Here is a 57671-nt window from a genome sequence, read left to right on the forward strand (position 1 = left end):
CGAGAGCCGTGGTCTCACCCCGCGCCACCTATTTGCTCTCACCATGTCGATGAAATGCAATCGCAATTCAGCTGTCCTGTGCATACTGCAACGACGGCTGCAAATCAGCCGACAGCCTCCGATGCATGCCGTGGCGCCCAACCCTGCCAGGCGGGGCCGGTTTCCCGAAAACGTCCTGTCAGGTCCTGTTGCCGCAAGACGAAAGGTCGACGCAACCGGGCACCCTCTTCCGCATGACGACGTGCTGCCTCTGCGGCAAGCGCATGGCTCGGATAGCAGACCGAGCGCAGGCCCTCATGCACATAGGCCCAGCCATCAGCTTCCGGAACGATGTCGTAATAGGCGCGCATCATGACGAACTCCTCCTGAATGTCTCGCGTCTAACGCGCGAGACATCATTCGGTTCCAGACATGGCGCATATTCCTCCGCAGAGGTCTTGTGGCACGACCCGCCTCAGCGCAGGCCGGCGACGTTTTCCCAGCTGGTCTTGCCATCTACCCAGCGCTGCCAATCCTTGACCGACCCATAGAAGACGTTGAGGTCGATCTTGCCGTTGACGCCCTGCGACAGGCCAGACCCCGAATACTGCCAGAACACCCATTTGCGCCCCGGATAGGTCTTCGACGGATGCGCTGCGACCGAGCGAAGCCAGAACGGATAATCCAGGAAATGGCCGCGCAGGTTGTCCTTGTAGAAATCGGGTGCGGTGTAGATCACCGGACGCTTGCCGTAGTGGCGCTCGAGGCGGTCCATGAAGACCTGCATCTTTTCACGCGCCTTTTCTGGCGACAGGCGGAAGCGGCAGCTGGATTCGCCATTGTATTCGACGTCGATCACCGGCGGCAGCGCATCCGGGTCACGCGGCACGTTGCGGATGAACCAGTCGGCCTGATCGGAAGCGACGCGGCACCAGTAGAAGAAGTGATAGGCGCCCCGCTTCAGGCCGGCGGCCTTGGCCCGGTCCCAGTTAGTCCGGAACATCGGATCGACATGATCGCCGCCATCGGTCGCCTTGATGTAAGCGAAATTGGCGCCCTGGCCGCGCAGCGTCTTCCAATCGATATTGGCCTGCCAACGCGAGACGTCGACACCGTGTACCGCATGGTGCTTCGGCTTTACCTTACCGAAATTGATCGGCTTCGCATCGCGGAAGCGCTGGCTGTAAACGCGGTGCCGTCCGCCAGACGACGACGCGGCTGGCTCCTCGGGCGCCATGACAGCGGGCGTGGGCGGAACGAGCCGTGAGACCGGCCGCTGATCGGGCACGGGCATGCCGGCCGTCATCGGCGATGCTTCGAAATGCTGTTGCTGCTGGCCATTGCCGGCCCAGGCAAGTGCTTCGGGATGGCTGGTCACCGGAGAGGATGGCGTGATGGATGCCGTCTGCTCATCGACTGCAACGGCTGGCATGGGGGCCTGAGCCGGCGGTGGAGCTGCCTGAGCCGTCTGGGTCGCAGGCTGGTTCCTCAGCCGCAGGATTTCGACGGGATTGGTGCGCGCGCTGCAGCTGGTGAGCACCATGCAGCCGACGAGGAGCGAGGGAATGACCTTGGAACGCATGACACTCGAACTCAAATACTACGACCGGGTACCGAATACGCCAGACACCCGCAGCCTCAGGGAATTGCTAACAAAGCTTTACCGGCAAAAGGTGAATGCAATCTTTACGGCCACGTTCGATGCACGCCCTGCCGAACCGAGATCCTGCGCGTTTCGGTTCTTGCGAAATGCGCGAAGTCGTGGAAGGCTTCGTTCGATTTCAGGAGAGCTTGCCCATGACCGACACACCGATCCGTCCTCTCGTCACACGCCTGCTGCGACCAGCCCTTTTCCTTGCTTTTGCGGGCCTTGGCCTGCCTGCCCAGGCGGCCTTGTCAGGCTACTACGACAGCCTGGAGCGGATCGGCATGATCCTCGGGGATCCCCGCCTGCCCGATATGCTGAAGCAGCAGCCGATCGGCTCGATCGGTAATACGGGGACGCGAAAGGATGGCGCTTCGGAATGGACCATCCGCACACAGGACTGTGATCTCGTCGTCTACCTGATCCCGATCCTGCCGGATGGCCCGGGCAAGACCACGTACCAGCTCGACATTCCCAATGGTTGCGATTGAGGCAGAGATGAACCTGTTCACCCGCAGGCGAGTGTCGGAGCACATCTTCTATGTTCTGATTTGAGAAAATGGTGCCCGGAGGCGGACCGCGCATCCATGGCCATCCTCCACTGAATTTATTGCACTTTTTCGGGCTCTCCACAAGACTTGTCACACAGTCTAGCCCCTCAGGCCAATTGCCCCCTTACAAACTTTTTTCGTGCCCACCATCTACACTATGGGGAACCTGGGCAGGTATCTCCAGGTGCAAGCTTTTGCGGCTCCACGAGGTTTACTCTCGCTGTGTAGAATGTGAGCACGTCAAGCCATTTTACCATTATTTTTCATCTAGTTAGACGTATTGACAGCCTCCTGGAGTGGACTCATGCTTGGGTTATCAACGAACCCGAAACCAGGAGAAACCTCGTGCAGATCACCCTAGCCAAGAGCACCTTTGAAGCCACGGCCACAGGCGGCCTCGTCCATGTCCGCATAGGCAAGCTTAACGTCCAGGCGGAGACTTGGTGCCGCCTTCGCGACTTCTCCAAGTGGGACTTCTTCACCGAGATCTCACCGGATGGATTTGGCACCCGCCGCGCCATCATCGGCCCATTCGAACTCTTCATGCACTGGGATAGATCAGGGGCAGAATCCAATTCCCTTGGTCCTGAATAAGCAGACATCAAGCGCCTATCGAAATGAAACGTCTAAACCTCTGTTTCTGAAGCGAAAGCTGCTGACGAAACTCAATGGGCTTACTCTTGAACAGTCAATAGGCGTGGTTCTGAACAGCCAATAGCCTCCCTCCTGAATAACCTCCCGCCATTTGGCGGCTAGTTATTTGGCTTCCTCCTGAAGAAACCGACCAGCGCAACCGAGCGGCCCACGGCCTCCCGGAATGAGCACCCATGTCCAAAATCAACCGAGAGCCCCAGCCATGAGCCGACCAGATCTCGACCACCACCACACCATCCAACACCTGGAGACCATCCGCCGAAACTATCGCAGCAAGGAAGCCCGCAGGGGCATCGACCGAGAGCTAGAGATACTCAAGGGTCCTCACGGCCTCTTGCGTCACCCGTCCGACACCCAGAATGCAGTCAACACGGCAGACCTCACAGAGTCCCTCTTCATGGATCATGCACGGCGGCTCCGAGAGGCCCGTAAAGCCCGCGAAGCTGAGGCCCAGGCCAACCGCAAGTCCATCCGCCTAGTCCACCCCACGACCTAACACCCTCCCAACATCTCGCAGACCTGCCCAGCGCCGCCCCATGGGCCGGTGACTGGAGACCTATGCCCCGAGAAAGGAACCCAATGTCAGATCCCCAAGACCCCTCAGTAAGTCCGCAGATCCTCCAGGCCCTCCAGAGGGTAAAGGCGAAGCGGCAACAGTCCCCCACCTCCCCCACTCCCCAGACCACTCCGCAAGAAGAGCCGGGAATGCTCTCCCAAGCCGCCGACTTCGTGGGACGAGGCCTCCAGCAGACCCGAGCCACCTTGGGGTCAGTCTCCACGGGGGCCATCAAGTCCGCCTTTGAGGTGAGCGACTTTGCCCACGAGATGGCGGGAGATCCCGTCCAGCCGGAAGAGTGGAGCGGCTTTCGGCAGACCATTGAAGCTCAAGACAAGTTCTATGCGGACCTCTATGCGCCCGCCGCTATCGTGTCGGACATCTCCCAGTTTGCCACCGGGATGGTCGGCGCGGGGAAGGTCATGGGCCTCAGCAAGACCGTTGCGAAACTGAAGCAAGGGGCCACCTTGGCGCGGGGGACATACGAGACCGCACGAGGGGCCGCCACAGGGTTTATCGCAATCGATCCCCACGAGGACCGACTATCCAACCTCATCCAGCAATATCCCGCCCTGGAGAACCCCGTAACGGAATACCTTGCGGCAAGCCCTGATGACGAGGCCATGGAGGGACGCCTCAAGAACGCCCTGGAGGGCATCGGCCTAGACGTGGCCATTGCGGGCACCTTCGCGACGGCCCTCAAGGCCATGCGGTATATCCGACAGGGCGATGATGAGGCGGCAGAGGTCACACTGAAGGCGATGGACGAGTCCTCCACCCAGGAGGCCCAGCCCCCGGCAGTCAAGGAGCAGCTACCCGAGGCACCGGAGCAGACCGCCCCAGCGCAAGCCGCAAACCCAGCACCCGATGGGACCCAGCCTCCAGCCATCGACCCTATGTCCCAACCTGAGGCCGCGAAGACCCCAGCCGCCGCCCCGGTGGTGCAAACCCGCATTGAGGATGAGGATGTCTCCGCCATCATCAAAGGCGCGGAGGATGACCTTTCAGCGATCCGCCTCTATGGCAGCCGGGAGGAGGCCACGGCACAAGGCCACCGCTTCACCTCCAAGGGCTACCTCCCGTGGCAGAAGCTCCAGGGACCCGAGGAAGTGCGGACCCTCGTGGACAACACCGCGACAGCCCTCAAGGCCCGCCTGGGGGAACTCAAGGGCGGCGACGTTCTGTCAGACCCCAAGGTGCGGGAAATGGTCCGGGAGCGGGCCTCCATGTTCAACGAAGACACTGACCTCCTAATGGGGCAGCTCATCAAGGCTGGCGACAATGCGAAGTCCATGGTGGCGGACATGGAGGCGTCCTACCTCATCGCCAACAAGATGTTCCAGGATGCCTATGCCGTGGCCACCAAGATCCAATCGGGCATCCTCACGGACTGGGCTGGAGATGCCACCAAGGCAGGGGAGGAGCTGAAGCGGCGTCTAGCCGTTGCAACCGAACTGATGGGCTCCGCCAAGTCCATGAGCAGCGCCGCAGGGCGATCCTTGCGCCGTATGCGGTCAGAGTTCCAGGTGTCGCCGGAAGACATGGCCCTCCTGAAGGACATGGACCCTCAGAAGCTGGCTTCCCTTGTCTACGCCTCAAAGGGAGAGCCCAAGAAGCTCGCAGAGTTTGCAAAGCCCACCTTCCTCCGCCGCGCCATGGAAGAGGGTCAATACTCCCTGGTCAACAGCCTCCTCTGGCTATACCCCACCCACCTCGTCAACGTGACCACCAACGCCTTCATGTTGGCTGCACGTCCGACCGAGCGTTGGCTTGGAGGTCTTGCCCTGGGGGCCAAAGGCTCACCGATCCGGCATCAGGCAGCCAAGGAATACGGCTACATGCTGGGGTCCCTTGGCGATGGCTTCTCCGCAATGCTGGAGGCCTTCAAGCGTGGGGACAGCCGCCTCCACCCGCACCACTCTAGTGAGTTCTTCTCTGAGGGTGCCAGTGGTGTCCAGCAAGGAGCCTTGAACTTCAAGCCGCTCACCTCCCTGGAGAACATCATCCACAATGGCATGATTGCCGCCAACTATCGGAACGTTGTGGGCCTCCCCACGCGGGCACTGGGGGCCATTGACGAGTTCATGAAAACCCTCAGCTACAGGGCCACCGTCCAGTCCAAGGCGTATGTGGAAGCGACCCAGCGCGGCCTCTCGGGGCAGGACTTAGCCCAGTTCATTGAGCGCCGTCTCTCAGCCGCCTTTGATGACAGCGGACGGGGCACCGACTTGGCGGCACTGAAGGAAGCCCAGACGGCGACCTTTCAGCAGGATCTCCTGAAGGACACCTTTGGTAGGACCGTCCAGAACGCTAGGACCAAGCATCCCGTCCTGGGCTTTGTGTTGCCCTTCGTGAAGACACCTATCAACGTCCTCCGCTACAGCCACAAGATGACCCCCGGCCTGAACCTCCTCCAGAAGGAATATCGGCAGATGCTCACGGGGCAGCTTGGGACCGAACAACAGGCCCAGGCAATCGGACAGATGACCTTGGGGGCCACCTTCATGGCACTCATTGCCGTCCATGCGGCAAACGGGGGCATCACTGGAGGCGGTCCCGATGATCCGGCCTTGAGGGGCCAACTGGAGGCCACGGGATGGAAACCCTATTCGATTGTCTGGGAAGGTGCGGATGGCAAGCGCCGCTTCCTCCCCCTGGGCAAGTTCGATCCGGTCGGCCTTCCTGCCTCCATCGTCGTGGACATCGTGGAAGGTCGGAAGCTCAATGAAGACGATAAGTCTTGGGATGCCGCAGCGGGGGCCGCACTACTCAGCATCGGACAGCGGTTCTCAGATCGAACCTTCCTCTTCAACATTGAGTCCTTCCTCAGGGCACTGAAAGACCCAGAGCAGCATGGTGGCAAGTACCTGGGGCAGACGGCGGCCAACATGATCCCGCTCTCCTCTGCCTTGAGGGGATACGTGAATGATGACCCTTACATGCGGGAGGCCCGATCCTTCACCGACTACCTCAGGAAGGACATGCCTGGACTGTCCGCCGCGCTTCCTCCGAGGCGAGACGCCTTCGGGGAGCCGATCTTCCGCCGCATAGGTCTTACCAGCACCGACGAAGCGGACACGGTGGAGGCGGAGCAAAACCGCATCATCCTCGATACCGGGAAGGGACTAGGTGCTCCCGACCCGATGAAGGGTGACGTGGACCTCAGGGACTTCAAGCTCTCCAATGGTCGGACGGCTTATGACCTTTACCAGGAGTATATGGCGGAGCCTCCAGGCCGACCGAGCCTGAAGACGACCCTAGCGAAGCTCATCAAGTCCGACCTTTACCAAGACCTTCCAGACGGCCCCGGAGACATCAAGGGCACCCGCCTCAATGCCTTGCTTGGGGTGGTCGGGAAGTATCGAGAGGCTGCCTATAAGCGCCTCCTCATCGAACACCCGGAACTCAGCAAAGAAACCCTCAGGCGCAAGGCCCAGGTGGCAGCGGACCTCAAGAGCAACCGGACAGACGATCCAGGAGCAGGCCGCAAGCTCCTTGAGCGCCTTGGCTACTGACCCAACCGAGAGAAACATCATGGCACGAGAACCCTATCGGCCCATCTCAGGGCCTTCCGCAATCACGCCTGTAGCCCGCCCCGTGGACACCTATGTGCGCCCCGCCGAGCCTGCCCGCTCTCCACTCCATGAGTTGGCTGAGGGTCTGGCTTCGCTGGACACAGGGATGTCCGCCTTTCTGGCAAAGCGAAATGCAAAGGCTGAGGAGGCGGACAAGATCCGAGCCGAGGCGGCCTTCAACAAGAACAACTCCCTGGGGTGGGCTGAGGCAGTCCGACAAGGCAAGGTCCCTGCCCACGCCTCCCCGATCTTCATGCAGTCCTATAAGGCAGCCCAGGGCAATCTAGCGGGCATCCAGCTAAGGGACCAGTTCACCAAGGAGTACCTCTCCTGGGATGGACGCTCCAAGAACGACCCCCAGGCCTTCCAAGCCTTCCTTGGGGAGTTCGTCTCCAAGAGCATTGGAACAGATGATGTCGATGTCCTACGTGGTCTCAATCCTCACATTGAGGCCCTGAAGTCTGACGCTTACGAGGTCTTCTCCAGCGAGTCCGCCAAGTCCGTCTATTCAGGGGCCATCAGCACCCGTGGTGCGATCCTGGGCAGGACCCTGGAGGCAGCCAGCGATGATGAGCTTACGACTGGGCAGACTATCGACCACGAGGGCCTTTGGGGTGACCTCATGGAGCAGCGCCGTGTAGCCCTGGAGGCAGGCACGAGGGCGGAGGACTTTGACGGGCAGTTGGTGGAGATCATCACCTCCAAGGCAGTGTCCCTCAATAACCCCGATCTCCTGGGCCTACTGGACCGCACCACGGATGAGGCAGGGCTCCCGCTTAAGGACTACCCCAAGTTCGGCTCCATGAGGGACGAGGCGGTAAACGCCCTGGAGACCACGGGACGGCAGCGAATGCTGGACCGTGACCGAGCCCAAGAGAAGGCTGACAAGGAGCGGGAGAAAGCGGTGGTGGTGAGCGTTGCCCGCACCATTGCCCAAGACCCCAGTGCCGAGATCCCAGAGGAGGTCTTGAGGGAATGGGAGAAGTACAACCCCAAGGCCCGCAAGGATCTCGTGGAGCTACGCAAGAGCCTCCTGGACGGTGAAGACCTGGAGGACCCATCAGAGATCCTGAGGCTTCATCGGGACGTTGCCGAAGGGGCAGACCGGGAGGAGATCCTTGCGGCGGCGGCAGCGGGCAAGATCCGCAATCCCCAGACGCTCACTGGGCTCCTGGACCGTGTGGAGAAGTACCAGAAGGCACGGCGCGAAGGCGGCGGCATGATCGAGAGCCAGACCTCCAAGCGGTTCGTCAAGGAGATCTCTAGGCGCACCGCTCCCGCTGGACTGGAGGCGGACCTCTTTGGCAACTTCGCGACCACCGATGAAGGCCTCCAGGCTATCCAGGACTTTGAGTTTGGCTTGATGTCTTGGGAGGAGAAGAACCCAGACGCCTCCTTAATCGAGCGGGAGCGATACGCGAACGAGTTGGGAGAGGTCATCCTCAGCCGCATCAATCCAGATGCCGACGCAATGGACCCCACCAAGTACACGGGAGACGCGGACCTTGCCCAGCAGAAGGCACAGGAGCAGACATCTCAAGAGCCCCCCGTTGACATCGACTCTCTATATCAGGGGGACCAGCCACCGGCCTATGAGACATTGCCCAAGGCTTTCCAGGAGTACCTTGATCGTGAGGCGGGAGCCATGGGTATCACCCGTGACGAACTCAATGCGGCCATCTGGTCTGAGACCAAGGGCACCGACACCGAGGCCCAGCAGCGGGACCTGGAGGCTGCTCCTAAAGTGGACCCTGAGACGGGCCTCATCGTACCCCCTGAGCAAGGAGACACGGGAGGCGATATGTCCGAACTGGCCGACAGCCTGGGCAGCCTCATTGACGGTTATGTCAGTGGAGAGGAACCAGCAGCCGTCACCGCGACTGAAGAGGCGGGAGAGCATCGCCCCATCCTCGATCTCCTGGGCGACTCTGAGGGGACCGACAAAGGCAGGGGCTACAATGAGACCCTCGCCTATGGAGCCTACACGGGCGGCCCAGTGGAACTCACCAAGATGACACTAGGGGAGGTCAAGGAGCTTCAGCGCAACATGCTGGCCCACCCAGATAACTCTTGGAACTCCTCCGCCGTGGGCCGATACCAGATTGTTGGAAAGACCCTCCGCAGTCTTCAGCAGCAGATGGGGCTACCCGATGACACCATATTTGACGAGCGCCTCCAGGATGCCATGGCGATCCAACTCGTAAAGGGTCGGGGGTATGATGCCTGGAGGAATGGCGAGATTGGGAATGGTGCTTTCCTGACGGCATTGGCCCAAGAGTGGGCCTCCCTTCCGACTGCACGGGGACAGGGCTTCTATCCAAACCAGAGGGCAGCCGTCGATAAATCCACAGTTATGTCCGCCTTTGCAGGACTGAGGCCCCTCAGCGCTGGGCAGGAGGCAATAGACTCCATCCTCACAGACAGCGGCCCCCAGGAGGTACCCCCAGCCTACGCGAAGATCCCAGACGACGAGGTGGAGCAGTTCCTCCAGTGGAACCCTGACCCCGTGGGCAATCATGAGGTCAACCTTCAGACCATCAAGCCCCAACTGGCAGATGTCGTGCGCCGTGCCCAGGAGTTGGCTGGGGTCCGCTTCGTTGTCGGCTCTGGCAAACGGGATGCAGACCTCCAGAAGAAGGCCGTGGAGTGGGGATGGTCACAGACCAATGAGTCCAACCACCTGGAGGGGGACGCCGTGGACCTCTGGCCTATCGATGAAGAGGGAGCCGTGGTCTTCGATGAGGACATGCAGGAGGCGATAGCCCAGGCCATGAAGCAGGCCGCCGAGGAACTCGGTGTCACCATCGGATGGGGTGGCGATTGGAAGCGCTGGAAAGACCGCCCCCACTTCGAACTCAAGAAGGCCCGCACCTGAAGCAACACCGGGAGGCTCCTTAGTTGGCCTCCCGGCCATCCTTACAGACACAGATTGGAGATGCCATGGCCACCGGAAGCGATGCGCCAAGCCTAACCGCATACTTACACCTTGAGTTTGCCCCCTTCGACAAGACCGACGACCGCCGCCCCTTTGGTGTCTCCGCCACGGTGGAGGAGCCGGGAGGTGAGGTCCGCACGTTCCAGGGCTACGGCTTTGCGGACGACCAGGAGTTCCCCCGAGCCGCCGCCGTGCATCAGCTACTTGAGGCCCTGCCCCATGCCCCTCGCCTTGCAATCCACATGGCTGGCCTTAGCACCCGCCTAGACCACTTCAAGCGCGGCAATGGGAAGAAGAGTGACGGCTCCCGCTTCATCGGCTCCCGACACCTGGAGGCGCTCCTTGCGGCACGTGAGGCCAACCTCCTGGAGATCCTGAAGCCGCCTCAGAGTTTCACCACGGGTTACCAACTCGCAAAGCACGGCGCGAAGAAGTCCCTTGAGGAGGTCCGCAAGAGCAGCACCGCAAGGGGCAACGTGGAGGCGGTCTTCAATGCCAACACCCTCATCCATTTCCGGGAGACCACCAAGTGACGGCAGCGGGCCAGCAGCTACGGCAGGATCTCAGCGAGGTCCCCACCAAGTTCTTCGACCAGTGGCTTACTCCAGGCCCCGGCCCCCTGGAGGAGCTTGCCGAGGGGATTGCGGACGAGGTGGAGCGGACCATCAAGACCAGGACGCGCCGCGATGCCGCCTCCCGCCGTCGCTTCATCGTGGGGAACTACGTGGCAAATCTTGCTCACCTGAGGCTTTGGCCTGGGGTGGGCTCAGAGGCCCGCCTTGCCATCTCCACGGCTCATCTGAAGCCGACCCGCTATGACCGCGAAGATTACCCTTATGGGCTCAAGGGGAAGGTCATGGAGGCGATGGAGGAGGTGGGGGTCCTTCGCACCCACGATTATGTCTTCAAGCGTAAGCAGACCGCCGTGGAGCCCACCGAGGTCTTCAAGTCCAGGCTTCAGTCAATCGGCATCCGCCCTGCCCATATTAGCCGTGACCCAGGTGGGGAGACCATTTGGCTTGCAGCAAGGACCGGCGTTAGGTCTCGGTTCGGTGGGCCTACCCCTAAGCGGACAATCCCCTATGAGGACACCACAGAGAGCAACCGTTTTCGAGAGGAGATGGCGCGGATCAATGCCACTCTCTCCACCTCAGGGCTCACATTTGGAGGGGAAGCCGTGGCCCCGTTCCTCCTCCGCCGCAACTTCCTCCTGAGAAGCCTTCAAGACCCCGTGGAGTTCAACCTCAATGGCAGACTGGGCGGCGGCTTTTGGATGAGCCTATCGGCCAAGCAGAGACACAAGCTGGCCATTCGGGGGGAGCCGGTCGCGGATCTGGACTACTCCGCCATGTTCGCCCATCTGGCCTACGCTAGGTGCGGGGAGCCTATGCCGAATGTTGACCCCTACCAGATCCCAGGCCTGGAGGATCACCGAGACGGGGCAAAGCTGGCGCTCATCTCGCTCCTCTCCCGCTCGTCGGACATGCAGCTCCTCTCCCCGAAACTCAAGGCGGCTCTTCCTGAAGGCTGGACCGCCAAGAAGCTCGTAGAGGCTGCCACCCGCCACCATCCGCGCATTGCCCATCTGTTCGGGACGGACGTGGGGCTGGACCTGATGTTTACTGAGAGCCAACTCCTGGTCCGCCTCCTGCTCGACCTGGGGGAGGAAGACATCCCATCCCTCCCGATGCATGATGGGGTCATGGTGGCGGCCCAGGACGTGGAGCGGGCACGATGGAAGATGCAAAGGGCGGCTCTTGATGCACTAGGCGTTGCGTTGCCCATCAAGGAGAAGGCCATATGGCAGCCAACTTGAAATAACTCGCCACTATACCCCCCCTCCCTGCTCCCTCCCTCCTAGCCCTGCTCTTGGAGTTGGCTTGAAGTTCGACTTCATGTGGGGAGGGATGATAGATCCCCATCTCCTCCAGGACTTGAAGGCAGACGCTAGGAGTTCTCCTTCAAGCTCCAATGCTCAAGGTAGCCTCTATGAACACCTGAGGTAGTCGATGATGGAGAGAGGTGTCTACCACCCCCAATAGGCGTAGTACATGAGGCCGACCTGATGCCCTTCATAGAGCAGAGCCCAATAGGTTCCATACATGAAGCCGACGCAATACCCTTACTATATGAAGACCCCAATGAACGCCCTATGTGACGCCCAGCCTCAGGACACATTAAGCTTCCTATATGTAATAACATGATGTTCTGCCTCAGGTTACCCGTGAGGGAGGCATGAAGCTGGGCCTTTAGGAAGCAGTGAGGAGGAGAGGTGTCTCCCCAGCCTGGAGGTGGGCATCAGGTTTGCTTTAGGGAGAACTTAAAGGCGGCCTCGTGTCATCCTATCAGTGATTGTTTTCGGTCCCTTGCTTTTGGTGCTCAAAGTGACCGCCTTGGTACCGGGATAGGGGATTGGGACGGCTAGTCCTTAACCTCGAACTTCCACCTCAACCCCTCGACGTGTCCCCAGGTACCAGCGGCCCCCTCGGGGAAGCCATAACGCAACCTAATATTTCGTGCGACGAGCAGCGCTTGGTGGGCCATCTTCCAGCACACAGGAGGAAAGCTCTCCAAGGCCTCCTCTCCACCCACCTCGTCCGACAGGAAGAACTGACTTGACTGGACCGCTTCGTGGTCAGACCGCAGGGTATAAGCCAGATGCATTACATCCGTTCCCACATTACGCCAGCCATCAGGATCTTCAGGGAACTCAGGGAAGTCGGGAAGCAGAACCCAAATATGGCCCATGGCTCCTCGTGAACTGTCCCAGTTGTCGACATCAAAGAGCCGACTAATGCACTGCGCCGCATAGCTCTCCATCTGAATGACGACCCTAAAGGCCAGGAAGGACGCTTGGTTCCTGCCCGTCTTGAAGTACTGATAGAGGGTGGTCCCAGCCTCCACTATGGCCGTCCCGATGCCTGCCCCAATGAGTGCAGGGAGTATCTCTTCCCAGGTCATACGGTCTGCCTCACCATGCGGTCACACGCGCCTGTTAGGACGAGAGGGCCAATTGATCTCCGCTCTGGTTCCAAGATAGAAATCCCCACCGCACGAGAGGCATTTATTGATGTCCTGCTTGGAGGCCGTCTTGCCCTGGAACTGGAGGAGTGACCTCTTGCCATTCTCAAAGCAGACTGGGCAGAGCTTGTGTGGAGGCTCCCCATTCGCAGCGTCTTCCTTGAGTTCATACGCATAGGTGCCTTCGCCAAAGTCCCTAAGCTGATACCTTGCGGCAGTCGCTTTCCAGTCATCCACGGCGGCGACCTTGGCCTTCAACTCTGAGTTCTCCTGAAGGAGTTCAAAGAGCTGGGTCTGGGCAGCCATGGCGGAGGATTGGGCACCCAAGATGATGTCTTGCATCTCGATGACCTTGGAGCGGATCACGGTGAGATCATTGATCTCCTTGATGGTCTTCCCAATGTCCACGGCGGTCTTCAGGCCACCCGCCAAGCCAGTCAACAGCGCTAAGTCTACCAAAGGTTCTCTCCTTGTTCGGTACCTGAGGGTTCCATCGAGTCGGTCTAATAGTCAACGCACAAAGCGTGAACACACAGCAATCCACCGGACATGCAAAATGGGTCACTCACGCGACATCTGGAATGAACGTGCCAGCGGTCGCACTTCCCCCCGTGCCCCCCAGGCGGAAATTTGCAGAGTGCCTGCTCACCGGAGGGACCTACTTGTGTTGGCTGGCCACCTCTTCCGCCTCACACCTAGCGTACTCCTCCGCCTCCTGGGCAAATGCAGTCGCCTTGCGGGCCACCTCTATGGCCTCATTCATGTAGTCCTGGAGGTCATCGACATACTCCTCCACTTCGTTCTGATACGAGGTGATCTCCCAATCATCACACGTGTGGGTCCCTGAGTAGCCGAACCCCTGGAGGCAATACGGCACGTCTGGCTTTGAGAGAGACGATGGGGCCGTGGGCATCGAGAGATAGACGGACGGCTCGTAGCAGGCCCAGGAGGCCGATGCGGAGGAGAGGAGCAAGGAGGCAGCGATAGCAATGCGGATCATGAAGCACCTGGACGAGAATGTGTCTGAAGACATTACTCATGGTGGTGCAACCGCGACAGACAAACTTTGGGTGTCCACAGTCTCACTAGACCTTGCCCTTGTGAGTCTGTCTCAGAGATAGCCGAAACAGTCTCACACGAATGGGTATTGACTTTTGAGATGCATAGTCTCATATTGTCTTTATGTCATGTGAGACTTTGAGGAGATCACCCTATGAGCAGCCCCGTCTTGATTGGATATGCCCGCACCTCCACCACCGACCAGAAGGCAGGACTTGAAGCCCAGCTACGAGACCTCCAGGCGGCGGGATGCACCAAGATCTTCAAAGAGGAAATCTCCTCAGTTGCGGACAAGAGGCCCGAACTCGACAAGGCCCTGGAGTGGGTACGTGAGGGGGACATCTTGGTGGTCACCAAGCTGGACCGCCTAGCCCGCTCAGTGGCAGACCTCGTGACTATCACCGGGAGGCTCAAGGAGAAGGGGGTAGAGCTTCGCATCCTCACCATGAACCTAGACACCGCCACTCCCACCGGAAAGCTCATGTTGAACCTCCTGGGGTCCATCGCTGAGTTCGAACGGGAGCTAATGCTGGAGCGTCAACGGGAAGGCATCGCCAAGGCCAAGGCTGAGGGTCGATACACTGGCAGGCAGCCCACGGCCCAGCGGAAAGCCCATGAGGTCTTGAAGCTGAAGGCAGAAGGCAAGAACGTCCCCCAGATCGTGGAGGCTTTGGGCATCAGCCGTGCTAGTGTCTTCAGGATACTCAAAGAGGCAGCCTGACGATGGACCAGAAAGACAGCCCCCACCTTGGACCAGACGAGAGAGATCGATCCGTAGCAATCCTACGCAGCGTATCGGGCTCAGTCCCGGTCTTGGGACCCTTCCTTTCAGAGATCATAACAAACGTGATTCCGAACCAGAGAATGGATCGACTGGAGAGGTTTCTCCGCCTCCTGGACGAGCGCCTAGAGGGCTTGGAGGAAGGGCAAAAGACAGCGATCAACGGAAAGCCTGAGGCCGTGGCCCTGTTGGAGGATGGGGCAATGTTGGCCGCACGTGCTGTCTCGCCGGAAAGGTTGGGACACATCGTGTCGCTTGTATCTAGCGGCCTGAAGGACGAGGACAGGAACTTGCTGAAGTGGCGAAGAACCCTTGGCATCCTTGAGCAGTTGGATGACCTAGAGGTGGCAATTCTCTACGCCTACCGCGATCCCATCTTGTCGTTCAGAGAGCTGGAGACCCTCAGACCCCAGGCGTTGACCTACATAGGTTCAGACGCGACGGGACATGAGGAAGAGGCTTCCTGGAAAGCATCCCTGAATAAGCTGGAGCGGCTCTCCTTGCTTTCGTTCTCCCAGAAGACTGAGAAGGGCCTTGGCCGTACCCACTTCCCCATCTACGACGCCTTCGGAAGACCTGAGGGCTCTCACTCATTGTCCACTTTCGGAAGGGCATTCCTGAGGGCAATAGGTCTTAATGTGAGTGACCCAAGGTAGTCACGGCGGCTATTCCAGGATCTGGTATTCTGGGAAGGCTTTCATGGCGTCAACCTTCGTTTGCAGTGAGACGGACCCGTAGGCCCTGCCCACTGTCACCGGAGCATGACCACAGATGGCGTCCAGCACCTTCTCTTGGATGTCCGCCTCAAAGCCACGGGTTTTAAAGGTGTGCCTCCAGCCATGGTTAGGGGCCACATTGGGGTCCGTCACTATCTTCCGAGCGAACTCGGCTAGGCGGTTCTTCTTGCTCCTCCAGACACCTCTAGCCGTTGCTCCTGGCTTGATGTCCATGAACAAGAAGCCGTCCCTGGTCGCATCTACAAACTTCCCAAAGCCCATCTCCAGGAGATGAGGGTGGAGCGGGATCTCCCTCGCCTCCTTCCCCTTTACAGTGCCCGCCTCAGGGGTAATCGTCATGACCCAGGAGCTAGTCCCGTGGTCATACCTGATGTCTTCTTTGCGAAGCTGGACGAGTTCCCCGACACGTGCCCCAGAGTAGGCGCATAGCCAAGGGATCCACCGACAAGCCAACTGAGTGCGGTTCGGCCTGGAGACACCACTAAGAACCTCATTGGCGGCCTTCAGGAGTGCAGTGGCCTCTTCTATCGTGAAGTCCCGCTCCCTAAGCTTGATCTGCCTAGCCGCCTTGACCGTGACACCCTTGGCTGGATTGGCGGAGATCTTCAGGTTAGCCACGGCCCAGTCAAAGACACTACGCATCCCTGAGAGATCGATACCCCTGAAGGTCTTGGGGGTGATGGGTCTGCCCGTCCTTGCATCTGGGGTAGCTAGGCGGTGATCCTTGTATTTCACTATGTCCCCTGGGGTCACCCTGGAGGCGTCATCATGCCCGAGGAAAAGGGAGAGCCTCCGAAAGGTGGCCTGATAACCCTCATAGGTGCTTAGGGTCAGTCCCGAGGCCTTTGCTTCCTTCCACCATCCATCCACGAGACCAGTGAGTGACACCTCATCGGAGGGGCCTTTATGCCGTGGCGCTTCGCCTTGCTGAGGTCTCTCCCATTTGGGGAACCGAGCGGCCACCGGATCGGGGCTATAGTCCCCACCCGCTCTCTTGGCCCCAGCCTCAAGACCCTCCACGAGAGCCCTGTAAAACATGGGCACCACTAGCGCTTTAGTCTCCCCAGAGACGAGCGGGAAGCCATCCTTCAGGAGCAGCCCGTCCACAATGCGGCTTAGTCCCTCTAGGTCCCTCTGGGCTTCATCAGTTCCTTGGCGGTCTCTAAAGGCGGCGGCTGCCTCACGGGTTAGCTCTTCGTCCTCCGCCTCGTCCAGCCGATAGGAGACTTTCCAATTTCCACGCTCACCCTCCAGGACCATCGTCCTGACCTTATCGGGTCCAGCAGCCCAGCCCTCATAGAGCTTGCCCGCAAGTGCCGTAGCTTGGCGATGGGTGAGCGTCAGGGGCCGACTGTTGCGGACCTCCTCAAAGCGGTCCTCAAAGTAGCTTAGTGCAGCCGCTTGGCGCTTCTTGATCTCTGAGGGATGAGAGGTGCGGAGGGAGAAGCGTATCGAACGCATCCCAGGCTTTAGGGCCACCAAGACATCATCGCGACGGTCTTCCGAGAGAGGCACGACGAACTTTACGCCATCCATCCGGCCCACGAGGTCGGACGGTATACGCTTCTCAAAGTACGCCTTGGAGGAGCCGCTTCGCTTCATGGGACTAGCCAGCCTAATGCGCAATGTCACACACCTTTGTCACACAGTAGGTGATGCGCAATTTCTTGAAAAGGCTTAAGTATCTGTCCTGACTGATATCGGGAAGATAGTGGTGCCCGGAGGCGGATTTGAACCACCGACACGCGGATTTTCAATCCGCTGCTCTACCAACTGAGCTATCCGGGCATCTCGGCTTCTTGCGAAACCTGCCGGCTCCTTCTCGGAACCGCCGGGGTCTGTCCCCCGGGAGCGAGCGGGGTTATAACATCTTGTTCGGCCATGGCAAGCACCTGAAGGCACTTTTTTGAAGAAGATGTGAAAATCCCAGAAAATGCAATGCGAACAAGCAGATCCGGTTCAGGCTGCAAAGCAGCCGAACCCGGGTTCGACCGCAGCGTCAGCCGCGACCGTCGTCTTCTGCCTGGCTTTCGTCGTCAACGACCGGGATCGCGTAGGAGCCCTTCAGCCAGCGGGACAGGTCGAGATTGCGGCAACGGTCCGAGCAGAAAGGATAGTCCTCGCGGGTCGAGGGCCTTTTGCATTCGGGACACGGCAGCGCCTTGCGCAGCGGCTCCACCTTGGCCAGGCGGCCGGTTTCATCTTCAGACATACTCAGCCCTCGGTCCAGGGGGTGTGAACGTCATAGCCCTCGCCTGAGAGCATCTGCAATGTCTCGAACAGGGGCAGGCCGACAACATTCGTGTAGGAGCCGACCATTTTCTGCACGAAGGATCCGGCAATGCCCTGGATGGCATAGGCGCCAGCCTTGCCGCGCCATTCGCCGGAAGCGAGATAACATTCGATGTCATAGCCCGACAGACGCTTGAAGCGAACCTTGGTCTCGACGATCTTCTGGCGCTGCTTGCCATCAGGCGTGATCAGGCAGACACCGGTGAAGACCCAATGGCTGCGGCCGGAGAGTAGATGCAGCGCCGAGGATGCCTCCTGCATCAGTTCGGCCTTCGGCAGGATGCGCCGGCCAACGGCTACGACCGTATCGGCTGCCAGAATAAAGCTGCCGTTCCATGCAAGGTCCTTTCGGACCTCCTGGTAGGCGGCTTTGGCCTTGTCGGCCGAGAGGCGGCGGGCGAGTGAGCGCGGATGCTCGGCCTTCTTCGGGGTCTCGTCGAGATCCATCGGCATCAGGCGCGCCGGTTCGATATGGGCCTGTTTCAACAGGTCCACTCGCCGGGGAGAACCCGATGCCAGTATCAGTTTGTGTCTCAGTTCCATGATCCCTCGCGGCCGGAGGCGACGCTCACTTGAAGCGATAGGTAATGCGGCCCTTGGTCAGGTCGTACGGCGTCATTTCAACCAGTACTTTGTCGCCAGCGAGAACGCGAATGCGGTTCTTGCGCATGCGGCCTGCCGTATGGGCGATGATCTCATGTTCGTTTTCGAGCTTCACGCGGAAGGTTGCGTTCGGCAACAGTTCGGTCACGACGCCGGGGAATTCGAGGACTTCTTCTTTAGCCATTGAGCAGTTGTCTTTCCTGGGGTTTCAAAGGGGCGACATTTGCGCCCTTAAAAATGTGCGCGGAAACTACACAATCCCTGTCACTTTGTGAACCGTGTAGATCAGGCTTTTCGGCATTGCCCGAATCCGGGACTTTTTAGCGGTTTTCGGCCTGTATGAGGCGCTCTACGATGTGTTTTTCCAGTCGGTTCCGCACATCGCGATAGGCATCCAGGATCTGGTCCCGCGTGCCGGTCGTGCCGGAAGGATCCGGCATTGGCCAGTATTCAACCTCGACCGCCGTCTGACGTGTCAGTTCGAGGGCTGCATGATGCGCCTCTGGCGACAGGGTCACGACAAGATCGAAATAGTCGTCTTCCAGATCGTCCAGCGTTTGTGGTGGATGCTTGGGAGCGACCAATCCCAATTCATCGAGAACCGCATCAACGAAGGGATCGCTCTCGCCGCGGCGAACGCCGGCGGAGGCGACATATACGCCCGACGGCAACATCGCCCGTGCGATTGCTTCGGCCATCGGCGAACGGATTGCATTCATCCCGCAGACGAAAAGAACTGCACCGGGGCGGCGGGGCTTGCCGGCATCCGGCGCATCGCTTTCCATGCTCAGCCGCGCCAGTAAAGCACGCAGACCAGCGTGAACAGCCGGCGGGCGGTGTCGAAGTCGATGACGATCTTGCCGGCGAGCCTGTCCATCAATGTCTGTGAGCCGTCATTGTGGATGCCGCGCCGTCCCATGTCGATGGCTTCGATCTGCGACGGCGTCGACGAACGGATCGCCTCGTAATAGCTCTCGCAGATCATGAAGTAGTCCTTGATGATCCTTTGCAGCGGTGTCAGCGACAGGATGTGGACGGCAACATCGCCACCGTCTTCGGTCTTGATCGAAAACACCAGCTTGCGGTCCATCAGCGACAGATAGAGCCGGTAAGGGCCACCCGCGTGACCGACCGGTTGAAACGAATTCTCTTCGATCAGATCGAAGATGGCGACCGCCCGCTCATGCTCGACATCAGGCGTGGACCGACCAATGGTCTCGTCCAGCACGACATCGCAGAGCCGGAAGTCGCCAGCCGCCATTGCTAGCTCCCGAGATTGAGACGAATGGCGACAGAGCGGGCATGGGCGTCGAGCCCTTCCGACTTCGCCAACGCAATCGCCGCCGGTGCCAGCTTGCGCAACTGCTCAGGGCCGAGCCGCAGGATCGAGGTACGCTTGACGTAGTCCAGCACGCCCAGTCCCGAGGAGAAACGCGCCGAACGCGCGGTCGGCAGGACATGGTTGGAGCCACCGACATAATCGCCGATCACTTCCGGTGTATGGCGCCCGACAAAGATCGCGCCGGCATTGCGGATGCCGTCGATCAAGGGTTCGGGGTCATCAACCGCAAGCTCCAGATGTTCGGCCGCAATACGGTTGGCGAGCGGGATCGAATCGGCCAGCCGCTCGACCTTGATGATGGCACCGAAATCACGCCAGCTGGCGGAGGCTGTTTCGGCGCGGGGAAGGCTTTTCAACTGCCGTTCGACAGCGGCTTCGACCGCCTCGCCGAGCGCACGATCGTCGGTGATGACAATCGACTGGGCGCCCGGATCGTGTTCGGCCTGGGCGAGCAAGTCAGCGGCGAGCCAGTCCGGATCATTGTCCTTGTCGGCAATGATGAGCACTTCCGAGGGACCGGCAATCATGTCGATGCCGACAGTGCCGAAGACCTGGCGCTTGGCGGCGGCAACATAGGCATTGCCGGGGCCGACGATCTTGGCGACCGAGGCGATCGTTTCCGTACCATAGGCGAGTGCCGCGACAGCCTGAGCGCCGCCGATGCGGTAGATCTCGGTAACGCCGGCAATCTTTGCCGCCGCGAGCACCGTCGGATTGATTGCGCCGCCGGTTGCCGGCACGACCATGACAACGCGCGGCACGCCGGCCACCTTGGCGGGAAGCGCATTCATCAGGACGGAACTCGGATAGCTTGCCGTACCGCCGGGAACGTAAAGGCCGACGGCATCGATGGCCGTCCAGCGCGAGCCGAGGCCGACGCCGATTGCGTCCTCGTAGATATCGTCCTTGGGCATCTGGCGCGCGTGATGGCGTTCGATGCGCTCGGCTGCCAGCATCAGGGCATCGATCAACTCAGGCGCCGTCGCCGTCGTCGCCGCCTCGATCTCGGCATCGCTGACACGCATTGATACGGTGGAGAAGTCCACGCCGTCGAAACGCTTCGAATAATCGGCAAGCGCCGCGTCACCGCGAAGGCGCACATCGTCGATGATCTTGCGCACGACATCGTTCACATCGTCGGATACTTCACGCTTCGTCGTCAGGAAGGCGGCAAATCGCGCCTCAAAATCCCCCGATGCCTGATCCAGCCAGATTGCCACGTCCCCACACTTCCTTCTCAGACTGCCATTTCAAATTGCTGCGCCACAGAGAGTGCCCTCAGTCGGCCTCGTGCTCCGGCTTTGCCGTCGTCTCCCAGGCGCCGCCAATATCGGCGAGCTGGGCCTCGATGCACTCCACCTCGAGTGCGACCATCCCGCCGCCGGCCAGCACCAGTTCGATGACGCCATCAGGCCCCTCGCCTGTTGGCACATAACGAACCGCAAGCAGACTCATCACTTCATCCACCTTGCCGCGATCAAACCCGATCGAGCGGACCGCCTCGACGCGCTTGAAGCTCAGTCCGGCGCGGCGACGCTCGAAGCTTTTCTTCGCTCGATCGGCCTTTTCCCAGACAAAGCGATTGCCGGCGAGCGAAAAGACGCCGGAGCGGGCAGAGAAGCTCAGATCACCAACCTTGAAAACGGCGTCCTGCATATGCGCCGAAATGATCGCGAGATCATCGGCATCGAGCGCCAGAAGTTTCAGGTCCGTCATGTCACCTCACTATTGCAGCCTGAAGACCGCCTTGCAGTCCCCGTCGATTTCATGTTGTCGACATAGGTTGCCGCTTGTCCAGTGGCAACGGGACAAAAAGACTTTTCGTCCCGTTGCAGTCCGGATGAGGTGTTTCGTCGGTCGATCAGTCGCTGATACGCTCGACAATCGCGCCGCAGCGGGTGAGCTTTTCTTCCAGCCGCTCGAAGCCGCGATCGAGATGATAGACGCGGCTGACCATGGTTTCGCCTTCGGCTGCCAGACCGGCGATGACCAGCGACACGGAGGCGCGCAGGTCGGTTGCCATGACGGGTGCACCGCGCAGACGCGACACGCCTTCAATACGGGCCGTCTGGCCGTTCAGCGTGATCTTGGCGCCGAGGCGGGCAAGCTCCTGCACATGCATGAAGCGGTTTTCGAAGATCGTTTCCGTGACATGCGAAACACCCTGGGCGCGGGTCATCAGACCCATGAACTGCGCCTGCAGGTCTGTCGGGAAGCCCGGATAGGGCTCGGTGACGATGTCGACCGGACGGATCTGGTCGCCATGGCCAATGACGCGAATGCCACCCTCGACGGCCGAAACTTCGGCGCCGGCGCGACGGATCGCCTCAATCGCCGTGTCGAGCAGGCTGATATCCGTTCCCGACAGCGTGACGTCGCCACCCGTCATGGCAACCGCCATGGCATAGGTGCCGGTCTCGATGCGATCCGGCAGCACGCGGTGGCGGGCGCCCGACAGGCTGGTCACGCCTTCGATGGTGATGGTGGAGGTTCCGGCGCCCGAGATCTTCGCGCCCATGGCGATCAGGCAGTTGGCGAGATCGACCACTTCCGGTTCGCGCGCCGCATTGCCGATCACGGTCGTGCCGCGGGCGAGCGAGGCTGCCATCAACATGACATGGGTGGCGCCGACCGAGACCTTGGGGAAGGTGTAGCGCGCGCCGATCAGGCCGCCCTCTGGGGCTTTGGCATTGATGTAGCCACTATCGATTTCCATCTCGGCGCCGAGGGCCTGGAGGCCCTCGATGAAGAGGTCGACGGGGCGCGTGCCGATGGCGCAGCCGCCGGGCAGCGAGACGCGGGCCTGACCGCAACGGGCCAGAAGCGGCCCGATGACCCAGAAGCTCGCCCGCATCTTCGACACCAGCTCGTAAGGTGCGGTGGTATCGGCGATGGTGCGGCAGGTGAAATGCACGGTGCGGGAATAGGAACCGTCCTGATGCTCGCGGCGGCCGTTGACCGAGATGTCGACGCCGTGATTGCCGAGGATGCGCAGGAGATTTTCAACGTCTGCCAGATGAGGCACGTTTTCCAGCGTCAGCGTATCGGAGGTCAGAAGCGAGGCAATCATCAGCGGAAGCGCTGCATTCTTCGCACCGGAGATCGGAATGATCCCGTTCAATGCATTACCACCGACGATCCTGATGCGATCCATGTGAACCTACGATACGGGCGCGAACGCCCGCCTTTCCTTGATGAGCGAGTGAGGGATGAGCCTTGCCTAGCGAGGCTGGCTCCTTAGACGAAAAGCGCGACCGGTTCAACGAAGCCCGTCACGTTCGGTTAATCACCGGGTTTGGACGAATTTGCGGCAGAGATGGCAACAACAGGTTCGTCCACGCCCATGCCGGCCGACGGGGTGTCGGCGGCCGGCTGTTGCTTCGACGGCTGGGAGGCTTCTACAGCAGGCGTCTCCGTCGCCTGCTCGGCCGAGGGGCGCGCTGCGGGAAGCCCTTCGCCATCTTCCGCCTGACCTGCACGGCGGGCCCGAGACTGCTGCTTGCGCCGCGCCAGATTCTCGCGCAGTTTCTCTGCTGCCCGGATCCTTCGCCGCTGCTCGGCCTCGCTCAACCCACGCGCCCCACGATCGGTGAGGTTCCCCTCCCCGCTGCTGCCGACCCCGACCTGGGCCGTATCATCGGGCGCAATGCCCTTGTTTTCCGCGTCTTCTGCCATGCCCGGGTGATAGCGGAAACTGCGTCGCACCGGAAGCCCGACACGGCCTTGTCACAAAACATCCGGCATCAATCGCTTTTCCGGCTTGCGCTGCCCGAAAGTCTGTGGCAATAGGCCCCTCGTTCCGGGCGACACCAACCTTCGCCCGCCAGATGCTGCTATAGCTCAGGGGTAGAGCACTCCCTTGGTAAGGGAGAGGCCGAGAGTTCAAATCTCTCTAGCAGCACCATTCCATCCCCTTGAAATCGTTGTAACCATCGTAGTGCGCGTTCGCTCGGTGATACTCGGCTGATCTTGCCGGTCATGCTGCAAGGTCTCTGCATCCAGGAAGACCCTACGAAGGCGTGTTTGGCCTACAGGCGCATATCGCCATCGGGCAAGGTACACGCTGAATCAGAATCCACGTCGTCAGCGCTGGAATTTTGCTGCGCCGACACCAGAGGTCATACCGGAAACTCAGCGGCAGACCAAAGCTGCTTCCAGCCCATATAATATGATATGGATTGTCACCTTTATTGACGAAACAGACTTTCTGGCCGATGTTAGGCGGCGTCGGCTGCGGCCTTCAAAGCGCGACAGGCCCGCGTATTCCCGGCGAAAACGACGTGTTGAAGATGGTTTATCTCGTTGTTTTCACAGAATAAACATGCAGAAGCGCTGCGCATTTCATTTGCAAGAGTGGCTCTAGTGGCCCGAGACAGAACGAATGACCTATCTCCATTCTATGCAAGCAGAGACCGATGGCATCCGTGCTATTTTGCCCGCGAAATGGCGGTCTCTGGACGGCATTGTCGGCGTGCATTGGGAGGCCGAGGCCCAGGCGGGCGCCAGTGGCTACTACCTGTCGCCCGATCCGCGGATCGTCTTCTTCTTCAACGATGTATCGAGCCAGATCCGGGTCGCTGATCGGGAAAATCAGCTTGGGCGGAATGACCGGGGCATGGCGCGGGCAATTTATGTGCCCGCCGGCGTACCCATGTGGACGCGCTTTTCGGCACGGCACCGGTTCTCCCATCTCGATCTGCATCTGCATCAGGACAGATTGATGCGCTATCTGGCGCCATCGCTTGGGGCTTCGAAGGCGAGGTCCACCATCAAGCGACCGGTCGAGGTGCAGGATGTCGGCCCGGTGGCCGCCCTTTCCCGTCTCGTCGTCGACGAACTTTCTACGGACACGCGCCATCCACTCTTTGCCGAAAGCCTGGTGGGCAGCATCGCCACCGCCCTGCTCGACATTCCCAGGGACGATGAAGCAATACAGAGCGGACGGCTCACCCAGGCCCAGATGAACCGGCTGACGAGCCACCTGGCCACCCATGGGGACCAGCGGATTACGGTGGCGGAGATGGCGGAGGTGGTTGGCCTGTCGGAAAGCTGGTTCGCCACTGTCTTTCGAGAAACCACCGGCAAGACGCCGCTGCAATGGCAATTGTCACGCCGGATCGATGCGGCGCAGGACCTGCTCTGCAATGGTTCGCTGACCATCGCAGACATTGCTGCCCAGCTCGGTTTTTCCGATCAGGCCCATCTGACGAAGGTTTTCCGCCAGGTCGTCGGCGAGACACCCGCCGCCTGGCGCCGCAGCAGGGTGCAGAGTTAAAGACAAAAAAAGCCAAAGGCCCGGCCGGATGAACCCGCCGGGCCTTTTGTTGATTACCAGGTCTGGCGGATCGTTGCGTAGATCGCGCGGCCAGGGTTGTAGTAGTAGGCACCGCCATCATTGTTGGCGATATGCTTCTCGTCGAAGACATTGCTGACATTCAGCTGGAAGCTGGTGTTCTCCTTGATCGCATAGGAGAATGATGCGTCGAAGACCACCGCGCCGTCAGACTTTCGTGTATTGGCATTGTCGAAGTAGTAGGAACCGGTGAAGCGTGCACCAGCACCGAAAGTCATGTCGCCGCGCGCGCCCTCGCCTTCCAGCGTATACGTAGCCCAGAGCGATGCCATGTGCTCTGGCACCTGGGCGAAGCGATTGCCATCGACGGAACTGGCGGACGTGCTGGCGTCGACGATCTTCGAGTCGATGTAGCTGTAGCCTGCGATCAGCTCGATATTCGGGGTAACCTCGACCTTGGCTTCGAGGTCGATGCCACGATGGTTGATCTTGTCGACCGTATTGGCCAGGTAGATCGGTGCCTCGTAGGTCGTGATGTTTTCCAGCGTCAGGTCATAGATCGAAGCCGTGAACATCGCCGGGAAGGCATCGGGGCGATATTTTATGCCCGCTTCATACTGCGTGCCATAGGTCGGCTCGTTGCCGGTGCTCGGCGGCGCAACCGATTCCGCATAGCTGACATAGGCGGCCAGCTCCTCGGTAATCTTGTAGCTCAAGCCAAGGCGCTTGCTCATTTCGCTGTAGTCGCCACTTGCCGTGGTGCCCGCCAGCAGATCCGCATCGCTCAGGTCCAGCCAATCATTACGCAGGCCGACGCTTGCCGTCAGGCGATCGGAGAAGATCAGATCCTGCTGCAGGTAGATCGCATTGGTCGCCTGCTCCACCTGCGAGCTGCTATAGGGGGACAGTGCGCCTGGCCCGCCGGAATACGTCGGGTTGGTCCAGTCGATCTGGGACGCCGCCGTGTAGTACATGGCACCTTCGGACTGGAAATTATTGTAGTCGAGGCCGACAAGGGTACGGCTTTCGATCGTGTCGAACTGCGTTTCATACAGCAGATGCGCATCGATATTGAACTGTTCGCTCGAATTCTCGCTGCCGAAGAAACTGCGATCAATCAGGGTGTCAGCCGGATCGCTGGCACCGAGAGAATCCCAGATGTAGGCATAGCCGAAGCCCGAACTCGCCTTATTGTAGCGAGCGGTGGAATTGAAGCTCAGGCCGTTGCCGAAATCGTGGTCGAACATGAAGGTGTAGGTGTTGCGGTTCGTCGTATTATAATTGTAGCCTGGCTCACCAAAGAACACGTCACGGTCGAAATCCGTATAAAGGGGATGACCGCCGCCGCTCGGTGTGCCGTCGCGATCGAGGTGATCAAAGACGAAGGTCAGGCTGGTCATATCCGTCGGACGCCATGTCAGGCCGCCCTGGATAAAGTTCTCATCGTTTTCCGAAAAATCATACTCGCCGTCGGCGCGCTGGAACTTGCCGGTCAGGCGGTAGGACAGCGTGTCGTCTTCGGTCAGATTATCGCCGAAATCAAAGCCCGCTTCCTTGTGGGCAAACGAACCGGTCGTGCCATAGACTTCCCCGAAGCGCTCGTTGCGCGGCGTCTTGGTGACATAGTTGATCGCGCCGCCCGGATCAGACACGCCAAAGCCGGTGGAATTTGCGCCCTTCAGCACTTCGAGCCGTTCGAAGGCATAGGGCTCTTCCTTGACACCACTCCAGGTCCGGCCAACCACGAGGCCGTCGCGGTAGGTGAAGGGCGTGAAGCCACGGATCTTGATATAGTCGTAGCGGTCGTCGGAACCGTAGTAGTCAGTGGTGACGCCAGCGGTATACTGCACCACCTTTTCGACCGAGTCTGCGGCACGCTGCTCGACTTCCTTCGACGTGATGACCGACACGGTCGCGGGCGTTGTCAGGATCTCGCCGGGCATCTTGCCGACGGCGGTGCTTTCCGTCGCCACCACCGTCTTTGAATCCGCCTCGCCCTTACCGGCGCCCTCGACGGTGATCGTTTCCAGAACGGTGGTCCCGGCCTCGGCATCGGCGTCCTGCGCCTTCAGCACCTGCGGCGCGAAGGCGATCAGGGCGGTGCAGCCGAGAAGAACGGCTGTGCGGTAGCGGATGGAGACCCTTGCGGCGTTTCCGGCGGAATTCAATCTGACCATATCTGTTTCCAGTGCTGTGACGTCCCGATGTCCCGCTGCGGCAGATCTTGGGTTCCACCGATGCAGGTCTCGTCCATGTCGCTCGGCCAATCTCGCCCCACACCGTGATCCGGATCCCCTCCGTTCGCGGTCGATGGCGCGCCGTTCAACATTTCCTTCACGGCTCTTTAACTGGATAAAATCTATCCAGTATTGTAGAATTCCGTGTTTTGTAGAATCCCCCGGAAAATCAAGGATGGCATGGGCGGCGTGGCCGCAAGATGCTTGACCTTCCTGCATGAAGCTGAGAGGGACAGTCAACTTAAAACATGGATGAGCCCTGCCCCATGCGACTGCGTTTTCGTGATCTGACACTCGCGCCGGCCCTCCTGATCGGGATCCTTTACGGATCGACCGTCATGGCGGAGGAGGTGACCGCCTATCCGGCAAAGATCACCCATGCGCTTGGCACGGCGGAAATCACAGCCAAGCCCGTGCGCGTGGCGACCGTTGCCTGGGCAAATCATGAAGTCCCGCTGGCGCTCGGCATTGTCCCGGTTGGCATGGCAGCGGCGAATTTCGGCGATGATGATGGCGACGGGCTCTTGCCCTGGGTCTCGGAGCGGCTGAAGGCGCTGGGCGGCACGCCGCCGCAACTGTTCGATGAGGGCGACGGCATCGATTTCGAGGCGGTTGCCGAGACCCGGCCGGACGTCATTCTCGCTGCCTATTCCGGCTTGAGCCAGGCGGATTATGACACGCTCAGCCAGATCGCGCCGGTGGTTGCCTATCCGCAGGCGCCCTGGTCGACGGACTGGCGCGAAACGATCCGGCTTGACAGCGCCGGTATCGGCATGGCCCGCGAAGGCGATGCACTGATTGCCGACATCGAAAAGAAGATTGCCGCAGAGGTCGCCAAATATCCGGAACTGAAGGGCAAGACGGCCATGTTCGTCACCCATCTCGATGCGACCGATCTTAGCATGGTGAATTTCTACACCACGCAGGATACACGCGTGCGCTTCTTCAAGGATCTGGGCCTCGCCATGCCGAAAAGCGTGATCGAGGCCTCAAAAGCCGGCAGCTTCGCCGGATCGATCAGCGCCGAGCGGATCGATGATTTCAACGATGTCGACATTCTCGTGACCTATGGCGATCGCAGCCTGATTGCCGCGATGAAGGCCAATCCGCTGCTCGCGCATATGCCCGCCGTCGAACACGACGCAATCGTCACGCTCGGCCGCGATCCCATCGGGACCGCGGCCAATCCGACGCCGCTGTCGATTACGTGGGTGCTGGCTGATTATGTCGCCATGCTCGCAGAGGCTGCCAGAAAGACCTGATGAACACGACACGCCTGTTCGCCAACCGGCCGCGCGTGTCGCTGGCCTCCCAGACCGGCAGCCGGGTGTCCTGGCTGGCGGTTCTGCTGCTTGTGGCGATCTTGGTCTCGGCGCTTTCCCTGTCCATCGGCACCCGCGACGTGCCGTTGCCGGAGGTCGTCTCGGCGCTTTCGGGGCATAGCGGCACGATTGGTGAAGCGGCCGTCGCCACTCGTATTCCCCGCACACTGCTGGCCATGCTTGCGGGTGCGGCGCTCGGCCTTGCCGGCGCCGTCATGCAGGGGGTCACCCGCAATCCGCTTGCCGATCCCGGCATTCTCGGCGTCAATAGCGGCGCCTCGCTTGCCGTCGTCGTGGCCGTTGCCTGGTTCGGCATAACGTCGGTGCATGCTTACATCTGGACAGCCATTTTCGGCGCCGGCATCACGGCCGTCTTCGTCTATCTTGTCGGCTCCCTTGGCAGGGGCGGCGCAACACCGCTGAAACTCGCACTTGCCGGTGCGGCAACTTCCATCGCCTTTTCCTCGCTGGTCATTGCCGTCGTCCTGCCACGGGCGGATATCGCGGGCGGCATCCGCTCCTGGCATGTCGGCGGCGTCGGCGGGGCGACCTTCGAGCGCATCGAGCCGGTCTTGCCCTTCCTCGTCGCCGGCTTCCTGATCTGCCTTTTGTCCGCACGCCGGCTGAATTCGCTGGCGCTGGGCGATGAGCTGGCCGCAGGCCTTGGTGAACGTGTTGCCTTTGCCCGTGCCACAGCCTCCTTCGGGGCGATCCTGCTGTGTGGTGCGACCACGGCCATCTGCGGTCCAATCGGCTTTGTCGGCCTCGTTGTGCCGCATGCCTGCCGGCTTCTCGTCGGCGTCGATCATCGCTGGCTCCTGCCCTTTTCCGCCGTCAGCGGCGCCATTCTGCTAACCGGCGCCGACCTTGTCGGGCGGCTTGCAGCCCGGCCGTCGGAACTGGAGGTCGGCATCGTCACAGCCCTGATCGGCGGGCCCTTCTTCATCTGGATTGTCCGGCGGCAGAAGGTGCGCGCATTGTGAACACGCCGCTGAACCTGCCCATCGCGTTCGACCCGCCCAATGCCCGGGCGGCACCTGGCCTATCCTCCGTCCGGCGTATAACAGCCGACCGGATGCGGCAGTCCCGTCAGCGAAAGCTGACGCTTGTGGTGATGGGCTTGATCCTTGCCGCCGGTTTTCTGCTGACGCTGATGATGGGGAAAACCCTGACGCCACCGGGCGATATAATCCGGGTTCTTCTCGGAGAGACCGTGCCAGGCGCGAGCTTCACGGTTGGACAGCTGCGCCTGCCGCGCGCGGTGCTCGCCATCCTTGCCGGCATGAGTTTCGGTCTTGGCGGCGTCGCCTTCCAGACCATGCTGCGCAATCCGCTGGCGAGCCCCGACATCATCGGCATCAGCTCCGGCGCCAGTGCGGCGGCCGTCTTTGCCATTGTCGTTCTGTCGTGGAGCGGACCTGCGGTCTCTGTCTTCGCCATTGTCGCCGGGCTCGGCGTCGCCATCCTGGTCTATGGCCTCTCTGCCCGCAATGGCGTCGCCGGGCCCCGGCTGATCCTGGTCGGCATCGGGGTCTCGGCCATGCTGGAAAGCATGATCGCCTATGTGCTGGCCCGCGCACCCGCCTTCACCCTGCAAGAGGCCATGCGCTGGCTGACCGGCAGCCTGAACGGCGCGCAGCTCGCTCAGGCGCTGCCGCTTTTCGTCGCGCTCATCTTGTTCGGCGGTCTGCTCCTCGCCCGAAGCCGCGATCTGGAAGCCCTTCGCCTTGGCGAGGAAACAGCCTCTGCCCTCGGCGTCAACGTCTCCCTCACCCGTATTCTCGTCATCGTTTCAGCGGTCGGGCTGATCGCCACCGCCACCGCCGTCACAGGCCCGATTGCCTTCGTCGCCTTCCTCGCCGGGCCCATTGCCGCAGGCACGATCGGACAGCGCAGATCGCTTCTGCTGCCAGCGGCCTTTGTCGGTGCGGGCCTTGTGCTGACAGGCGATTTCGTCGGCCAGTTCCTCCTGCCCGGCCGCTATCCGGTCGGGGTCGTCACCGGTGCGCTCGGCGCGCCCTATCTCATCGCCCTGATCATCAGGGTCAATCGCCTCGGAGGTGCCGCGTGACCGATCCCCGCCTCGAGGCGCGCCAACTGTCTGCCGGCTATGGCGAAACGCTGATCATCGATGGGCTCGACCTTGCCTTGCCACCGGGCAAGATCACGGCCGTCGTCGGTGCCAATGCCTGCGGCAAGTCCACGCTGCTGAAAGCCATGTCGCGGCTGATCGCGCCGCGCGGCGGCCAGGTCCTGCTCGACGGCCAATCCATCCATCAGGTCCCGACACGGGATCTGGCCCGTCGGCTTGGGCTCTTGCCACAGTCGCCGATCGCGCCGGAAGGCATCACGGTTGCCGATCTCGTCAGCCGTGGACGCCATCCACATCACGGGCTCTTCGCCCGTTGGACGCTCCGCGACGACGAGGCGATCGCAGCTGCCCTCGACGCCACCCAGATCACCGATCTCTCCGATCGGCCGGTGGACGAACTGTCCGGCGGACAGCGCCAACGGGTGTGGATCGCCATGGCGCTGGCGCAGGAAACCGAAATTCTTTTGCTCGACGAACCAACGACCTTTCTGGACATCAGTCATCAGGTGGAGGTGCTCGATCTTCTGACCGACCTCAACCGCCGGCGCGGCACCACCATCGCCATGGTGCTGCACGATCTCAATCTTGCCGCCCGTTACGGCGACCATCTCGTTGCCATGCTGGATGGGCGCCCGTTTGTCACCGGCACGCCGGACGCGGTTCTGACGGAAGAGACTGTCCGCCGGGTGTTCAATCTCGAAAGCCGCATCGTCACCGACCCCACCTCCGGCCGGCCGATCATGCTGCCGATCGGCCGCCATCACATGACAAAAGCCCCTGCCCCGACCCTGGAGTTGCAACCATGACCGCGCACCATGATTTCGTGCTTTCCGGCATTGCCCGCCCGGCCGATGCCGAGGCGATGCTGGAGGAAATCTGCGAACACTTCGTCGAGCATGCTGATGTCCACCGCGACGGTGGAACCGCAACGCTGCACAGCGACGACTGGACAATCGAGATCACCTGCGACGGCGACACCTTGAAGATCGGCATTGGCTGCGACACCGCAGACGCGCTTGAGGCGACCCGCACGATGTTTGCCGAACATCTCTACTATTTCGCCGGCGAGGAGCCTTTTGCGCTCGAATGGGCGACGCCCGCGCCGAAGATTGCGCCCGCCAATCTGCAGGAAGCGACGGTGGTCTCGACCGAGGTCGTTACGCCCAGGATGCGCCGCGTGACCTTTGCCTGCGCCGACATCACAGCCTTCCTCGATAGCCACATGCATGTGCGCCTGCTCGTACCGCCGAAGGGCCGCAAGGCGCGCTGGCCGGAGTTGAAGGCGGATGGCCGGATCGGCTGGCCGGAGGGCGAAGACGAACTGATCGTCCGGATCTATACGATCCGCTCCGTCGACGTCGAAAAGGGCCATGTCTCAATGGACTTCCTCCAGCACCCGGTAGCGGGCGTTGCCACCCCTGGCGCAGACTTTGCCCGCGATGCACAACCCGGCGACCGGGTGGCGATCATGGGTCCCGGCGGTGGCGGCCTACCGGAGGCGGACGCGATCTTCTTTGCCGGTGACGAAAGCGCGCTTCCGGCGATTGCCCGCATGGCGGCCGAAGCGCCGGCGGGAACGAAGATGCAGGCGATCATAGAAGTCGAGGACGAAGGCGAGGAACAGCCATTGCCTACGGCGGGTACGCTTTCCGTCCGCTGGCTGCATCGCTCGAGCTATCCAACAGGCGCGACGGGGGTGCTTGCGACCGAGGCGCGAGCCGTGGTGGATGAGCTCGATGCCGAAACCTTTGTCTGGTTTGCCTGCGAGAAGGACGATGTGCGCGCGTTCAAGGCCTATCTCGCATCGCGCGGACGCAATCGCCGTCGGCAATATCTGGCCTGGTACTGGGAGCGCACGCAGCACGACGCCGCCTGAACCGGGCTCGCCGCTTGGGCCATAGCGCTCAGGCGGCCGCGGCTCCGCAGTCCACTCCGATTCGCCTTGCCGCCTGGCGAACGATCTCCGCCACTTCGGTCAGCTGGCGGGCAATCGGGCTCGTCTTGCGCCAGATCATGCCGATGGTGCGCGACGGCTGCGGGTCTTCAAAACGGCCAATCGAGACTTCAGCCGACCGCGTTTCCACGGCCAAGGCAATTTCCGGGATCAGCGTCACGCCGATGCCCGCGCCGACCATCTGGACCAGCGTGGACAAAGAACTGCCATCAAGGATCTCGCGAGGCCGGGCCGAGCCCAGTTCGCAAAAGGACAGGGCCTGCTCCCGGAAGCAGTGCCCCTCTTCAAGCAGCAGCAGCCGCATCTCCTTCAAAGTATCCCGATTGGGTACCGGCTTGCCCTCATCTTCAGGCGGTCGCACCAGAACGAAGTTCTCGCGAAACAGCGGGGTCTCTGTCATGCCGGGCTCGGAAACGGGCAGAGCGACGATTGCCGTATCCAGCCGCCCCTCTGAAAGCTCCTGCAAAAGCTTGGGTGTCACCGTCTCGCGGATATGGATGTCGAGACCAGCATTGCTGCGGGTGAGATCGGAGATCATCGCCGGCAGAAGATAAGGTGCAACAGTCGGGATCACGCCAATCCGGAGCCTGCCTTGCAACTGCCTCTGGTGAGCACGGGCGAGATCGCCGAGCTCATCGACCGAACGCAGGACATCCCGGACCCGGGTCAGAAACTCCTCTCCAAAGGCCGAAAGGCGAACCTGCCGCGCCGCCCGTTCGAAAAGCTCGGTTCCAAGCGCCTGTTCAAGCTCGCGGATCTGTACTGACAGCGCCGGTTGGGAAATGGAACAGTCTTCCGCAGCACGGCCGAAATGGCCATGACGGGCCAGGGCTTCGAAATAGCGCAGCTGTCTCAGGGTAAAATTGATCATAACCTTTTCCTATGGAACTGATCAGTATTTCCAAATTACATTAATCGCAAGAACTTGCTAGAACCATTCCAGATGATGTCGGAGCAGGTCCTCACCGGCCCTGCCAAGGCTTGTCTGCACAAGCGAAAATGCCGGCACCCACAGAGCGGAACAGGGTTTTCGACCCTTCACCGATACCTTCATCTGGTCGTGACGCAGGCATGGTCGAATGCGCAGACGCGGTCCGAGATCACGCAAGCGGATTCTTCAAGGAGGCACTTATGGATACCCTGAGCAATAAAGGCGCCGGCAAATGTCCGGTCATGCACGGTTCGAACACCGAAACCGGATCAACCGTCATGGCCTGGTGGCCGAACGCGCTGAACCTCGACATCCTTCACCAGCACGACACGAAGACCAATCCGCTGGGCAAGGACTTCGACTACCGTGAAGCCGTCAAGCAGCTCGACGTGGCGGCCCTCAAGGCCGACATGAAGGCCCTGCTGAAGGACAGCCAGGATTGGTGGCCGGCCGACTGGGGTCACTACGGCGGTCTGATGATCCGTCTCGCCTGGCACTCCGCCGGCTCCTACCGTCTGGCCGATGGTCGCGGCGGCGGCGGCGCTGGCAATATCCGCTTCGCACCGCTCAATTCCTGGCCTGACAATGCCAGCCTCGACAAGGCACGCCGCCTGCTCTGGCCGCTGAAGAAGAAATACGGCAACAAGATCTCCTGGGCCGACCTCATCCTCTTTGCCGGCACGGTCGCCTATGAAGACATGGGTCTCAAGACCTTCGGCTTCTCGTTTGGTCGTACCGACATCTGGGGTCCGGAAAAGGACGTCTATTGGGGCGCCGAGAAGGAATGGCTCGCCCCTTCCGACAACCGTTATGATGACGTTTCCAAGCCGGACACGATGGAAAACCCGCTGGCCGCCGTGCAGATGGGTCTCATCTACGTCAACCCGGAAGGCGTGAACGGCAAGCCTGACCCGATGGCGACTGCTGCCCAGGTTCGCGAAACCTTTGCCCGCATGGCCATGAACGACGAAGAGACCGCAGCGCTGACCGCCGGTGGCCACACCGTCGGCAAGGCACACGGCAATGGCAGCGCCCAGGCACTGGGCGTCGAGCCGGAAGCCGGTGATCTGGAAAACCAGGGCTTTGGCTGGATGAACCCGAACCAGAACGGTAAGGCGAGCCTTGCGGTAACCTCGGGCATCGAAGGCGCCTGGACAGCCAACCCGACCGTCTTTGACATGGGCTATTTCGAGCTTCTGTTCGGCTATGACTGGGAGCTGACGCGCAGCCCGGCCGGCGCACAACAGTGGCAGCCGGTTGGCATCAAGGAAGAACACATGCCGGTGGACGCGACCGATCCGTCGATCCGCCGCATGCCGATGATGACCGATGCAGACATGGCAATGAAGGTGGATCCTGCCTACCGCGCCATCTGCGAGAAGTTCATGGCGGATCCGGCCTATTTCCAGGACACGTTTGCCCGCGCCTGGTTCAAGCTGACCCATCGTGATCTTGGCCCCAAGGTTCGCTACATCGGCCCCGAGGCCCCGACCGAAGACCTGATCTGGCAGGATCCGATCCCGGCCGGCGCTAAGAATTACGATGTCGGTGCCGTCAAGGCGAAGATCGCGGCCTCTGGTCTGACGATCTCCGAACTCGTCTCGACCGCCTGGGACAGCGCCCGCACTTATCGCCAGTCCGACATGCGCGGCGGCGCCAACGGCGCCCGTATCCGTCTTGCTCCGCAGCGTGAGTGGGAAGGCAATGAGCCGGCCCGTCTCGGCAAGGTTCTCTCGGTGCTCGAACTGATCGCCGAAGAATTCGGCGCCAGCGTCGCCGATGTCATCGTGCTCGGCGGCAATGTCGGCATCGAGCTGGCCGCAAAGGCTGCCGGTCACGACATCACCGTGCCGTTCGCGGCCGGTCGTGGCGACGCTACTGCCGAGCAGACGGATGCCGCAAGCTTTGCCGCTCTCGAGCCGCTGGCCGATGGTTTCCGCAACTGGGCAAAGAAGGACTATGTCGTCAGCCCCGAGGAAATGCTGCTCGATCGCGCACAGCTGATGGGTCTCACCGGTCCGGAAATGACCGTTCTGCTCGGCGGCCTGCGCGTACTCGGCACCAATCACGGCGGCACCAAGCATGGCGTGTTCACCACCCGCGAAGGCCAGCTGACGAACGACTTCTTCGTCAACCTGACCGACATGGGCTTCACCTGGAAGCCGACGGGCAAGAACTCCTACGACATCTGCGACCGCAAGACCGGTGAGAAGAAGTTCACCGCGACCCGCGCCGATCTCGTCTTCGGGTCGAACTCGGTGCTGCGTGCCTATGCGGAAGTCTACGCCCAGGATGACAACCAGGAGAAGTTCGTGAAGGACTTCGTGGCTGCCTGGGTGAAGGTGATGAACGCGGATCGCTTCGACCTCGCTTGAGGCGCTGAGCGACACTGACGCCTGATACAAGGCAGACTTACGAGGGCCAGTCGCTTTGCGGCTGGCCCTTTTCCTTGCGCAGGGCCGCCAGGGCTTTGTCTGAAAGATCTTGCTTACATAAAGGCGTGTCCAGCAGGCACGCTGCGGGAACTGGCGCCCCGGCGCCTGGTTACATCCACGGGTTGACGGCGAGTATCAGTCAGAGGAAGATCGATCCGTCCACCGAGCAACGGCGAGGTCAAAATGGCCGCAGGAGGGTAGAGGCAGCCCTGACACCGTCACGCCATGCTGCGATGCACAATATATAATAGTACTTTTGCGCTTTACAGCCTGAAAACTTGCGATTACACCTTGTCCTCGACACCAGGGAGGTGGTGTCGCAATTCTTTTGGGAGGACACTTCATGACATTTCTTCGCAAGCTTGCGCTCGGCGCAAGCGTGATCGCGCTCGGCTGCTCTTCGGCCGTTGCTGCAGACATGACCGTCGGCTTTTCGCAGATCGGTTCGGAATCCGGCTGGCGTGCAGCCGAGACCTCGGTGACCAAGATGGAAGCCGAAAAACGCGGTATCGACCTCAAATTCGCCGATGCCCAGCAGAAGCAGGAAAACCAGATCAAAGCCATCAGAGGCTTCATTGCCCAGGGCGTTGACGCCATTCTCGTTGCCCCGGTTGTGGCAACTGGCTGGGAAGAAGTGCTGACGGAAGCCAAGGAAGCCGAAATCCCGGTCGTCCTGCTCGACCGCGGCGTTGATGCACCCCAGGATCTCTACCTGACCTCGGTTGCATCCGACCAGGTCAAGGAAGGTCGCGTGGCCGGTGAATGGCTGGTCAAGACCGTCGGCGACAAGCCGTGCAAGGTGGTCGAGCTTCAGGGCACCGTCGGCTCCACGCCTGCCATCAACCGCAAGAAGGGCTTCGAAGAAGCCATTGCCGGCAAGTCGAACATTACGCTTGCCCGCAGCCAGACCGGCGACTTCACCCGCTCAAAAGGCAAGGAAGTCATGGAAGGCTTCCTGAAGGCGGAAAATGGCGGCAAGGACATCTGCGCGATGTACGCCCATAACGACGACATGGCCGTTGGCGCGATCCAGGCCATCAAGGATGCAGGCCTGAAGCCTGGCACCGATATCCTCGTCGTCTCGATCGACGCCGTTCCGGATATCTTCGCCGCCATGGTCGCCGGTGAAGCCAATGCCACCGTCGAGCTGACGCCGAACATGGCAGGCCCGGCTTTCGATGCCCTCGACGCCTTCGTGAAGGACGGCAAGGCACCGGAGAAGTTCATCATCACCGAGTCCAAGCTCTACACGCCTGCCGACGATCCGCAGGGCGAGTACGACCGCCGCAAGGGCCTCGGCTATTGATCTGACTCCCTGGTGCGGTCCCGCCACCTCCTGACCGGTGGCGGGACCGTCCTTACTTTCGCTCAGCCGCATCTGCGGCTAGGCTCCGGGGAGATCGAGGGGACGTGATCACATGAACAGAATGGACGGCGCGGTGCTCGAAGCCGAGGGCATCACCAAGCGTTTCGCCAACCAGACGGCACTCGATGCCGTGAATTTTTCCCTGCGACGTGGCGAAGTGCATGCCCTGCTTGGAGAAAACGGCGCCGGCAAATCGACCCTCATCAAGATCCTGACGGGCGCCTATATTCCCGACGGGGGCGTGATCCGTCTGGACGGCGCACCCGTCTCCTTCACGACGCCGATGCAGGCCCAGTCGCTCGGCATCGGCACCGTCTACCAGGAGGTGAACCTCCTGCCGAACATGACGGTGATGGAAAACCTCTTCATCGGCCGCCAGCCAACTCGCTTCGGCCTGATCGACCGCAACACGATGGCACGCGCCGCGCGCGACATTCTCGCGCGCTACGGCCTCGACATCGACGTGCGCGCCGAGCTCTCCACCTTCTCCGTTGCGATCCAGCAGATCGTCGCCATCGCACGTGCCGTTGAACTGTCCGGCAAGGTGCTGATCCTTGATGAGCCGACCGCCAGCCTCGACCGCTATGAGGTGGAGAAACTTTTCGAAATCATCCGCAACCTGCGCGCCGATGGTCTCGCGATCGTCTTCATCACCCACTTCCTCGACCAGGTGTTCGAGCTCTCCGACCGCGTGACCGTGCTGCGCAATGGTAAGCTGATCGGCACAGAGCCGATCGCCAATCTCGACCGCACCCAGCTCGTGCGCATGATGCTCGGCAAGGATCTGGTCTTCCCCCATCACGACGTCGCCGGCGAAGAGGCGGAGGTTGGCGAGACGCTGATGTCCTTCCGCGACTTCGGCCTTGCGGGCAAGGTCCGCCCCTTCACGCTCGACATTCACAAGGGCGAAGTGATCGGCGTTGCCGGCCTGCTCGGCTCGGGCCGCACCGAAATGGCGCGGCTGATGTTTGGCGTCGATCAGGCCGACAGCGGCACACTCTCCATCGACGGCAAGACAGCCTATGTCGGTTCACCGCGCGATGCAGTCGAACTCGGCTTCGGTTTCTGCCCTGAAGATCGCAAGATCGATGGCATCTTCGGTGATCTCTCGGTGCGCGAAAACATCGTCATTGCGATGCAGGCGCGGCTCGGCTGGTTCCGGGCATTGAACCGTGATGAACAGCTTGAGATCGCCGGCAATTTCATCGAGGCCCTCGACATTCGCACAGCCTCTGCCGAACTGCCGGTCAAGCTCCTCTCCGGCGGCAACCAGCAGAAGGTCATCCTCGCCCGCTGGCTGGCCACCGATCCGCGCTTCCTCATCCTGGATGAGCCGACCCGCGGCATCGATGTCGGCGCCCATGCCGAGATCGTGCGGATGATCACGCGGCTTCGCGAAGACGGACTGGCGCTGGTCGTCATCTCCTCCGAACTCGACGAGATCGTCTCCTATTCATCCCGCGTCATCGTGATGCGCGACCGGGCCATGGTCGCGGAACTGCATGGCGCCGATATCACCCCTTCGGTCATCGTCCGCACCATCGCGGAACTGCCGATTGGAGAGCCGGCATGAAAACCAATCCCTTTCTGCGCCTGATGAAACCGCAGCTTTTTGCGCTGATCGGCATCCTGATCTTCAACTGGCTGGTCTTTCCCGGCTTCTTCGACGTAACCTGGCAGGACGGTCGGCTGTTCGGTAGCCTGATTGACGTCATCAATCGCGGTGCGCCGGTGGCGATCCTTGCCATCGGCATGACGGCGATCATCGCCACCAAGGGCGTTGATCTCTCCGTCGGCGCCGTCATGGCGGTGGCCGGTGCGGTTGCCGCCACCTGTGCGGTCTCCGGCCAGCCCCTGATCGTCACGCTTTTTGCGGCCCTTGCCGTTGGTGTTGCCTGCGGGTTGTGGAACGGCGCGCTTGTTGCCTTTCTCGGCATCCAGCCCTTCGTTGCAACGCTTGTGCTGATGGTCGCGGGGCGCGGACTGGCCCAGCTGATCACAGAAGGATCCATCGTCACCTTCTCCGATCGCGCCCTGATCTTCGTCGGCACCGGCTCGCTCTTTGGCCTGCCCATGCCCGCCGTCATCGCCTTCGTCCTGATGATCGCCGCGCATCTCTTGATGCGGCGAACGGCCCTTGGTCTCTTTGTCGAAGCGATTGGCACCAATCTTTCGGCGGCCAACTATACCGGCCTGCGCAGCCGCACCGTTATCCTTGCCATCTATGGTTTCGGCGGCCTTTGCGCCGGGATTGCCGGTGTCATCGTGGCGGCCGACATCCGGGGTGCCGACGCCAACAATGCGGGCCTTTGGCTCGAACTCGACGCCATTCTTGCCGTCGTGATCGGCGGGACTTCCCTGATGGGCGGCCGCTTCTCGATCCCGATGTCGGTGCTGGGTGCCGTGATCATCCAGGCGATGAACACCGGTATTCTCGTCTCGGGCTTCCCGCCGGAATTCAACCTGATCGTCAAGGCCGGCGTGATCATCCTCATCCTGGTGCTGCAATCCGACCGCATCGGCGAGATCTTCTCGCGCCGCATGGGTCAATCTAGGCTTACGGAAAAGACCCGATGAACCCGCGTTATCGCCCTCTCGTTGCCACCACCGTCATCTTCATCGTCGCCTATGCCATCTGCATCTTCCAGTATCCGGCGATGTGGTCGACGCGGGTGTTCGGCAACTTCCTTACAGACAACGCCTTTCTCGGCATTGCCGCCGTCGGCGCCACCTTCGTCATCATTTCAGGCGGCATCGACCTCTCCGTTGGCGCGGTGATCGGGCTCACCGGCGTGGTTACCGCCGTGCTGATCACCTGGTTCGGTCTGCACCCGCTCGCCGTCTTTGCCATCGTACTCGCCTTCTCCGCCGCCTTTGGTGCCGGCATGGGGGCTGCGATCCACTTCCTGCGCGTGCCGCCCTTCATCGTGACGCTGGCCGGCATGTTCCTGGCGCGTGGTCTCGCCTCGGTGCTGACGCAGGACTCGATCCCGATCAATCACGAGTTCTACAAGTTCGTCTCGACGCTTTACTACAAGCTGCCCGGCGGCGGACGGCTCTCTGCCATCGGTCTCCTGATGCTGACCGTCTTCCTCGTCTGTGGCTTCATTGCCCACAAGACCCGCTTCGGCTCCTATGTCTATGCCATCGGCGGCAACCCGACCTCGGCAGCTCTGATGGGCGTGCCCGTGGCGCGCACGACGATCGGCATCTATGCGCTCGGCTCCTTCCTCGGCGGCCTCTCCGGCATCGTCTATTCGCTCTATACCTCGGCCGGCTATCCTCTTGCGGCCGTTGGCATCGAACTTGACTCGATTGCAGCCGTGGTGATAGGCGGAACCCTGCTAACCGGGGGGTATGGCTTCATCTTCGGCACGCTGATCGGCGTGATGTTGCAGGGCCTCGTCCAGACCTATATCGTCTTCGACGGCACGCTCTCCAGCTGGTGGACCAAGATCGCCATCGGGTTTCTGCTGTTCATGTTCATCCTCCTGCAAAAGCTCGTCTTTAATGCCCAGGCTGGGCGGAAACGTCTGAAAAAGGGCACCGCATGAGTGAACCAGGGAGCCTGCTTCGCTCCCTTTCCGGACGCGTCGCGGCACGGAACTTTCATTCCCATGTGATCAATGAAATCGGCGTCGGGGTCATCTCGGGCCGATTTCCGATCGGCACGACCCTGCCCAATGATGCAGCCCTGATCGACGAATTCGGCGTCTCCCGCACCGTGTTGCGCGAGGCGCTGAAGACGCTTGAAGCCAAGGGCCTGCTGGAGGCGCGGCCAAAGGTCGGCACAAAGGTCGCCAAGAAGAGCCGCTGGAATCTCTTCGATCCGCAGGTGCTTGCCTGGCATCTGTCAGCCCCGCCGGACGAGGAATTCCTGCGAGGGCTTGCCGAAACACGCCAGGCGCTGGAGCCGATTGCTGCCGGCCATGCCGCCGAGCGGCGCACCGCCGACAATCTGCGCCTCATGCATTACTGGGTGCGGCAGATGGAAATGTCGCTCGATCAGCCGCTGAACTTCTGTCTCGCGGATTTCGAACTGCACCGCATCGTCGCCGATGCCTCGCACAATCCCTTCATGCGCGCGCTTTATGGCGTGATCGAGCTATCACACGCCTTTGCCTATCAGCGGGCTGTGGCCGCACCGCGTGAAGGCGAGCTTACGCCCTTCGTTCGGCTGCACCGCGATCTCGTTGACGCCATCGAACGCGGCAAGGCGCCGGATGCCCATGCAGCCATGCTAGGGCTGATCGACTTCGAAGCCGATTTCGCTGCCGCCGGCTGAGGGGCGAGACACCTCGCCCCTCCGTTTTCATCAGGAGGCGCGGCGCTCCGACGCCGCCGCGTCGCCGGCGGGAGAAAAGTCGAGCGGGAAGGACACTGCCTGACCCGTTTCTGCAGATTTTTGCGCAGCAAGCCCCATGGCGACGGCCCACCAGCCATCGTCAAGCGCGACCTCGACCGGCTGCTCACCCTGTGCCGCCTTCTGAAAACGCTGGTGCTGGTAGAAGGTCGAGCCATTGTGATCGCCGGCTTCGAGCAATTGCGGATCAACGGGAATCTCCACCATGCGCGGCCCCTTCGGATCACGCGGCGAAACGATTACCTGCGCCACCGGCGGTTCACCGAGATGCTCGGGCCAGAAGCGGCCCGGCCCCGGCACGTGGCATTCGATCTTGCCCTTCGGCCCAACGGCGGAAATCTCCTCCTGATAGCGGGCACCTTCGGCAAACATGCAAAGTTCCAGCATGGCCCGGGCACCGGAGGCGAAATCGACGATCACATAGGCATTGTCCCAGATGTCGGATCTCTGGCCACCATAGACCTCGTCAAGATGGTTCACCGATTGCCCGCCGGACGCCATGATCCGCACCGGATCGGATTTGAGGATATGCCGCATGAGATCGAAGAAGTGGCAGCATTTCTCCACCAGCGTGCCGCCGGTGTTGCGGTTGAAGCGGTTCCAGTCGCCGACCTTTTCCAGGAAGGGAAAGCGGTGCTCGCGGATGGTCAACATGCGGATACCGCCGGTGGCGTCCGCCGCTTCCTCGATCATCCGGGCAACGGGCGGCATGTAGCGATATTCCATCGCCACCCAGATCGGCGCGGGATAGGCAGCCCTGAGCGCTGCCAGGCGTGGCGCATCGGCGGGATCGGTGAACAGTGGCTTTTCCACCAGCACCGGCAGCGGCCTGATGGCAGCAATCTTTTCCAACTGCTCGAGATGCAAATAGTTGGGACTGGCGATCAGCAGGCAGTTGACCTCCTCGACTGCGAGCACCGCCTCGATGCTATCCACCAGTTTCGCCGAGGGCACGGCCTCCGCCGAGAGCGCCCGCATACCGGCATCCGGCTCGAAAATCGCAACCACTGCCGCATCCGGCAAAAGCGCGATATTGCGCAGGTGCTCCTGCCCCATCATGCCGCAACCGATGATCCCGTAGTTCAGTCTTACCACTCTTTCCTCCTCAGGCATGGGCGTTGGGGACTTGCTGCCGCCCCGTCATTTCAGGCGCGACACGTAGCGCGCCACGTCGTGGTCGAGCCAGGTGCGGGAGACTTCGGCGCGGGCGCCCTCCTGGTCCTGGCTGATGCGTTGAATATGGGTGACGGGCGCGCGCACAGGCTGACCAAAGGCCGCCGGCGCCCAGTCGGGCACGTGGTCGAGACCGATCTGATCCTCGGCGCGCGCAATCCAGAGAGACAGCTTGGTCCGGTAGAAGAGGTAAAGCGATTCCGACACGGCCTCAGTGTCGATCCGGTCGATATAGGCGCCGTCCAGCCAGATCTCTTCCAGCGCTGCCGGCTTGCCGGACAGCCGGCGCAGGCGGCGGATACGGTGGGCTTCGTCGGACGACCCGAAGGCCGGCAGATCTGCGGGCTTAGGCAGGCGATCGATCGAGAGGATCTCGGCTGTCGGCAATCCGCCGCCGCCGAGCAGTTCCAGCCGGAACATCGCATAAACAGACTGCGGGTCTGACAGTGCCCGGATATAGTTCCCCGAGCCCTGAACGCGCTCCAACAGGCCCCGGCGCTGCAGCTCCGCCAGCGCCTTGCGCAGAGTGCCAACGGCAATGCCCAGTTCTTCGGCCATGTCGCGCTCGGGTTTCAGCTTTTCGCCATCGATCAGGCGTCCGGCCGCAATGTCGCGCACCAGCAACTCGGCGATCTGCACGTAAATGGGAAGGCTTCCGGGGGCGGCTGTCATGGATCCGGCGGGGTCAGTGTTGCGGTTTCATCGCGTTGAGAAAAAATTGATACACTATTGATCTACATCAAATCGGGTGCTACGCAAGAGGAAAGTTGGTAAGTGGAGGAGCACACCATGACTGTCGTACCCGTCACATCGGCCGATCTTGATGGCGCGGAAGTGTCGTGGTTTGCAGCGCTCTGCTCTGACGATTATCAGTTTCTGGGCGTGCCGGATGGCGACCTTCGTTCCAGCTTCGAGCACTGCTCGGATATCGTGCAGAAGGCCGAACAGCTGGGCTTCCGCAACATCCTTTGCCCATCCTCCTATCAGGTCGGACAGGACACGCTGAGCTTCGTTGCCGGTTGCGCGCCGATCACCTCCAAGATCAACATGCTGGCCGCCATTCGCTGCGGCGAGATGCAGCCGATCATGCTGGCCCGCACGGTTGCCACTCTCGACCACATGCTCAAGGGCCGGTTGACGCTCAACGTCATCAGCTCGGATTTTCCCGGCGAAGTGGCCGACAGCGCCTTTCGCTACAAGCGCAGCCATGAGGTCGTCGAGATCCTGCGTCAGGCCTGGACGCGCGACACCATCGATCATGAGGGCGAGGTCTACCAGTTCAAGGGCGTGTCCACCGAACCCGCCCGCCCTTATCAGCAGAATGGCGGCCCCCTCCTCTATTTCGGCGGCTACTCGCCCGACGCGCTCGAACTCTGCGGCGCGCAATGCGACGTCTATCTGATGTGGCCGGAAAAGAAGGAGCAGCTGGCCGAGCGGATGAAGGCCGTGCATGCGAGGGCGGAGGCCCATGGCCGCACACTGGATTATGGTCTGCGCGTGCACATGATCGTCCGCGACACCGAGAAGGAAGCGCGCGAATACGCTGATTACATCGTCTCGAAGCTTGATGATGAATATGGCAAGTTGATCCGCGAACGGGCGCATGACTCGATCTCGCTCGGCGTTGCCCATCAGGCCCGAGCCCGCGAACTCGCCGACCAGTTCGGCTATATCGAGCCGCATCTGTGGACCGGCATCGGTCGCGCCCGCTCCGGCTGTGGTGCCGCGCTCGTCGGCTCGACCGACCAGGTGCTGTCGGAACTCGAATCCTACCGCAAGATGGGCATCCGTGCCTTCATCCTCTCCGGTTATCCGCATATCGATGAGGCCGTGCATTTCGGCACAAAGGTGCTGCCGCAACTGGACACCGTCTCTCTTCCGCATATCTACGGTCGCGTGCCGTCCGAAATGCCGGCCACCCCTCTTGGAAATGGAGTTCGCCGCTGATGCAGCGCGTCAATCTTACCCCCGACCTCACCTTCAGCCGCCTCGTTTACGGCATGTGGCGCATCGGCGACGATGCCGACACCTCGCCCGCCCATGTCCAGGCCAAGATCGAGGCCTGCCTTGCCCAGGGCATCACGACCATGGACCAGGCCGATATCTATGGCGGCTACACGGCCGAAGCTGTGCTCGGCGGTGCACTGAAAGCCTCGCCCGGCCTGCGTGACAAGCTCGAGATCGTGACGAAATGCGATATCGTGGCACCCGTCGGTCGCCATTCGTCTGCCCGCGTCAAATATTACGACACCTCGGCTGCCCACATCACCGCCTCGGTCGAAGCCTCGCTCACCGACATGGGCACGGATCACATCGATCTGCTGCTCATTCACCGCCCTGATCCGCTGATCGATCCGGATGAGACTGGTCCTGCCCTCGACGCGCTTATTGCATCCGGCAAGGTGCGCGCCGTCGGCGTGTCCAACTTCCGCCCCTGGGACTTCTCGCTTTTGCAGTCCTCGATGGAAAACAATCTGGTCACCAACCAAATTGAGCTCAGCCTTCTTGCCACCGACGCCTTCGTCAATGGCGACCTTGCCTATATGCAGGAGCGCATGGTGCCGCCAATGGCCTGGTCGCCGCTCGGTGGCGGTCGTCTGTTCGACGGTTCGAAGCCGGAACTGATGGCAGCTTTGAAGCGCATCGGTGCAGAACAGAGTGTTGACGAGACGGCTGTTGCCGTTGCTTGGCTGCTCCGTCATCCCTCTGCCATCCTGCCGGTCATGGGCACCAATGCGCTGGAGCGGATCGCCAAGATCGCCGATGCCTTGACTGTCGAGATCGACCGCCAGACCTGGTTTGAGCTTTATACATTGGCCATCGGTCGCGAGGTCGCCTGATGATGGCCGCGGACCTTTCGCGACACAGCACTGAAGCGATCTTCGCGCCAGAGGCGGAAAACCACCGCGCCTATCGCAATGCGCTTGGCAGCTTCACCACCGGGGTGACGGTGGTGACGGCTGTCAGCGCCGACGGACCGATTGGCATGACGGTCAACAGCTTTGCCTCGGTCTCGCTCGATCCGCCGCTGGTGCTCTGGTCGCCGGCCAAGAGCTCGTCCAAACACGCGGCTTTTGCGGGCGCGCATCACTACGCCATCCATGTGCTCGGCGCTGATCAGGATCACCTGAGTTCAGCCTTCACGCGGGGGGGCGCGGGCTTTGACGGGCTGGAGGTGGAAATCAATCCGCAGGGCGTCCCGGTTTTGCCGGGCACGCTTGCGCGGTTCGAATGCGTGCAGCAGGCGCTGCATGATGCCGGTGATCACACGATCATCATCGGCAAGGTGTTAAGGGTTGCACATCGGCAGGGAGAACCGCTGTGCTTCTCGGGAGGACGTTTCGGCCGCTTCGCGGTCTGAACGGTCATATTGGGAGGAGATCGTCGGTGCATTTCACAATGCAGCGGGCGGACAATCGAAGATGTTCGGTAAAAACGGGCTCGGTGGAGAAATTTGCTCCGATCGGGCTTCAAACTGGAACAACCGTCTTTGCGTCGCAAAGACTTGTCTTCGATAGTCGCCCGCAATTGACCGATGATAAGTGACGGGTGGAGACATGAATTCAATCGCATACCTGACCCATCAATTCGGCCGGCTCAATGCCGCCCTTTTGACGGTCGGGCTCTGGCTCGGTGCCGGCGCCCTCGGCATCATGCTGTTCTTCATGCTGATGCAGGTCTTCTTCCGCTACTTCCTCGGCAATGCACTGGCCTGGAGCGAGGAAGCCTCGCGCTTCCTGATGCTGTGGATGACCGGTCTTATGGTGCCGACCGCCTTCCGTCAGGGTGGTTTCGTTGCCATCGGCATGATTGTCGACCACCTGCCCCGCCTCCTCGCCGACGTCATCGCCCTTGCTTTCCTCCTGCTCAGTGCTGTCCTGCTGTTCGTCGGCATGCGTATCGGCTGGTCGGAAGTGACCGGCATTGGCGGCCGTTTCGCCATGTCGGCCATCGCCATTCCGACGTCCCTTGACCTGTCCACCTGGATGAAAATCCCGCGTGGCTGGATGATGGCCTCGCTTGCCACCGGCATCACGCTGATGTTCGTCGTCAATATCGAACTCATCCTTCGCGCCATCGTCAATCTTTTCGGGGAACGGCTGGCGCCGATCCCGATCGCCGGGCAGTTGGGAGCCGAATGATGCTGAGCCTGTTCCTCCCCCTCTTCGTTGCTTTCCTGCTCTTCGGCCTGCCAATCGTCTTCGGCCTGATCGCGGCCCCCGCCATCCTGCTCTGGATGAACGGCCAGGAGCGCGACATCGTGCTGCTCTACCGCAACATCTATGCCGGGATGGACAGCTTCCCGCTGATGGCCATTCCCTTCTTCATGCTGACTGGCGAACTGATGAACCGCGCCGGCATCACCCTTCGGATCGTCCACTTCGCCCAGGCCATGGTCGGCCACATGCGCGGCGGTCTTGCCCAGGTCAACGTCGTCGACTCCATGATGTTTGCCGGCATTTCCGGTTCTGCCGTCGCCGACGTCTCGGCGCTTGGCGCCATGCTGATCCCGGCCATGGAGAAGGAGGGCTATACACGCCGCTTCGCCGCGGGCATTACCGCCGCCTCTGCCATCATCGGGCCGATCATCCCGCCCTCGGGCATCATGATCATCTATGCCTATGTCATGGGCGAGAGCGTTGCGGCCCTCTTCCTCGCCGGCATCGTGCCGGGCATCCTGATCGGCATCAGCCTGATGGTGATGATCCGCCTCATGGCCGATCACTACGATCTTCCGGCGGCCACCAAACGCGCCTCCTGGCGTGAGCGCGGCCGGGCCATGATCGGCGCCTTCTGGCCGTTGCTCACCCCCGTCATCATCATGGGTGGCATTCTGGGCGGCGTCTTCACCCCGACGGAAGCCGCAGCGATTGCCGCCGGCTATGCCTTCTTCCTCGGCCTGTTCGTCATCGGCACGCTTGAATACCGCGACATTCCCGGCATCCTGATGCGGGCCGCCATGACCTCCGCCGTCGTGCTGCTGCTGATTGGCGCCGCGATGGCCTTCAAGACCGTTGCTTCATTGGCTCACACGCCTGAAATGCTGGCCGACATTTTCCTAAGCCTCAGCGACAATCCGCTGGTTCTGCTCTTGCTCGTCAACATTCTGCTGTTTGTCGTCGGCATGTTCCTCGATGCCGGGCCGGCGATCATCGTGCTTGGGCCGATCCTCGGGCCGATCTTCACCCAACTCGGCGTGGACCCGGTCCATTTCGCGATCATCATGGTGGTTAACCTGACGGTCGGCCTGCTGACGCCACCCATGGGCCTTGTGCTCTTCGTCACGTCCTCGGTCTCCGGACTGAAGGTTGAGACCGTCGCCCGGGCCGTCATGCCATTCCTCTTGGCGGAGATCGTGGTGATCTTCCTGATCACCTATTTCCCCGCCTTGACACTCACCGTCCCGCGCCTTGCGGGCTTTGTCGACTAACTTTTAAAACGGGAGGTAACGATATGCTCAAGTCCATGTTCAAGACCCTGCTGCTTGCCAGCGCGCTGACGATTACCGGCGTGGCCCAGGCCGCAGACATCACACTGCGTGCCACGGCCAATTCCAACGAGAATGACGAGGACTATGACGGCCTCGTCGTCTTCAAGAACTACATCGAAAACGCCTCGAACGGCGCGATCGCCGTCGAGATCTTCATGGGTACGCAGCTTTGCGCCACCGGTGAGGAATGCCTGCAGGGCATCGCCGACGGATCGCTTGACGTCTATATCTCGACATCGGGCGGTGCTGCCGGCCTTTTCCCGTACATCCAGGTGCTCGACCTGCCCTATCTGATGAGCGACGACCGCGTAGCGGAAGCCGTGCTCACCGGCGACTTCCCGCGCAAGCTGCGTGAGCGTGCGCTTGCCGACAGCGACAACAAGATCCGCCTGATGACGATCGGCAATACCGGCGGCTGGCGCAATTATGCCAACACCAAGAAGACGGTGAAGACGCCCGAGGACCTCAAGGGCCTGAAGATGCGCACCGTGCCGGCCGACCTGCCGCAGCAGGCTGCGACCGCCGTGGGCGCTGCCCCCACCCCGATCCCGTGGCCGGAACTCTTCACCTCGCTGCAGACAGGCGTTGTCGAAGGTACCGCAAACGGCATCACCGACATCATGTCGATGAAGTTCCCGGATGCCGGCCTCAAATACCTGACGCTTGATGGCCACAGCTACATGGGCGCCTTCTGGTGGATGTCGAACGACCGCTTCACCAGCCTGACGCCGGAGCAGAAGCAGATCGTCGTCGACGGCTTTGCCGCCCTGCAGCAGGCGACCTTTGCCTCGCCGAAGCGCAAGGAAATCGCCGCCTATCAGGACTTCGCCAAGGCTGGCGGTGAGATCTACGTTCCGACGCCGCAGGAGAAGGAAGCCTTCAAGGGCGCGGTCGCCCCGGTCTTCGACTGGTTCAAGGGCAATGTGACCGGTGGTGCCGAGGTGTTCGACCAGTTCACGGCAGCTGTCGCCGAGGCGCAGAAAAAGGTCGATGCCGAGCGCGCTGCCGAGCTCAACTGACCGCATGATCGGGATGCGCGGGCCACCCGCGCATCCTCTCTTTCGTCGCAGATCCCGACGCGACTGCTGAGCGCCGCCGCGCCCCTTTCACAGGTGTTCCATGTCCATGCCTTCCCCCCCCCCGCCGCAGTCGTGGCGGGACAGGTCCTTTGCGTCTTTCGCAGATGGCTGGCGCCGCCGTTTCCCCGGCGCTTCGGTGACGATCCTGATCGCGCTCGCTTCGGCTTTTCTGTCGGAGCATTACGGCGCGCCAGCCATGCTGCTTGCGATCCTGATCGGGCTCGCCCTGCATTTCCTCGCCGAAGATCCGAAGACGGCCGATGGGCTCGACTTCGCCTCCCGCGCCGTGTTGCGGCTGGGCATTGCGCTTCTCGGGCTCCGCGTGAGTGTCGCCATGTTTGCCGAGCTTGGCGCCGCGGTGATCATGATGATCGTCGCCTCGGTGGTGCTGACCATCCTCTTCGGTCTCCTGGCCTCGAAGCTCTCAGGCCAGGGCGGCGGCTTCGGTTTCTTGACCGGCGGTGCCGTTGCCATCTGCGGCGCTTCGGCCGCCATGGCGATTTCAGCTGCACTCGGCGGCGCGCGTGACAAGGAGGCCGATCAGCAGATGGTCTTTGCCGTCATTGGCGTCACCATGCTCTCGACGCTCGCCATGATCTTCTATCCCATCCTCGCCAGTCAGGCCGGTCTTGATGACCATGCCACCGGCATCTTCCTCGGCGCCACCATCCATGATGTGGCCCAGGTCGCAGGGGCAGGCTTTTCCGTCTCCGTCCCGGCCGGCGAAACCGCCGTCTTCGTCAAGCTGATCCGGGTCACCATGCTGGCCCCGGTGGTGCTCGTCGCAGCCCTTGCCTTTCGCCGGGGCATTTCCGATCCGCAGATGCGTAGGCCGCCGCTGTTGCCCGGCTTTGTGGTCGCGTTTCTGGTTCTCGCCACGCTCAATTCGCTTCTGACCATTCCGCCGATCATTGGCGAGGTTGCCGGTTCCGTCTCGCGATGGGCATTGCTGGTCGCGATTGCTGCCGTTGGGGTCAAGACCTCGCTGCCGGATGTCTTCCGCATCGGCGGGCGCGCCATTGTTCTCCTCATCTCGGAAACGGTTTTCCTCGCTCTTCTCGTGCTGGTCACGCTTCTGGTCCTGAAGCTCTGATCAGCGCAGGAAAGCGCGAAAGCGCCGCAGCGAAAGGACGAAGAAGACGGCGGCAATCGCCGCCAGCGCCAGGATCTGCGGCCAGACCACGTCGAGACCGGCATTCCGGAACAGGACTGCCTGAGCCATGATGACGAAATGCGTGTTGGGGGCCGCCGACATGATCCACTGGATCACATCCGGCATGCTTTCACGCGGTGTCATCCCACCCGAGAGGATCTGGAGGGGCAGAAGCACCAGCATCAGCAGCAGACCGAATTGCGGCATGGAGCCCGCGACCGTGGCAAGGAAGATGCCCATGCAGGTCGCGGCGACCAGTTGCAGTGCTGCACCGAGAAGAAACAGCACCATCGAACCCTGAAGCGGCACATCAAGCGCGCCCTGCACCACGACAAACAGCGAATACATGGTCGCCAGCAGCACGACCAGACCCATGGACCAGACCTTGCCGAGCATGATTTCCGTCGGGGTGACCGGCATGACCAGCAGATGCTCGATCGTGCCATGTTCCCGCTCCCGGATGAGGGCAGCCCCCGTCAGGATGATCGAGAGCATGGTGACGGTCGAGATCACCTCGTTGATTGCGCCGAACCAGGCCTGCGACAGTTCCGGATTGAAACGCGCCCTGAGCGATAGCTGCACCGGGGCTGGCGCCAAGCGCTCGCCGCGATCGACGAAGGCGTCGATTTCACCGCTGACGATCTCCTGAATGTACCGGCCACCGGAGAAAGCTTGCGTCATCCGCGTGGCGTCGACGTTGAGCTGGATCGATGGCGCCTTGCCGGCCAGAAGGTCGCGCTGGAAATTGGGCGGGATGTCGAGAACGAATGTGTCGAGGCCAGCATTCATGCGTTGATCCATCACGCTGGGATCAATCAGTTTCGGGGTCAGGAAATGCGGCGGATAGAACGCATCCACGATACGGGCCGACAGCGGCGAGCGATCCTCATCGACGATGGAGATCGCCGCCTTGTTCAGGCTCTCCGGGGCCGCGGTTGCGGCGGTGTAGATGTTCAGCGTGAAGGCATAGACGATCAGCAACAACAGGGCGGGGTCCCGCGCCAGCCCGCGCAACTCTTTGATGCCGAGATTGAGAATATTGGCGAGCTTCATCGTCAGTCCGCCTGTTTCTTGAGGAGAAGCGCCCCTGTCATCAGAAGCGCCGGGCCGGTTGCACTGAGGATCAGCAGTTCCGTGCCAAGATCCGAGAAGGCGAGCGCCTTGGAAAAGACGCCGCGGGAAATCGTGACAAAGTGGCTCGCCGGAAAGACGGCACCAATCATAGCGCCTGCGCCCTGCAAGGCCGAGACCGGATCGAGCATGCCGGAAAACTGCACCGAGGGGATGATCGTGGCGAGTGTCGTTGCAAAGATTGCAGCGATCTGGCTGCGCATGAAGGTCGACAGGAGCAGGCCGAGCGCGGTGGATGCGAAGACGTAGAAAAAGGCCCCGAGCGTCAGCGCCGGGATGCTTCCCGTCAGTGGCACCTGAAAACCGAAGAGGGCAAAACCTGTCAGGATCAGGAAATTGAGCATGGCAATTCCGAGATAGGGCAATTGTTTGCCGAGCAGGAATTCCAGCCGCGTGACCGGCGTGACATAGAAATTGATGATCGAGCCCAGTTCCTTTTCGCGAACGACACTCAGAACCGACAGCATGGCCGGGATCAACATCAGGAGAAGCGGAATGACCGCAGGCACCATGGAGACGAGACTCGAGAGATCGGGATTGTAGCGATAGCGTAGCTCAAGGCCGAACCGCCCGGTCACGGCCGTATCGCCATAAGCTTCTCTGATCTTGCGGGCGAGCCAGGTCGCGTGCATGCCCTGCACATAGCCGGAGACCGTCTCTGCTCGCGACGGCATTGCCCCGTCGATCCAGGCACCGACTTCGACCGTCATGTCGCCACGGGCGATGTTCCGACCAAAACCCGCCGGGATTTCGATCGCCAGATTGATCTCGCCGGCACGCATGCGCGCATCCAGTTCGGCGTGATCGCGGATCGGCGGACGCTCGATGAAGTAGCGCGAACCAGCGATTTCCTGAACGTAATCGCGGCTGGTCACCGTGTCGTCCCGGTCCAGCACGGCAAAGGTCAGGTCCTGAACGTCGAGATTGATTCCGTAACCGATGACGAACATCAGGATCAGGCTGCCGATCAGCGCAAGCGTCGCGCGGATCGGGTCACGGCGAAGCTCCAGTGCTTCCCGCCCGCTATAGGCGAGGAGACGCCGCAGGTCGATGACGCGGTGCGCATTGCCGGGCACTGTGTTTGTCAGAGACGGAGCCTGCGCTGCCGGCACGGCGGCTGGGCCGGGTTTGTCGCCGCCCTCCCCGATCGCCTCTTCCAGATAGCTGATGAAGGCTTCGTCGAGACTGTTCGATTGCCGGCTCTCAATGATCGCCTGCGGCGTGTCGGTAACCAGCACCCGGCCGGCATGCATCAGCGAAATGCGGTCGCAGAGCATGGCCTCGTTCATGAAATGGGTCGACACGAAAATAGTCACGCCATCGCCACGCGACAGGTCGGAAAGGATCTGCCAGAAGGCGTCTCGCGCCACGGGATCGACACCCGATGTCGGCTCGTCGAGGATCAGGATATCGGGGCCATGGATCATCGCAACGGCCAGCGACAGCCGCTGGCGCATGCCAAGTGGCAATGCCTCAGGCCATTCGTCGAGCACGGCCTCCAGCCCGAAACGGCCGGCCATGTCAGCCAGTCGTGGTCCGATCCCCGCTTCGTCCATGCCGAACAGACGGCCGTGCAGTTCCAGGTTCTGCCGCACGGTCAATTCGCCATAAAGCGAGAAGGCCTGGCTCATATAGCCCACCCGCCGCCGCATATCGATATCGCGCGGATCAACCGCATGACCGAAGACTTCCGCACGGCCTTGGCTTGCGGCAAGAAGACCTGTGAGCATCTTCATCGTCGTCGTCTTGCCGCAGCCGTTGGACCCCAGAAATCCGAAGATCTCGCCGCGCGGGATTTCGAAGCTGACATCGTCGACCGCGGTGAATTCGCCGAAGCGCATGGTCAGGTGATCCGCACGGATCGCGATGTCAGCCTCATGCCCGTCCGCTCGCTTGGGAATGGCGACAGGCGCGTGGCGCCCGCGCTTGTCTTCCGGCAGAAGCGCGATGAAGGCAGTATCAAGCGACATGGTTCCGGTTTTCGCCATGAGCTCGGCCGGCGTCCCCGTGTCGAGGATGCGCCCGCCATCCATGGCGACCAGCCAGTCAAAGCGTGCAGCCTCCTCCATATAGGCGGTCGCCACGATCACGCTCATGCCGGGACGCGTGGCGCGGATACCCTCGATCAGCTGCCAGAACTGCCGTCGCGACAGAGGGTCAACGCCGGTGGTCGGCTCGTCGAGGATCAACAGGTCCGGATCATGGATCAGAGCGCAGCAGAGCCCGAGCTTCTGCTTCATTCCGCCCGAAAGCTTGCCGGCCGGTCGATCGGCGAAGGGCAAGAGGCCCGTGCTTTTCAAAAGCGCTGCGATCCGCGTCTCGCGCTCGATGCGGTCCTGCCCGAACAGCCGTCCGAAAAAATCGGCATTCTCGAAGACCGAAAGCGTCGGATACAGATTCTTGCCCAGCCCCTGCGGCATATAGGCGATCAGCGGGCATGTGCGGTTGCGGTGGCGTGCCGTCGCCATGTCGCCTCCGAGCACCTCGACATGACCGGACTGGATTTTGCGCGCCCCTGATATCAGCGATAACAGGCTCGACTTGCCGACCCCATCCGGCCCGATCAGGCCGACCATTTGACCCGCCGGAATGGTCAGCGTCACGGAATCGAGGGCGCGTGTCTTGCCATAGGCGAGACTGACCCCTTCGATCCGTGCCACATCGCGCGGCTGGCTCATGTCGCTTGGCAGACCATTCATCTCATTCGACCAGCGTGCCGGAGAGCGCCTCAGGCCATTCGGCCTTCGGGTCGAGTTTGACATAGGCCATGCCCGGCAGTCCGGTTTTGACCTGCGCGATGTATTTCGTCAGCAGCGCCGGCGGGATCTGCGCCTTGACCCGGAACATCAGCTTTTGCCGCTCCTCCTCGGTCTCCACCGTCTTCGGGGTGAACTGGGCGACATCGGCGACGAAGCTGATCGTGGCGGGGATCAGATAGTCAGGGGCTGCATCCAGCACCAGGCGCGCTTCCGCCCCGAGGGCCACCCGGCCGGCTTCCGATGTGGGCAGGAAAAATGCCATATACACGTCCCCGAGGTCGACGATGTTCAGAACACGCCCCCCGGCCGCCAGCACTTCGCCTGCCTGAGCCACGCGGTATTGCACGCGCCCGTCGCGCGGGGAGCGCAGCGTGCTGTCGCGGATTTCGGCATCTATGCTATCGATTCCGGCCTTTGCTGCATCCACCATGGCGCCGGCATCGACGACCTGAGCCTTGGCAGCCCCGATTGCTGCATCCGCGGCGGCCACCTGAGCAATGGCCGCGGCCAGCGCCGCACGCGCGCCGGCCAGCGCTGCCCGATCATCGTCGACCTGCTGCTGGCTGGTCGTCCGGCTTTCCATCAACCGTTCGGCCCTGGCAAGCTTGATTTCGGCCGCGTCCAGCTCGGCCTCGCGCTGGGTGACGACCGCTTCTGCTGCACGGCGCTCTGCCTCGCGTTGCGCCACGACGCTTTCAGCCGTCCCGACACCAATTTCGGCCCTGCGTGCCGCGGCTTCCGACTGGCGTCTTTGCGCCTCCAACTGTTCGGTATCCATGACCGCCAGCACCTGGCCTGCGGAGGCGAAGTCCCCTTCATCGACCAGTATCTCCTTCAAGCGGCCGGGGGATTTCGTCGCGATTGCAATTTCCACCGCCTCGATGCGGCCGTTGCCGCTGGCAATCGAGACCGGCAGGCCGTTGCCTTCAAAGCCCTTCCAGCCATAATAGGCCGCACCGCCCGCCACCAGCACCAGGATTGCGACCACATAGGCGCTCTGCCGCTTTGCCATGCCGAATTCTCCGCCTTGACCTCATCTCCGCGAATGCGGACCGGTCGTGAGACTACGCGGCGTGGTGGTTCGATCGCTTGATGCACATCAATTCCGAAGCGATGATCGCGCAGGAAAGCCAAACGAAAACACCGCCCCGGCAAGCCGGTGCGGTGTGTGTCTCATGCTGCGAAAAAGGCTTTCAGAAGCGACTGCCGAGAAGCCGGCGGCGCAGATCGCGAATATCGTCCCTCGGCAGGTCGCCCAGCCTGCGTTCCCAGGCCAGCGCTGTGGACACGATCACATCAAGATCGTCATTCTGCGGCTCCCAGCCGAGAACCCGTCTCGCCAGCGTCGAATCCGCCACGACCAGCGGCGCGTCGCCCGGACGGCGCGGTGCGTAGTCGACGACAAAGTTATGGTTGGTCGAACGCCGGACAGCCTCGATGATATCGAGAACCGAGTAGCCCCGCCCGTAACCACAATTGGCAACCAGTGGGCCGCCACCACGGCGCAGGTAATCCAGCGCCCTCAAATGGGCATCGACCAGATCATTGACATGGATGAAGTCGCGCACGCCCGTCCCATCGGGCGTTTCATAGTCGGTGCCGTAGACCGACATCGACGGACGCTTGCCAAGAGCGGCCTCGCAGGCGACCTTCAGAAGGTGGGTGGCGCCGGCTGCAGAATTGCCGGTGCGGCCCTTCACATCGGCACCGGCCACATTGAAGTAGCGCAGCGCGACATAGTTCAGGCCATGGGCGCGCGAGGTGTCGCGCAGCATCTGCTCGCTCATCAGTTTCGACTGGCCATAGGGCGTCTCTGGCCTTAGCGGCGCATCCTCGCGGATCGGCTGGGGCGTTTCCGGCAGGCCATAGACGGCAGCGGTCGACGAGAAGATCAGCTTGTCGATGCCGGCTTTCACCGCAGCGGTCAGCAGCTTGTGGGTATTGCCTGTGTTGTTTTCATAATAGGCGAGCGGATCTGCGATCGATTCCGGCACGATGATCGAGCCGGCGAAATGGATGACCGCCTCGATCTCGTTCTCCGCAAAAATCTGCTTCAGCACGGATGGCTTGCCGATGTCGCCGAGGTAAAAGCGGGCCTCAGGCGCGACTGCCGAGCGCAGGCCCGTCGACAGTCGATCGACGACCACGACGTCCTCGCCCTGGTCGATGAGCGCCCAGACCATGTGACTGCCAATATAGCCGGCACCACCTGTCACCAAGATCGCCATGATTTTTCTTCCCGTTCTTATAGTTGGGAAGAGAAAAGCACGGCGACCTTTCCGACTGCTTATTTAAGGCACCCAAGCCTCTGATTTCGCGCAGTTTTCGGGCAAGATGCTTAAGGACCCACAAAGCCGATCCGTCGCATTTTATCGATCGGTACCGATCGACGTCAGAGCGCCTTGATGTAGTCCACGAGCCGCGTAGCGGCATCCTCGATATGCGCCGGATTGCGCAGGAAGCACGCCCGCAAGAACGGCAGACCACCTTCACCGAAGGCCGTTCCGGGCGCCAAGCCCACGCCCGTCTTGTCGACGATATCGAGTGCGGCCTGACGGCTGTCCTTGATCCCGTCGATCTTCAGGAAGGCATACAGCGCGCCTTCCGGCTTCAGCGTCTCGACGCGGTTGGTGGCAATCAGTGCATCGCAGAGGATGTCGCGCGAGGCTGTGGCACGGGCGATATTCTCGCGCACGAAATCATCACCCTGGTCGAGCGCAACGACCGCGCCGCGCTGCATGAACTGGGCAACACCGGAGGTGGAATACTGGATCAGGTTCTCCAGCACCTGGCCGAGTTCCGGCGGAGCGACAATCCAGCCGACGCGCCAGCCGGTCATCGACCAGTTCTTCGAGAAGGAATTGGCGAAGATCACCCTGTCACCCGCTTCCATTACATCGAGGAAGGAGGGCGCGCGCTCCGTGCCGCCGTAATAATAGAGGGCATAGATCTCATCGGCGAGGATCCAGATGCCGTGGCGGCGCGCGATCTCGAGGATCGCCTTCAGGTCATCCTGTGACGCCGTCCAACCGGTCGGGTTCGACGGCGTGTTGATGAACAGCGCGCGCGTCTTCGGCGTGATCGCCTTTTCCAACCGGTCGAGATCGAGAACCCAGCGACCGTCGGTGAAGGAAAGCGGCACGCAGACGGATTTTGCACCGG

General features: G+C 61.4%; 52 protein-coding genes and 2 tRNA genes (1 of these 54 running past the window's edge). 29 read left to right on the forward strand and 25 right to left on the reverse strand.

Annotated features, from left to right (window positions below; translation table 11 throughout):
- Positions 1–104: 104 nt before the first annotated feature.
- Both IP76_RS18435 and IP76_RS18440 read right to left on the reverse strand, forming a co-directional pair.
- A complete protein-coding gene (locus tag IP76_RS18435; protein ID WP_054159706.1) occupies positions 105–353 on the reverse strand; it encodes a hypothetical protein in 249 nt (82 codons plus the stop codon).
- 101 nt (positions 354–454) lie between these two features.
- On the reverse strand, positions 455–1561 hold the full coding sequence (locus IP76_RS18440; RefSeq protein ID WP_054159707.1) for a GH25 family lysozyme: 1107 nt from the start codon (positions 1559–1561) through the stop codon (positions 455–457).
- Between the two features lie 215 nt (positions 1562–1776).
- On the opposite strand from IP76_RS18440, the gene IP76_RS18445 reads away from it, so the two are divergent.
- The 7 genes from IP76_RS18445 to IP76_RS18475 all read left to right on the forward strand — a co-directional run bounded on the left by IP76_RS18445 (position 1777) and on the right by IP76_RS18475 (position 11711).
- On the forward strand, positions 1777–2115 hold the full coding sequence (locus tag IP76_RS18445; RefSeq protein WP_156318635.1) for a hypothetical protein: 339 nt from the start codon (positions 1777–1779) through the stop codon (positions 2113–2115).
- Positions 2116–2520: 405 nt separating this feature from the next.
- Positions 2521–2769, forward strand: a complete 249-nt coding sequence (locus IP76_RS18450) for a hypothetical protein (RefSeq protein WP_054159709.1) — start codon at positions 2521–2523, stop codon at positions 2767–2769.
- A 262-nt stretch (positions 2770–3031) separates the two neighbouring features.
- Positions 3032–3325 carry a hypothetical protein gene (locus tag IP76_RS18455; RefSeq protein ID WP_054159710.1) on the forward strand — a complete coding sequence of 98 codons (294 nt, stop codon included), beginning with the start codon at positions 3032–3034 and terminating at the stop codon, positions 3323–3325.
- 209 nt (positions 3326–3534) lie between these two features.
- Positions 3535–6900 carry a hypothetical protein gene (locus IP76_RS18460; protein ID WP_156318636.1) on the forward strand — a complete coding sequence of 1122 codons (3366 nt, stop codon included), beginning with the start codon at positions 3535–3537 and terminating at the stop codon, positions 6898–6900.
- 166 nt (positions 6901–7066) lie between these two features.
- A complete protein-coding gene (locus IP76_RS23370; RefSeq protein ID WP_197278380.1) occupies positions 7067–9835 on the forward strand; it encodes a M15 family metallopeptidase in 2769 nt (922 codons plus the stop codon).
- Between the two features lie 65 nt (positions 9836–9900).
- Positions 9901–10428 carry a hypothetical protein gene (locus IP76_RS18470; protein ID WP_054159712.1) on the forward strand — a complete coding sequence of 176 codons (528 nt, stop codon included), beginning with the start codon at positions 9901–9903 and terminating at the stop codon, positions 10426–10428.
- Positions 10425–11711 (forward strand): hypothetical protein, encoded by a 1287-nt coding sequence (locus IP76_RS18475; RefSeq protein WP_054159713.1) that lies wholly within the window; start codon positions 10425–10427, stop codon positions 11709–11711. Before IP76_RS18470 ends, IP76_RS18475 begins: the two co-directional genes overlap by 4 nt.
- A 605-nt stretch (positions 11712–12316) precedes the next feature.
- Here the strand turns inward: IP76_RS18475 and IP76_RS18480 are convergent.
- The 3 genes from IP76_RS18480 to IP76_RS18490 form a co-directional block, all read right to left on the reverse strand.
- Entirely contained in the window at positions 12317–12856 is a 540-nt protein-coding gene (locus IP76_RS18480) for a hypothetical protein (RefSeq protein ID WP_054159714.1), read from the reverse strand.
- A 21-nt stretch (positions 12857–12877) separates the two neighbouring features.
- Complete coding sequence (locus tag IP76_RS18485; protein WP_054159715.1) at positions 12878–13375, reverse strand: hypothetical protein; 498 nt, start codon at positions 13373–13375, stop codon at positions 12878–12880.
- Positions 13376–13574: 199 nt separating this feature from the next.
- Positions 13575–13916, reverse strand: a complete 342-nt coding sequence (locus IP76_RS18490; protein ID WP_054159716.1) for a hypothetical protein — start codon at positions 13914–13916, stop codon at positions 13575–13577.
- Between the two features lie 213 nt (positions 13917–14129).
- Between IP76_RS18490 and IP76_RS18495 the strand changes: the two genes are divergently transcribed.
- Both IP76_RS18495 and IP76_RS18500 read left to right on the forward strand, forming a co-directional pair.
- Entirely contained in the window at positions 14130–14696 is a 567-nt protein-coding gene (locus IP76_RS18495; protein ID WP_054159717.1) for a recombinase family protein, read from the forward strand.
- Between the two features lie 2 nt (positions 14697–14698).
- Complete coding sequence (locus IP76_RS18500; protein WP_054159718.1) at positions 14699–15412, forward strand: hypothetical protein; 714 nt, start codon at positions 14699–14701, stop codon at positions 15410–15412.
- 9 nt (positions 15413–15421) lie between these two features.
- Here the strand turns inward: IP76_RS18500 and IP76_RS18505 are convergent, their stop codons facing one another.
- From IP76_RS18505 to IP76_RS18555, 11 genes are all read right to left on the reverse strand, one after another.
- Entirely contained in the window at positions 15422–17095 is a 1674-nt protein-coding gene (locus IP76_RS18505) for a tyrosine-type recombinase/integrase (RefSeq protein ID WP_082352606.1), read from the reverse strand.
- Between the two features lie 110 nt (positions 17096–17205).
- Positions 17206–17281, reverse strand: a tRNA-Phe gene (locus IP76_RS18510).
- Between the two features lie 211 nt (positions 17282–17492).
- A complete protein-coding gene (yacG, locus tag IP76_RS18515) occupies positions 17493–17705 on the reverse strand; it encodes a DNA gyrase inhibitor YacG (protein WP_054159720.1) in 213 nt (70 codons plus the stop codon).
- 2 nt (positions 17706–17707) lie between these two features.
- The gene (locus IP76_RS18520; protein ID WP_054159721.1) at positions 17708–18328 is read right to left on the reverse strand and encodes a Maf-like protein; all 621 of its coding nucleotides are present in this window, start codon (positions 18326–18328) and stop codon (positions 17708–17710) included.
- A gap of 25 nt (positions 18329–18353) precedes the next feature.
- Entirely contained in the window at positions 18354–18572 is a 219-nt protein-coding gene (gene infA, locus IP76_RS18525; RefSeq protein ID WP_004435948.1) for a translation initiation factor IF-1, read from the reverse strand.
- A gap of 136 nt (positions 18573–18708) precedes the next feature.
- Complete coding sequence (locus IP76_RS18530) at positions 18709–19173, reverse strand: low molecular weight phosphatase family protein (protein WP_054159722.1); 465 nt, start codon at positions 19171–19173, stop codon at positions 18709–18711.
- Between the two features lie 2 nt (positions 19174–19175).
- Positions 19176–19649 carry a UPF0262 family protein gene (locus IP76_RS18535; protein WP_054159723.1) on the reverse strand — a complete coding sequence of 158 codons (474 nt, stop codon included), beginning with the start codon at positions 19647–19649 and terminating at the stop codon, positions 19176–19178.
- Positions 19650–19651: 2 nt separating this feature from the next.
- The gene (gene hisD / locus IP76_RS18540) at positions 19652–20950 is read right to left on the reverse strand and encodes a histidinol dehydrogenase (protein WP_054159724.1); all 1299 of its coding nucleotides are present in this window, start codon (positions 20948–20950) and stop codon (positions 19652–19654) included.
- Positions 20951–21008: 58 nt separating this feature from the next.
- A complete protein-coding gene (locus IP76_RS18545) occupies positions 21009–21446 on the reverse strand; it encodes a DUF2948 family protein (protein ID WP_054159725.1) in 438 nt (145 codons plus the stop codon).
- Positions 21447–21591: 145 nt separating this feature from the next.
- Entirely contained in the window at positions 21592–22884 is a 1293-nt protein-coding gene (gene murA / locus IP76_RS18550) for a UDP-N-acetylglucosamine 1-carboxyvinyltransferase (RefSeq protein WP_054159726.1), read from the reverse strand.
- Between the two features lie 128 nt (positions 22885–23012).
- The gene (locus IP76_RS18555; protein WP_156318637.1) at positions 23013–23435 is read right to left on the reverse strand and encodes a hypothetical protein; all 423 of its coding nucleotides are present in this window, start codon (positions 23433–23435) and stop codon (positions 23013–23015) included.
- A gap of 124 nt (positions 23436–23559) precedes the next feature.
- On the opposite strand from IP76_RS18555, the gene IP76_RS18560 reads away from it, so the two are divergent.
- Both IP76_RS18560 and IP76_RS18565 read left to right on the forward strand, forming a co-directional pair.
- A tRNA-Thr gene (locus IP76_RS18560) sits at positions 23560–23634 on the forward strand.
- A 477-nt stretch (positions 23635–24111) separates the two neighbouring features.
- Positions 24112–25005: an AraC family transcriptional regulator gene (locus IP76_RS18565; protein WP_156318638.1), complete on the forward strand. Its 894-nt coding sequence runs from the start codon at positions 24112–24114 to the stop codon at positions 25003–25005.
- A 53-nt stretch (positions 25006–25058) separates the two neighbouring features.
- Here the strand turns inward: IP76_RS18565 and IP76_RS18570 are convergent, their stop codons facing one another.
- Complete coding sequence (locus IP76_RS18570) at positions 25059–27200, reverse strand: TonB-dependent siderophore receptor (protein ID WP_054159728.1); 2142 nt, start codon at positions 27198–27200, stop codon at positions 25059–25061.
- Between the two features lie 326 nt (positions 27201–27526).
- Between IP76_RS18570 and IP76_RS18575 the strand changes: the two genes are divergently transcribed.
- From IP76_RS18575 to IP76_RS18595, 5 genes are all read left to right on the forward strand, one after another.
- Positions 27527–28522 (forward strand): iron-siderophore ABC transporter substrate-binding protein, encoded by a 996-nt coding sequence (locus tag IP76_RS18575; RefSeq protein WP_082352610.1) that lies wholly within the window; start codon positions 27527–27529, stop codon positions 28520–28522.
- On the forward strand, positions 28522–29565 hold the full coding sequence (locus tag IP76_RS18580; protein WP_054159729.1) for an iron ABC transporter permease: 1044 nt from the start codon (positions 28522–28524) through the stop codon (positions 29563–29565). Before IP76_RS18575 ends, IP76_RS18580 begins: the two co-directional genes overlap by 1 nt.
- Before the next feature lie 92 nt (positions 29566–29657).
- Positions 29658–30653 (forward strand): iron chelate uptake ABC transporter family permease subunit, encoded by a 996-nt coding sequence (locus IP76_RS18585; RefSeq protein ID WP_054159764.1) that lies wholly within the window; start codon positions 29658–29660, stop codon positions 30651–30653.
- Entirely contained in the window at positions 30650–31480 is an 831-nt protein-coding gene (locus IP76_RS18590; protein WP_054159730.1) for an ABC transporter ATP-binding protein, read from the forward strand. The genes IP76_RS18585 and IP76_RS18590 overlap by 4 nt, the downstream gene beginning before the upstream one ends.
- A complete protein-coding gene (locus tag IP76_RS18595) occupies positions 31477–32550 on the forward strand; it encodes a siderophore-interacting protein (protein WP_054159731.1) in 1074 nt (357 codons plus the stop codon). The genes IP76_RS18590 and IP76_RS18595 overlap by 4 nt, the downstream gene beginning before the upstream one ends.
- A gap of 28 nt (positions 32551–32578) precedes the next feature.
- Here the strand turns inward: IP76_RS18595 and IP76_RS18600 are convergent, their stop codons facing one another.
- Entirely contained in the window at positions 32579–33499 is a 921-nt protein-coding gene (locus tag IP76_RS18600) for a hydrogen peroxide-inducible genes activator (protein ID WP_054159732.1), read from the reverse strand.
- A 260-nt stretch (positions 33500–33759) separates the two neighbouring features.
- Here IP76_RS18600 and katG point away from each other — a divergent pair, with 260 nt between their 5' ends.
- The 6 genes from katG to IP76_RS18630 all read left to right on the forward strand — a co-directional run bounded on the left by katG (position 33760) and on the right by IP76_RS18630 (position 41645).
- Complete coding sequence (gene katG, locus IP76_RS18605; RefSeq protein WP_054159733.1) at positions 33760–35934, forward strand: catalase/peroxidase HPI; 2175 nt, start codon at positions 33760–33762, stop codon at positions 35932–35934.
- Positions 35935–36337: 403 nt separating this feature from the next.
- Entirely contained in the window at positions 36338–37300 is a 963-nt protein-coding gene (gene ytfQ / locus IP76_RS18610) for a galactofuranose ABC transporter, galactofuranose-binding protein YtfQ (RefSeq protein ID WP_054159734.1), read from the forward strand.
- Positions 37301–37421: 121 nt separating this feature from the next.
- The gene (locus tag IP76_RS18615) at positions 37422–38933 is read left to right on the forward strand and encodes a sugar ABC transporter ATP-binding protein (protein ID WP_245281509.1); all 1512 of its coding nucleotides are present in this window, start codon (positions 37422–37424) and stop codon (positions 38931–38933) included.
- A complete protein-coding gene (locus IP76_RS18620) occupies positions 38930–39937 on the forward strand; it encodes an ABC transporter permease (RefSeq protein ID WP_054159736.1) in 1008 nt (335 codons plus the stop codon). The genes IP76_RS18615 and IP76_RS18620 overlap by 4 nt, the downstream gene beginning before the upstream one ends.
- The gene (gene yjfF, locus IP76_RS18625; RefSeq protein WP_054159737.1) at positions 39934–40914 is read left to right on the forward strand and encodes a galactofuranose ABC transporter, permease protein YjfF; all 981 of its coding nucleotides are present in this window, start codon (positions 39934–39936) and stop codon (positions 40912–40914) included. Before IP76_RS18620 ends, yjfF begins: the two co-directional genes overlap by 4 nt.
- Positions 40911–41645 carry a FadR/GntR family transcriptional regulator gene (locus IP76_RS18630; RefSeq protein ID WP_054159738.1) on the forward strand — a complete coding sequence of 245 codons (735 nt, stop codon included), beginning with the start codon at positions 40911–40913 and terminating at the stop codon, positions 41643–41645. Before yjfF ends, IP76_RS18630 begins: the two co-directional genes overlap by 4 nt.
- A 30-nt stretch (positions 41646–41675) precedes the next feature.
- Here the strand turns inward: IP76_RS18630 and IP76_RS18635 are convergent, their stop codons facing one another.
- A complete protein-coding gene (locus IP76_RS18635) occupies positions 41676–42818 on the reverse strand; it encodes a Gfo/Idh/MocA family protein (RefSeq protein WP_197278381.1) in 1143 nt (380 codons plus the stop codon).
- A 45-nt stretch (positions 42819–42863) separates the two neighbouring features.
- Entirely contained in the window at positions 42864–43568 is a 705-nt protein-coding gene (locus IP76_RS18640; protein ID WP_054159739.1) for a GntR family transcriptional regulator, read from the reverse strand.
- A gap of 117 nt (positions 43569–43685) precedes the next feature.
- Between IP76_RS18640 and IP76_RS18645 the strand changes: the two genes are divergently transcribed.
- The 7 genes from IP76_RS18645 to IP76_RS18675 all read left to right on the forward strand — a co-directional run bounded on the left by IP76_RS18645 (position 43686) and on the right by IP76_RS18675 (position 50559).
- The gene (locus IP76_RS18645; RefSeq protein WP_054159740.1) at positions 43686–44843 is read left to right on the forward strand and encodes an LLM class flavin-dependent oxidoreductase; all 1158 of its coding nucleotides are present in this window, start codon (positions 43686–43688) and stop codon (positions 44841–44843) included.
- A complete protein-coding gene (locus tag IP76_RS18650; protein WP_054159741.1) occupies positions 44843–45736 on the forward strand; it encodes an aldo/keto reductase family oxidoreductase in 894 nt (297 codons plus the stop codon). The genes IP76_RS18645 and IP76_RS18650 overlap by 1 nt, the downstream gene beginning before the upstream one ends.
- On the forward strand, positions 45736–46257 hold the full coding sequence (locus IP76_RS18655) for a flavin reductase family protein (protein WP_054159742.1): 522 nt from the start codon (positions 45736–45738) through the stop codon (positions 46255–46257). Before IP76_RS18650 ends, IP76_RS18655 begins: the two co-directional genes overlap by 1 nt.
- 196 nt (positions 46258–46453) lie before the next feature.
- A complete protein-coding gene (locus IP76_RS18660) occupies positions 46454–47038 on the forward strand; it encodes a TRAP transporter small permease (RefSeq protein WP_054159743.1) in 585 nt (194 codons plus the stop codon).
- Positions 47038–48327 (forward strand): TRAP transporter large permease, encoded by a 1290-nt coding sequence (locus IP76_RS18665; protein ID WP_054159744.1) that lies wholly within the window; start codon positions 47038–47040, stop codon positions 48325–48327. Before IP76_RS18660 ends, IP76_RS18665 begins: the two co-directional genes overlap by 1 nt.
- A 23-nt stretch (positions 48328–48350) precedes the next feature.
- Positions 48351–49406, forward strand: coding sequence for a TRAP transporter substrate-binding protein DctP (gene dctP, locus IP76_RS18670; RefSeq protein ID WP_054159745.1), 1056 nt, complete (start codon positions 48351–48353; stop codon positions 49404–49406).
- Between the two features lie 106 nt (positions 49407–49512).
- Entirely contained in the window at positions 49513–50559 is a 1047-nt protein-coding gene (locus IP76_RS18675; protein ID WP_156318639.1) for a YeiH family protein, read from the forward strand.
- On the opposite strand, the gene IP76_RS18680 is transcribed toward IP76_RS18675, so the two are convergent.
- The 5 genes from IP76_RS18680 to IP76_RS18700 form a co-directional block, all read right to left on the reverse strand.
- Positions 50560–51672, reverse strand: a complete 1113-nt coding sequence (locus IP76_RS18680; protein WP_054159747.1) for an ABC transporter permease — start codon at positions 51670–51672, stop codon at positions 50560–50562.
- Between the two features lie 2 nt (positions 51673–51674).
- Entirely contained in the window at positions 51675–54449 is a 2775-nt protein-coding gene (gene rbbA, locus IP76_RS18685; protein ID WP_054159748.1) for a ribosome-associated ATPase/putative transporter RbbA, read from the reverse strand.
- 1 nt (position 54450) lies between these two features.
- Positions 54451–55521 (reverse strand): HlyD family secretion protein, encoded by a 1071-nt coding sequence (locus tag IP76_RS18690; RefSeq protein WP_054159749.1) that lies wholly within the window; start codon positions 55519–55521, stop codon positions 54451–54453.
- 181 nt (positions 55522–55702) lie between these two features.
- The gene (gene galE / locus IP76_RS18695; RefSeq protein WP_054159750.1) at positions 55703–56737 is read right to left on the reverse strand and encodes a UDP-glucose 4-epimerase GalE; all 1035 of its coding nucleotides are present in this window, start codon (positions 56735–56737) and stop codon (positions 55703–55705) included.
- Between the two features lie 164 nt (positions 56738–56901).
- Positions 56902–57671 carry the 3' portion of a pyridoxal phosphate-dependent aminotransferase gene (locus IP76_RS18700; protein ID WP_054159751.1) on the reverse strand. 400 nt of this gene lie beyond the right edge of the window, so the window shows 770 of its 1170 coding nt (coding positions 401–1170); its start codon lies beyond the right edge, outside the window; the stop codon is at positions 56902–56904.

This window comes from Rhizobium sp. AAP43 (assembly GCF_001296045.1).
Lineage (GTDB): Bacteria > Pseudomonadota > Alphaproteobacteria > Rhizobiales > Rhizobiaceae > Allorhizobium.

What these genes read in the sequence shown, in the direction of transcription:
- IP76_RS18435 (WP_054159706.1), bottom strand. Translation starts at nt 353, where the DNA reads ATGATGCGCGCCTATTACGACATCGTTCCGGAAGCTGATGGCTGGGCC.
- IP76_RS18440 (WP_054159707.1), bottom strand. Translation starts at nt 1,561, where the DNA reads ATGCGTTCCAAGGTCATTCCCTCGCTCCTCGTCGGCTGCATGGTGCTC.
- IP76_RS18445 (WP_156318635.1), top strand. Translation starts at nt 1,777, where the DNA reads ATGACCGACACACCGATCCGTCCTCTCGTCACACGCCTGCTGCGACCA.
- IP76_RS18455 (WP_054159710.1), top strand. Translation starts at nt 3,032, where the DNA reads ATGAGCCGACCAGATCTCGACCACCACCACACCATCCAACACCTGGAG.
- IP76_RS18460 (WP_156318636.1), top strand. Translation starts at nt 3,535, where the DNA reads ATGCTCTCCCAAGCCGCCGACTTCGTGGGACGAGGCCTCCAGCAGACC.
- IP76_RS23370 (WP_197278380.1), top strand. Translation starts at nt 7,067, where the DNA reads ATGTCCGCCTTTCTGGCAAAGCGAAATGCAAAGGCTGAGGAGGCGGAC.
- IP76_RS18470 (WP_054159712.1), top strand. Translation starts at nt 9,901, where the DNA reads ATGGCCACCGGAAGCGATGCGCCAAGCCTAACCGCATACTTACACCTT.
- IP76_RS18480 (WP_054159714.1), bottom strand. Translation starts at nt 12,856, where the DNA reads ATGACCTGGGAAGAGATACTCCCTGCACTCATTGGGGCAGGCATCGGG.
- IP76_RS18490 (WP_054159716.1), bottom strand. Translation starts at nt 13,916, where the DNA reads ATGATCCGCATTGCTATCGCTGCCTCCTTGCTCCTCTCCTCCGCATCG.
- IP76_RS18495 (WP_054159717.1), top strand. Translation starts at nt 14,130, where the DNA reads ATGAGCAGCCCCGTCTTGATTGGATATGCCCGCACCTCCACCACCGAC.
- IP76_RS18500 (WP_054159718.1), top strand. Translation starts at nt 14,699, where the DNA reads ATGGACCAGAAAGACAGCCCCCACCTTGGACCAGACGAGAGAGATCGA.
- IP76_RS18505 (WP_082352606.1), bottom strand. Translation starts at nt 17,095, where the DNA reads ATGAAGCGAAGCGGCTCCTCCAAGGCGTACTTTGAGAAGCGTATACCG.
- yacG (WP_054159720.1), bottom strand. Translation starts at nt 17,705, where the DNA reads ATGTCTGAAGATGAAACCGGCCGCCTGGCCAAGGTGGAGCCGCTGCGC.
- IP76_RS18520 (WP_054159721.1), bottom strand. Translation starts at nt 18,328, where the DNA reads ATGGAACTGAGACACAAACTGATACTGGCATCGGGTTCTCCCCGGCGA.
- infA (WP_004435948.1), bottom strand. Translation starts at nt 18,572, where the DNA reads ATGGCTAAAGAAGAAGTCCTCGAATTCCCCGGCGTCGTGACCGAACTG.
- IP76_RS18530 (WP_054159722.1), bottom strand. Translation starts at nt 19,173, where the DNA reads ATGGAAAGCGATGCGCCGGATGCCGGCAAGCCCCGCCGCCCCGGTGCA.
- IP76_RS18535 (WP_054159723.1), bottom strand. Translation starts at nt 19,649, where the DNA reads ATGGCGGCTGGCGACTTCCGGCTCTGCGATGTCGTGCTGGACGAGACC.
- IP76_RS18545 (WP_054159725.1), bottom strand. Translation starts at nt 21,446, where the DNA reads ATGACGGACCTGAAACTTCTGGCGCTCGATGCCGATGATCTCGCGATC.
- murA (WP_054159726.1), bottom strand. Translation starts at nt 22,884, where the DNA reads ATGGATCGCATCAGGATCGTCGGTGGTAATGCATTGAACGGGATCATT.
- IP76_RS18565 (WP_156318638.1), top strand. Translation starts at nt 24,112, where the DNA reads ATGACCTATCTCCATTCTATGCAAGCAGAGACCGATGGCATCCGTGCT.
- IP76_RS18570 (WP_054159728.1), bottom strand. Translation starts at nt 27,200, where the DNA reads ATGGTCAGATTGAATTCCGCCGGAAACGCCGCAAGGGTCTCCATCCGC.
- IP76_RS18575 (WP_082352610.1), top strand. Translation starts at nt 27,527, where the DNA reads ATGCGACTGCGTTTTCGTGATCTGACACTCGCGCCGGCCCTCCTGATC.
- IP76_RS18580 (WP_054159729.1), top strand. Translation starts at nt 28,522, where the DNA reads ATGAACACGACACGCCTGTTCGCCAACCGGCCGCGCGTGTCGCTGGCC.
- IP76_RS18585 (WP_054159764.1), top strand. Translation starts at nt 29,658, where the DNA reads ATGCGGCAGTCCCGTCAGCGAAAGCTGACGCTTGTGGTGATGGGCTTG.
- IP76_RS18595 (WP_054159731.1), top strand. Translation starts at nt 31,477, where the DNA reads ATGACCGCGCACCATGATTTCGTGCTTTCCGGCATTGCCCGCCCGGCC.
- IP76_RS18600 (WP_054159732.1), bottom strand. Translation starts at nt 33,499, where the DNA reads ATGATCAATTTTACCCTGAGACAGCTGCGCTATTTCGAAGCCCTGGCC.
- katG (WP_054159733.1), top strand. Translation starts at nt 33,760, where the DNA reads ATGGATACCCTGAGCAATAAAGGCGCCGGCAAATGTCCGGTCATGCAC.
- ytfQ (WP_054159734.1), top strand. Translation starts at nt 36,338, where the DNA reads ATGACATTTCTTCGCAAGCTTGCGCTCGGCGCAAGCGTGATCGCGCTC.
- IP76_RS18615 (WP_245281509.1), top strand. Translation starts at nt 37,422, where the DNA reads ATGGACGGCGCGGTGCTCGAAGCCGAGGGCATCACCAAGCGTTTCGCC.
- IP76_RS18620 (WP_054159736.1), top strand. Translation starts at nt 38,930, where the DNA reads ATGAAAACCAATCCCTTTCTGCGCCTGATGAAACCGCAGCTTTTTGCG.
- yjfF (WP_054159737.1), top strand. Translation starts at nt 39,934, where the DNA reads ATGAACCCGCGTTATCGCCCTCTCGTTGCCACCACCGTCATCTTCATC.
- IP76_RS18630 (WP_054159738.1), top strand. Translation starts at nt 40,911, where the DNA reads ATGAGTGAACCAGGGAGCCTGCTTCGCTCCCTTTCCGGACGCGTCGCG.
- IP76_RS18640 (WP_054159739.1), bottom strand. Translation starts at nt 43,568, where the DNA reads ATGACAGCCGCCCCCGGAAGCCTTCCCATTTACGTGCAGATCGCCGAG.
- IP76_RS18645 (WP_054159740.1), top strand. Translation starts at nt 43,686, where the DNA reads ATGACTGTCGTACCCGTCACATCGGCCGATCTTGATGGCGCGGAAGTG.
- IP76_RS18650 (WP_054159741.1), top strand. Translation starts at nt 44,843, where the DNA reads ATGCAGCGCGTCAATCTTACCCCCGACCTCACCTTCAGCCGCCTCGTT.
- IP76_RS18655 (WP_054159742.1), top strand. Translation starts at nt 45,736, where the DNA reads ATGATGGCCGCGGACCTTTCGCGACACAGCACTGAAGCGATCTTCGCG.
- IP76_RS18660 (WP_054159743.1), top strand. Translation starts at nt 46,454, where the DNA reads ATGAATTCAATCGCATACCTGACCCATCAATTCGGCCGGCTCAATGCC.
- IP76_RS18665 (WP_054159744.1), top strand. Translation starts at nt 47,038, where the DNA reads ATGCTGAGCCTGTTCCTCCCCCTCTTCGTTGCTTTCCTGCTCTTCGGC.
- dctP (WP_054159745.1), top strand. Translation starts at nt 48,351, where the DNA reads ATGCTCAAGTCCATGTTCAAGACCCTGCTGCTTGCCAGCGCGCTGACG.
- IP76_RS18675 (WP_156318639.1), top strand. Translation starts at nt 49,513, where the DNA reads ATGCCTTCCCCCCCCCCGCCGCAGTCGTGGCGGGACAGGTCCTTTGCG.
- IP76_RS18680 (WP_054159747.1), bottom strand. Translation starts at nt 51,672, where the DNA reads ATGAAGCTCGCCAATATTCTCAATCTCGGCATCAAAGAGTTGCGCGGG.
- rbbA (WP_054159748.1), bottom strand. Translation starts at nt 54,449, where the DNA reads ATGAATGGTCTGCCAAGCGACATGAGCCAGCCGCGCGATGTGGCACGG.
- IP76_RS18690 (WP_054159749.1), bottom strand. Translation starts at nt 55,521, where the DNA reads ATGGCAAAGCGGCAGAGCGCCTATGTGGTCGCAATCCTGGTGCTGGTG.
- galE (WP_054159750.1), bottom strand. Translation starts at nt 56,737, where the DNA reads ATGGCGATCTTGGTGACAGGTGGTGCCGGCTATATTGGCAGTCACATG.